Genomic DNA, 57,671 nt, shown 5'->3' on the forward strand with positions numbered 1-57,671 from the left:
ATTGAGCAGAAACTTTGAAAAAAACCCGGTTTCTAACCTTTGCACGAGGGACAAGAAACCGGGTTTTTGCCTGAACTCAATGCAATTGAGCAGAAACTTTGAAAAAAACCCGGTTTCTAACCTTTGCACGAGGGACAAGAAACCGGGTTTTTGCCTGAACTTAAGGCAATTTATCCCAGTTTAAACCGTCGGTGTTTACTAAAGATTAACAATCTGTTGAGCGAACCATTGAGCTGCTGTGCCATTGGTTTCGTGAGTTAAGCGTTCTAGGGTTTTGGATAATAAGGCGATCGGTAATCCCTCAAGGGCTAAGGAAAAGTTCACTTGTTCATACTTGCCATTCTCCTGTAAGCAAAAGGCAATCACCCGTTTTCCTTGAATATCGATCGCCCAATATTCAGGAATTTTTAAAGCAGCATAAAGCTGTTTTTTTTCATCCAGATCCGTTGCCAAGGTTGTATCCGAAACTTCCCCAACTAAATCTGGAACTCGCCAGATATCCAAATTAATCCGCCGTCGTTCACCCGCTTGCCATTGGGGAGAACCGGACCCAATATAGACCAGGCGATCGGGTGCGGCCCCTTGCTGTTGGGGTTTTTCCAAAACACAGCCCCCTAAATCATCCCAAATTTGCCCGCGCGCAGAAAACCAAAGGAAAAATAGCATGGCAAACAGGTTATTGACTCGGGCATGATCAATGCCTTCATTCCCCATATCAATCCACAAATATCCTTGATGATAAAAAGCTCGCCCGCCCTCGAAATCTTCCGCGTCACAATAGGCTAAATAGTCCTCCCAGGTGGCGGGCTGCCATTTGGGGAGATCAGGGTTTAAACGGGATGAACTTAAAGTTGCAGGATTCATGTATATCGGAGGGGTTATCCAGACTTTCTCTTAATTTTACTGCCATAAAAATAGCCCGCAAGGGCGGGCGAAGGTTGGGGTCGTGCCACACCAGAACTGGGAGGTTATCTTACGCCCACTGAGTCACCGGCATTGGGCGCTCTTGTAAAATCTCCTCATACATGAGTTCTAACTGGGAAATATTGCGACTCAAGGTATAGCGATCGAGGACGCGCTGACGGGCTTTTCGACCCAAGTGGGTGATGAATTCCGGCTGATCCTTAAATACCGGGAGGAGGGTTTTGAGCTGAGTGGTCACGCCTTGGGCCGACAACACCACCCCAGCCCCCTCCGCAAGCACTTCTCCATCGGCACCGACATCCGTGGCAATACAAGCCAAACCACAGGCCATTGCTTCTAAAAGGGAGAGGGAAAGTCCTTCCACCAAGGAGGGCAAAATAAACACATCCGCCCCTTGCAAAATTTCAATGCGGCGCTGTTCATCCGCCACATATCCCAACCAGATGACATTGTGTTCTGCCCCTGCATAAGCTTGTAACGAGGGAGCCAAGGGACCATCCCCAACGATCGCCAACTTGCAACTGGGACCGAGATCCGCTTGCTTCCACGCCTTGAGAAGCGCTTCTACATTTTTTTCCATCGCGATCCGACCCTGGTAGACAAACAGGCGATCGGCCTTCAGTTCCTGCTTAATCTGAGAATATCCGGGGGAATACTTCTGGACATCCACCCCATTGGGAATCACCGCCACTTGCCGACTGGGTACTCCGAGTTTGCCCAGTAACTCTCGCTGAAGCTGGGAAAAAACGATGGTTTTATCGTAGTTCGGCAGAAAGGGCGCGTACAGTTGATAGGTCAGATGTTGCAGATGCTGCCGTCCCGATCGCAACGAGCGTTGGTGAGCAAATGGCGGATGAAACGTTGCCACCAAGGGCAAATTTAACTCTTCACAAATCTCCGGCAGGACAAAATCCAGGGGGGACAGGGTAAGGGAAGCATGAACCAAATCCGGTCTGAGGTCCCGTAATGCCTGAGTTAACACCTTCCGCGATTTGGGCGTGGGAATGGTGTAAATGGTGGACTTATAAAGACAAGGTAACGAGACTTCACAGGCAGCAACCGGCCAGCCATTCCCGGCTTTAAGGGCCAGTTCCGACTCCAATTGAGGCAGGTTTTCCGCCTCTTCTACCGCTTCTTGTTGAGCGAAATGGAAAAAGCTGACCTGATGTCCTCGATCTAAAAGCGCATTGGTAACTTCACGAGAGTAAGTAACATTGCCACAGAAAGGGGTTTTCTTTCCAAGCCAAGCGATATGCATTTGGGTCTGGGGATTAACGATTAGTGTTAAAGTTAGCAGCTAATGGTGAGAAAGCCGATCGCCCTAGGGGAATGAACCCGAGACTCTCCCTAACCTTTAGTCCATCCCTAACCGCTTTACTCCGGGCGTGGGTTAGAGGGATGGGGTTCTGTTTCGGAAATATACCAGCTTAGGACGCCTCCGGCTATGGCGATCGCCCCCAAACTTAACAGCACCACTGTTAACCCAAACATGGCTTCCGCCACTCCCGCCAGGGCCAGAGGTAGGGTTAAAGCAATATTAATCGCATTATTCTGTAAGCCAAACACCTTACCCCGCATTTCTTCTGGGGTTTCTGCCTGAATGGTGGTTTGCATGGGCACTCCGACAAAGGAGGCAAATATCCCCAATACGGTAATCAACCCTAATGCCGCCCAAAGTTGGGAACCGAACAGGGAGAGGCCCCCCAAAGACAGGGCCATGCCAATGGAACCAAACAAACTTAAGCGGCGATGGGAAATATGCTGTCCAAAATGGCCCAGGAGGGCGGCACCGGCCCCCATTCCGGCCCCTGCTGCGGCAAGTAAGAACCCAAACTGGTCCGTGCGAAGGTTGGGAATCACCTCAGCGAGGCGGACCGCTAACACCGCTAGGGCCGCAAAGATGGAAAATAAAATAACAAGCTGAATTAGGGCACTCTTGATGCGCTGATGATTGCTCAGATACTGCCACCCATCGCGGATATCTTCAAAAACATGGGGATATTCGGTATCCGGGGGATTGGGTTTTTCTCCAGTTTTCATCATTAATAACAGCAACCCAGCCATGCAGTAACTGCCGCCCACCACCAATTCTTTGCCGATGCCGACCCCATCACCGATATGAGCAAAGGTGCGATCGGCGATCGCCAACAGAGGCTCACCTACTGCAAATCCCACGATGACTGAAGCCATCATCGTGGTGGTATAGAGGGAATTCGCCGGAAGCAACAGCCGTCGTTCTAAAATTAGGGGAATGACCGCTTGTTCTGCCGGGGCAAAAAATTGGGTGAGGGTGGAGACAACAAAAGTCACCATCAGCATTAAAGCGAATCCCAAGGGTAATGTTCCCAAATGGAATCCTTCGGATAAAAGCAACAGCAACGGCAGGGATAAAACGAAGATTCCCCGCACTAAATTCGTGGATACTAATATGCCTTTTTTGGACCAGCGGTCTGTTAAAGCACCGGCGAGGGAACCTAACAGAACTGCGGGAATCGTAAAGGCGACCATAATCGCGGAAACCCAACCGCTAATGCTTTGGCCCTCGGCTTGAAAGCGGCTGGCAACGAGGCCAATCATCAGCACTAAATAGACTTTATCTGCTAACTGAGAGAAGACCTGACCACTCCATAGGACTAGAAAATTGCGGTTTTTTAAGACCGGCATAAACCCACGTTCTGGTTCTGGCGGTGAGGGGGGTTGAACATTTTGTTCCATTGAGCCAGAACCATTTTTAGACAGAGTATGTTCAGATTCTGGCTGTGGCGACGTTCCAGTGGGACGAGGTTTGCCTGGGGAATTAGGCGATCGCCCATTGCTATGACCCGGTTGGCGGTTGTTGCGGTCAATTTCCTCTAGTTTTTCCGCCTGAACCGGACGGCGATATTGGGTTTGATGATGACTTCCTCCTCGTTGGTTTTGATGTTTTTGAGAAGAATTTGAGGGATTCCAGTGGGGAACCTGTGTTTCTAAATTGGAATCAGATAATGGCATTATGGGTAAGGTTAAAATCGGCTATTTTGAATTAATCTCAGGGAGAAATGTTTATGATTTTGTGGGATTAATGGGAAAGTTAAAAACTCGCCCTTGAAGCATGGATATAGGTATCCATTAAGGTAGCAGACCGGATCGATTGACCGTAATGATACTGGGCATAATGCCGTAACAGATGTTCAATCGAGACCCACACTTGATCAACCGATGGCCGCTCACCCATCATGCCTTGTATCTGTAAATTTAGGTGAGTTTCTTGAGGGAGTTCGGCAGCAGTCAGTTGTTGGAGAATCGCTAACTCAACGGCATTTAATTGGCGATCGACCTTTCGGGGGAGAGTCAAAGCCTGAACCGAGGGAGATGAGCGATTACTAGGGTCTGGTTTAGGTCCAGCACCGGAATTTTCAGGACGATTTTCGTTGGCTAAACTCACGGTTCCCCCGGCACTGGTACTAAAGCCAACTCGCCAGTTTAAAGACTGAAAATCGGGAGTCAGAGGGCGTTGAGTCAGGCAACAGGCATGAACTTGGGGAGCAATTCCCCCTAAAGCCAGTAAGTGATAAATCCCCTGGGTAAGTAAGGGAAGAACTTGAGTGGTACTGGGCCGATCGCCTACCATGCTCAACGCCTCAATTCGACTTAAATGTTCACTGAGTAAACTAAATAATTCTTCTTGGGGTTGGTCACTCAGGGCTTGGCAGAGTGCTAATTCCGCCAAATATTGTCCAGCAGTCAGTTTGCCCAAATCTTTGCTCAATCCGGGATAGGATTCGAGGGTTTCAGCTTGGTTGATGCGATCGAGCGATCGCCCCTGAGTGAGCACCAACTCGTTCACCACAAACAATCCTGCTCGTCCCCCTAACTTAGACTTAGGTTTGCGAACTCCCGGTGCCACTGCTCGAATCAAACCACATTCCCGGGTCAAAATTGTTAAAATCCGGTCGGATTCACCCAAGGGGATGCTTTTGAGATTGATACCTGTGGCTTTGTACGTTCGACTCATGGTGTTAGCTTTGTTGTTAGAGGGACCTCAGTTGAGCAGTTGCGATCGGTCATCGGTCCTCGTTTGACTCGGCATCCCCTGGGGAAGTTAAACCCAAAAAATGAGGACCCCAAGAAGTCCCTAAGCGAGTCGCACCGGCAATGATTAAATCAATCGCTTGGTCTACGGTACGAATTCCTCCCGATGCCTTAACTCCCACCTGTCCTCGACCGATTTTCTTCAGCAGTTCCACGTCAGCAACAGTAGCGCCACCGGCAAATCCGGTACAGGTTTTTAAATAGGCAACCCCGGCATCCATGCAAATCTCCGCCGCTACTCGCTTCTCTTCATCACTCAGCAGGTTCGTTTCCAGAATCGCTTTCACGGGTCGATCCGTCTTGTCACAAATCGCCGCAATCTCATCATGGACGTCGTTATTTTTCCCCGCTTTGAGCCAGCCAATATTGATCACCACATCCAGTTCCGTGGCTCCATTGTCTACGGCTTCTTGGGCTTCATACAGCTTGGTCGCTGAGGTGCTGCCTCCGGTAGGAAAGCCAATCACAGTGCAAACTTTGGGACTCTTGCCGTGAAGGTAGTTGGTCGCTTGACGAACGTAAGCGGGATACACGCAAACCGAGGCAAATTTGAATCGGTCTGCTTCTTCACACCACTGCTCTACCTGTTTTGGGGTAGCAGTGGGATTGAGTAGGGAATGATCGATAAGCGGAGCAATATCAATATCTCCCTGATTGGCAGCCATTACGGTTTCTCCCTGCGATGTCTGTAACTATTGTAAACTTTTATCAGAATTTTCATGAAACTTAAACATTTCGAGGCGAGAATCATGATAAATCCGGGTCTCCTCGGCATCGCTGGGGGTTAAAACCCCCAGCTAATAGCTAAAGTCGGTTAAAACCGACTAACAACATCACGGGATAAGACTTTCAGTCGTCTTTAGACGACTTGAGCTGTTAGGGTTTGAGCCCCCCCCGGTTTCTGGTCCCCACCCCAAGCACCGCTGGGGGTTAAAACCCCCAGCTAATAGCTAAAGTCGGTTAAAACCGACTAAAAACACCACGGTATAAGACTTTCAGTCGTCTTTAGACGACTTGAGCTGTTAGGCGGGGGTTTGAACCCCCGCCTCGTGGAGTAGCCCGCGCAGGCGGGCTTCGTCCGTATAGCCCCACCCTTTAGGGTGCGGGTTAAAATTTAACGATTGGTGCGAACATAATTTAAGATGCCCCGGGCGATCGCCTCGGCCATGCGGGTTCGTTGTGCCGCATCGGACAAAATCCGGGCATCGTCTGCACCTGTAACAAATCCGACTTCCACCAACACCGCAGGCATACTGGTATGGCGCAACACATAGAACCGCGCCTGTTTGACTCCCCTGTTGGGCATGGAAGAGAAATCCTGGATCATACTATTTTGAATCGCCTGGGCCAAATTCCGGCCACTGGCATAATAATAAGTCTCTAATCCATTGACTTCTGGACGGGACATACTAATTGCATTGGCATGAATGCTGACAAATAAATTGGCATTCACCCGATTGGCTAATTGGACCCGTGGTGCTAGGTCAATGGTGCGATCGTCCTGCCTGGTCATAATTGCGGTAATTCCCTCTCGTTCCAGAATTTCGGAAACTTGATGGGAGATATCCAGAACTACCTCTTTCTCTTGCAATCCGCCAATGCCGACGGCACCAGGATCGCTACCCCCATGTCCAGCATCGATAACTACAGCAATTCGTCCGGCAGGGATGGGAGGAATGTCTGACTGGAGCTGATTTTCCGGGGATACGGAAGGGGGAGAGTCGGGATTGCTGATGGGAATCACCTGAGCGTTGGGATCCGTGGTGACAATCTCGGTAGTTTCTAACTGGATGGCGAGACGATCGCCGGATTGTTGCTCAACCCCAGAGACTCGCACTCCAGCAGCAGGTTGGACCAAAACCACGACGGTTTCCGGGTCTTCCTGAGTGGGACGGACCCATAACACCGAGGAACCCTGTTCTGGCTGTAAGCGGTTGACATCATTTCCCAGGTGGGAGGAGTATAGGGTCAACCGATAGGCGAGGGTTCTTTGGTCCCATTCGGTGTTGTAATTCAGGGGGCGATCGGCCTTGAGAACGACTTGATTGCCAACCAGTTCGATGCCTTGAATGGTGGCTAACCCTGATGTAGCTTGAGCCGTGACTTGGGGGGGCTTTTCCCCTTCGGGCCAGACCAGGACCTGCCCTTGCTCGCTGACTTGTGCCTGCCACTTTTTATCCGGTTCGGTTAAGGTCAAAATCGCCCGAGTCAAGGGGGGTGCAGTGGATGCTTGCACCAATTGCAGTTGATTGACCCCGAGGCGATCGACATTCCTAACCCGTCGTTCTAGGTCCGGAGAGAGGGTCACCCCCGGGAGGTCTACGTTTACCCAGGTCCCATTACTGCCTTGGTTAAGTTCTACCGTTGGGGTAGCACCATTGGTGTGAAAAATAAAGCCTTCATCTTTAATCTCCACCTCTTGTAAAAAGGTGTTTCCCCCGGTTGCAGCTAGGGGGGAGGGAGAATCCGACCGACCACCAGATGAACCCTGGGCTCCTGAAGATCCGGTGGTGTGGGGGTCTGGTATTTGGACGGTCCATTGGTTGGAGGAATTGCCCTTGACTTCGACTTGTTGGGGGTCGAGGGTATAACCAGCGGCCAATTCCACCACAATTCGGCTGGTTTGATTGTTAAATTGGCCCACGCGAATTTCGCGAATCGTTCCCCCTACCGCCTGAGTCACACTCTGACGCCCTAGGGTTGTACCGGGTAGGTCTATCACTAATCGCGTTGGATTTGACAACAGTTGAGCGGTGGGTTGCACCCCGCCTGTGGTTGTAAACGAGAGTTGGTTGCGATCGGACTCAAACCGCCAAGTTTCTAGTTGAGCCGCTTCCACAGGAGGAGCGGCTAACAGAAATGCACTGATCAGACTTGGCAGTATCCAGTTTTGGAGTTTAGCTTTTCTCAATGGGCTGATTTGACGATAGGGGAAATCGATGGATTGGGTCACTTTCATACTCTGCTTGCCAACTCTACGCATGATTTGAGGCTCCCTCGCTGTCCTTGAAAGCATTGCACCCATAAATGTTTCTTGAGCAGGTTTGCTGCGGGGAGCCGACTTAATTTGTCATGACATTTGTCGCTATCTTAACAAAAGTTAAGAATGTCCGAAGTATAGCATAGGCTGTTACAAACTATGAAAGCCCTGATTTATTTTTTCAGCCCCTGGATTTACCCCTTTTGCAGTTTAACGACCCTCTCGAATATACTGTAAGATTCCTTGGGCGATCGCCTCGGCCATGCGGGTTCGCTCGGTTGGATTGGCCAGCATTCGCGCATCATCGCGCCCTGTAACAAAGCCGGTTTCGACTAAAACTGCGGGCATATTGGTATGGCGCAACACATAAAATCGGGCGCGTCGGACGCCGCGATCGCGCATATTACTAAAAGAACGCAACATACTCCGGTGAATGGTCTGAGCTAACCGCTGCCCGCTACTGAAATAATAAGTCTCTAACCCATTCACATCGGGCCGGGACATACTAATTGCATTGGCATGAATGCTGACAAATAAATTAGCATTGACGCGATTTGCCAACTGGGTTCTGGGGGCTAAATCAATGGTGCGATCGTCTTGGCGTGTCATCACAACGGTTACCCCATTTCGCTCCAAAATTTCCGCGACTTGTCGGGAAATATCTAAGACAACTTCTTTCTCTCGCAATCCGCCAATGCCCACGGCACCAGGGTCTCGGCCTCCATGTCCGGCATCAATCACCACGACTCGGCGGCTGGTTGTTGGCACTCGGGGAGTCGAAGGGGCCGGAGTTGAGGTGGGAGGGGCCGGAGTTTGAGTGGTTGGCGGTGGAACGGCGATCGGCAGACTCCTCTCTCCGACAGCAACGGTTGGAGGGGTCTGGGCGGGGGTTTCGGGAATGCTGTTGGGTTGCAACTGTACCCGAAGTTGATTCCCCGAGGGGTGACTGAGGCCCCCCACCTGAATTCCGGCGGCGGGTTGCACGAGGACGACAACGGTTTCTGGGTCCTCCTCAATGGTCCGCACCCATAACAGGGAGGATTGGGATGGGGTTCTCAATTCCCGAGGGGGTTGGGCCAGTTGGGATGAAAATAGGGTGATTTTATAGGCAAGGGTCTGGATATCCCATTCGGTTTTGTACCCTACGGGGCGATCGCTATTCACGACAACGGAGGTCCCATCATTCGCGAGTTCCACGGACTGAATGGTCGCTAAGGAGGGGAGACTGGAGGAACTGGGGGGGGTCTGTCCTTGGGGCCAAATCACGATTTCCCCTAGGTCGGTGACTTGTGCTTGCCAGTTGCGACGGGTGTCGTTTAAGTTCAACAAGACTCGGGATAAGAGGGGGGAATCGGAGACTTGAATCGCTTCTAAGCGGTTGACGCCGAGGCGATCGACTCTCCTCACCCGTTCGGTGATTTGTGGGGAGAGTTTCACCCCGGGAAGGTCCAGGGTCACCCAGGTGCGATCGGTACTCCATCGCAGGTCAATTTCAGGAGTGGGTCCCGAGGTTCTTAAAATAAACCCTTCATCCAGGACCTCTATGCCTTGGAGGAGGGTGCTGTTGACGGTAACCGCTGGAGGCGGGGGGACCGGGGTTTGAGTGGGTGAAATGGCGACTTCCGGTTGTGGAGTGGGGAGTTGCACGGTCCACTGACTCGGAGAACTGCCTCGAAATTGGACTTGATCCGGGTTGAGGGTATAGCCTGGGGCGAGTTCTACCACAATTCGACTGGTTTGGCGTTCAAACTGTCCCACTCGAATTTCCCGAATGGTTCCCCCGACCCGTTCTCGCACCGTAGTCTGGCCTAATGTGGTCCCGGGTAGGTCGATAATTAACCGGGTGGGATTAGACAGCAGTTGTGCCTTGGGTTGCACGTTTCCGGTGGTTCTAAAGTTGAGTTGGTTGCGATCGCGCTCAAACCGCCAGGAGTCTAATCTGGCAGCGACGGCAGGGGATGCGGCAAAAATCGAGGCGGCGATCGCTAAAACCACTAGCATAAACCGCAATTTTCCGGTTCTGCTCGAACGGTTTGGACTCGAAATCAAATCTAATCGTTGGGTCACCTTAGTAATCTCTAGCAAACGACTGTACGCAGGTTTCTGATGCCCCCAGTCGCCTCCCGGGAAAGAATCAATTTTGTAACTTTTTGAATCTTTAGCTGGGTAGGCAGTTGGTATAGAATGCAGTGGATATCCCCGATGTTTCCGAAACTGATGCCTTAGAAACGAGAGGATTCCTTTTTAGGCTCTTTTAGCTAGGAAAATTGATTTTAGGGAGAATAAATCAGTCACATTGTTACAAAAGTTTAAAAAACAAATACTCTGTACAATCTTCTATTTTGCGGGTATCAGGGTTAATAAATAAGGCTAAAAACCCAAATCATGGTTCCAATTATTAGACCCAAAATTGAGGGAAAAACACGGGCTATTAAAAATTTACCCAACAATTTTAAGTGCAATTACAGAGCAATTTTGGATAATGGGATCCATAAAATACCGGCAAAACAGAATAGTTTAGGACTGTACGATTGTGGAAAACCCTGATCAGGATTAGAAAATAGATGGGTTAAAAATAGACCGATCGCTGTTGAAAGCGCGGATCACCGGGGTGTTCCATGATACTCAATCAGTTTGGGTGCGATCGGCTTCTGCCTTCGAGGGTTAAAAAATTTAAAATCCTACAAGACGGCGGTGTAAAATACCGAAAATTCTTCCACAAAAGAACACAAGAGAATCATTTCTTTTTTATATTAGGGAAGAATAACCCCTGAAAGTTTACCCGGAGAAAGAACCCATGAGTCATCACCCAGTTCAGGTAGCCCTCGCAATCCTGCATCAAGAGGGTCAGTTTCTCTTGCAACTGCGAGACAATATACCCGGTATCGTTTATCCAGGATATTGGGGTTTATTTGGAGGACATCTCGAACCCGGAGAACTCCCTCTCGAAACCTTGCGGCGAGAATTACAGGAAGAAATTACTTATGAAGCCAAACAAGTATCCGAGTTCGGTTGTTTTGAAACCCCAGAAGTCGTCCGTCATGTCTTTAATGTTCCCTTGACTGTGGATATTGGGGAGTTAGTGCTTCATGAAGGATGGGATATGGGATTTTGGACCCCGGAGGATATTCGTCGCGGGAGTCGCTATTCGGAAAAAGCCGGTGAAGTCCGTCCTCTCGGAGAACCTCATCAACAAATATTTTTAAAGTTTATGGCGGAGGGATTATTGTAAGCGTATGCGGGTCAGTTAAACTAGATTGACCCCTTGATTATTGATTCCGAGAAACATGAGCGATCGCCCGACAACCACCGTAATTCTAGCCATGAGTGCCGATGGCAAAATCTCCGACTCCCTGCGATCGCCCCTCCTCTTCGGGTCTCCCGCCGATAAAAACCATTTAGAACAACAAGTCGCCGCCGCCGATGCCGTCATCACCGGTGCCGGAACCTTCCGCGTCAAAGACACCGCCATGAGAGTCGTGAATCCGGACCGAATTAGCCAGCGCGAACAAGCCGGAAAACCCCCCCAACCCGTGCAAATCGTCGCCTCTGCCACCGGCAACCTCCCGCGCCACATCCCCCTATTCCAACAACCCGTTCCCCGCTGGTTACTCACCACCCGCGCCGGTGCCGAACCCTGGTACAACGATTCCGGCTTCGATAAAATTCTAGTCAGCGAAACCCCCTCCGGTAGCGTAGACTGGCACGATGCCTTCCAACAAATCGCCACCCTAGGCATTAAAAAATTAGCCATCCTCGGAGGAGGAAACCTAGTCGCCTCCCTACTCGCAGAGGACCTAATCGATGAACTTTGGCTCACCCTCTGCCCCCTCCTCATCGGTGGCACCAACGCACCCACCCCCGTAGACGGCAGCGGATTTACCACACAAACCGCACCCCGCCTAGAACTCTTAGAGGTCAAAACCATCGACGCAGAGGTATTCTTACACTACCGCCTGCGCAGACAATCAGAACCGGCGGGGGATAAATCCCCCGCCTAACAGCTCAAGTCGGTTGAAACCGACTGAAAGTCTTATGGGATAGTGCTTTTAGTCGGTTTTTAACCGACTTGAGCTATGAGCCGGGGGATTTATCCCCCGGCGGTTGTTGCTCCCACAGCATCCCAAGAATCGATTACCCTAGGAAAGTGAACGCTCTACCCTCAACGGTTGGTAATGGTGGAACAGCTCAAGCCTCAAATTTCTGTTGCCTGGATCGACAACATCGCCGAAGTCCCCCAGACGGCGTGGGATGCTCTCGCCATCCCCCTGCAAACCCCCTTTTTTGAATGGAACTGGTTGCACAATATGGAAGCCTCCGGCAGTGCAACCGCCAAAACGGGATGGTTGCCGAATCATTTAACCCTGTGGCGACATGGAGAACTGATTGGTGCCGCGCCGATGTATCTGAAAGGACATTCGCGGGGAGAATTCGTCTTTGATCACCAATGGGCAGATTTAGCCTATCGCCTCGGTGTGGAATATTATCCCAAACTGTTGGGGATGAGTCCAGTGACGCCGGTAACGGGATATCGGTTTTTGATTGCACCGGGAGAAGATGAGGAAGAAATTACCAGGATGATGATTCATGCGATCGATGAATTTTGCAGTCGCCACAATATTTCCTCCTGTAATTTCCTCTATGTCGATCCAGACTGGCGATCGCTGATGGAACGACTCGGTTATACTCCCTGGCTGCATCACAGTTATATTTGGCAGAATACCGGATTTAATACCTTTGATGATTACTTAGCCGTCTTCAATGCCAATCAGCGCCGCAACATCAAACGGGAACGCAAAGCCGTCGCTACAGCAGGGATTGAAGTTAAGGCATTACATGGGGATGATATCCCGCATACCTTGTTACTGCGGATGTATCAATTTTATAGTGACCATTGCGATCGCTTTGGTTGGTGGGGGAGCAAATATTTAACCAAGCAATTTTTTGAGCAACTGTATCACAACTTTCGCGATCGCGTCTTATTAATTGCTGCCTATCCCGAAGGAAACGATATTCGCCATCCCATCGCTATGTCCTTTTGCCTCACCAAAGGGGAACAACTTTATGGACGATATTGGGGATGTAATTACGATATTGACTCCCTCCATTTCGAGGCTTGCTATTACAAACCCATCGAATGGGGAATCGAACATGGCATTCAATCCTTCGACCCCGGTGCCGGAGGACAACACAAAAAACGCCGAGGGTTTCCAGCAACCCCCAATCACAGTTTACATCGATTTTACAATCAGCGCTTGGGTCAAATTCTGCGCCCTTATCTGAAAGAAGTCAATGTGATGGAAGCCCAGCAAATTGATGCCATTAATGAGGGGTTACCGTTCAAGGAAACCCTGCCAGAGTTGAAGATGTAAGATGGAGTCGCTCGGTTTAAACCGGGCGCTCTCTCTAGGAAAAGTCGTTTTTACTGCTGCTTTAATTTTTGGACTTCCTCAAGGCTCAAGCCAGTGGTTTGCGCGATCGCCTCTTCATCTAATAAGTTCAGCAACCCTTTGGCAATTTCTCGCTCCCTGTTATTCACTGCTTTTAAAATCGCGTTTCGCTGGTCGTGGATAAAAATTTCTCGCTGTTCTAATTCCTCTAATTCTTCCCGGTTAAGATTGGCTTGATTGGCGATCTCAAAGGCTTGTTCAATTTCTGGGACGGCGCTCATTGTTTCTGGCACGGTTTGTAAATTCCGGCCACTTTTCATAAAATAGAGCCACTTATCCGTGAGAGTCTCTAACTGTTCCAGTTCTTTCGTGAATTTGGGTAACTCCACAAAGACTAATTCTAAATCATAACTCAAATAATCTACCAGATAATCTTTCTCTTTCAAAACAAAGTGGGAAATTACTTTATCAAAGTCTGCAAACATTTGAAAATCGACAATAGTCAAGGCAATCACGGGATTTAATAAATTGTAATCTTCTCCTACATCCAGTTGAATGGAATAAGATTTAGCGGCGTTATAGAGGATCCGCTTTTCAAAGCCCGCTACATTCAGCACTTGCATTTCGACGATCGCTGTTTTGTTGCCGGTAATTTTTGCTTTAATATCTAGGTAAGTTTCTTTGACCCCTCGGATGCGGGGAGCCAAATATGGGTTCAGGATTTCTAAATCTTCTATAATGGGCTGGCCTTCATAGAGCATTGCATTTAAAAAACTGATTAAAATATCTTTGCTCTGTTCAGACCCAAATATTTTTTTAAAGGCGATATCGGTTTTGGGATTAATAAATCTCATCGAGTTGCCTCCTGAATTAGCCTATGATTTTACCCATATTATGGAAACACTAGAAAAAGCGATCGCTATCCTAATTATACTCAAAAAATCACCAACTGTAGGGGCGATTCGCTTTCTCGCCCCTACAGTTGGTGAAAACCCACCTAAAAACGTTGCACCATAAGGCTTTCAGTCGGTTTCAACCGACTTTAGCTATTAGGCGGGGGATTGATCCCCCGCCGGGTGTTGCCACTTACCCCCGCCAGGAGTTGCTTACGACGTGGCGGCTTGTTCCCAACATTCCAAGGTTTGACCCACAGCGATGCGGGGTAAGCGATGTTTAAAGCCGCACAAAATCTCCCAGGAAATGGTTCCTAATTTATCCGCCCAATCATCGGCGGTGATTGAGTAGTTGCCATCTCGTCCAAGTAAGGTGACGACTTCTCCGAGTTCTAAGTCAGGGATGTTGCTCACATCTAACATCATCTGATCCATTGTAATTGACCCAATCTGTCTCACCTGTTTTCCCCGGATGAGGACTTGCATTTGGTTGGAGAGGTTGCGGGGTACGCCGTCGGCATAGCCAATTCCGATCGCAGCGATTCTCATGTCGCAGTCGGCAATAAACCGATGGCCGTAACTGACGCCGGTTCCGGCTGCGATCGCCTTAATGTGAGTCACCCTCGCCTTAACCTGTAGTGCCGGTTGTAATGTCAGGCGCGATCGCAGATGTGGTGCAGGATATAATCCATATATCCCTAATCCCACTCGCACCATATCATAATGCAACTGGCGATCGCTTAAGGTGGCCGCAGAATTGGCAAAGTGCAAGCGCGGTAATGCGATTCCGGTCTCCTGAACTTGCCGAATCACACATTGGAACCGCTGATGTTGCAGTTGCATCACCGTGGGGTCTTCACTATCCGCTGTGGCTAAATGGGAATAAATGCTAGACAATTCCAAATGAGGCAGGCGATCGACTAATTTCACAAACTCTGCCGCCTCTTGCCACGGTGCGCCCAACCGTGACATCCCGGTATCAATTTTAACATGAACCGGCACGGAATAGGAATGCTCACTCAGGGTTTCAGAAAACACGAACGCTTGTTTCGGGGTGCAAAGGGTCGGTTCCAACCGCCAACGCACCATTGCGCGCAGTTGGTCCGGGGTGTAGGTTGCCCCTAAAACTTGCACGGGGGCGGTAATTCCTGCTTCCCGGAGTTCGATGCCTTCGGGAATGGTGGCGACTCCCAACCATTTTGCCCCTGCCTGTAATACCGTCTGGGCAACGGTGACGGCCCCATGTCCATAAGCATCCGCTTTAATCACCGCCATGAGGTCGGTTTTTGGGGATAACAGACGCTGGATTTCGCGGACATTCTGGGCGATCGCCCCGATATCCACCTCCACCCAAGCGCGATCGCATCGCATTGATGAAATACTCTGACTTTCCTCCCAACTCAGCATTTTTACGCACTCCTCAAGTCACTCACACCACAATTGAACTATAAATCAAACACTGACTCCGGAGATTTGCGAAAACTTCAACCGAATTTAGATTTGCGATCGAGTATTTAGAATAAAAACAGGGCTAAATATCCATCGGGCAATCTGACATCGGGTGATTTTTGGCAAAATCCGCAGAATGAAAAATTAAGACTTGAAGAACTCCGTTCTGCTTGCTCAATTTTTCCCAGTCCTCAACTGACCACTTCCCAGTCTCAACCCTCAATTCCAGAAGAGAAGGTGTCCAAACCCATGCCTCAACCGCCTAAATCCCTGAAACTCCCCTTCGCATCCTTGGGACTGCGGGGGCAAATCCTGCCCATCGTTGGGGCAACCCTAATCGGTTTATTGGGGGTCATCTATCTCTCTTCCTCTACCCTGTTGCTGGCTGGATTTGCCAAATTTGAGCAGCAGGATACCGTCCGCAATGTCAAACGGGCGATGGATGTCTTATCCGATGAAATCGACAAATTGAGCTTTACCGCGAACGATTGGGCCGCCTGGGATGACACCTACGCCTTCATTGAAGATGAGAACTCGGACTATATCCAAACCAACCTCAACGATGCCACGATCGCCCGTTTGCGGTTGGATATGATGCTGTACATCCATCGCAGTGGGCGGATTGTTTTTGGGCAAAAATTCAACCCGGAAACGGGAGAACGAGCACCAGTGGAGGAAAATACTGAGGCGATCGCCTCTTTAAGTCAGTACCTGACCCCGAACAGTCTCCTCGTTAATCATCTCGAAACTACCAGTCTGGTTGAAGGCATCCTGCAACTTCCTGAAGGCCCCATGTTGATTGTTTCCCGCCCCATTCTCACCGGAGAAGCGGAAGGACCCATTCGCGGGACCCTGATTATGGGACGCTACCTCAGTGTTGAGGAAATCAAGCGTCTCGGGGAACTCACCCAATTATCCATCGCAATACAAAACTGGGGGTCTCCCGAACTGCCCCCTGATTTCCAAGCCATTCGGCAGAGTATCCTCGAAGACACGCATCGAGAACCGGCGTTAGTCCTGGCGGACCAAACTCCGATTTTTGTGGAAGCATGGAATTCCCAAACCATTGACGGTTATACTTTAGTCAAAGATATTTACAACAATCCCGCCTTGTTGTTGCGGGTGGAACTCCCGCGTGAGATTTACCAACAAGGGCAACGAACGGCTAACTTTATCCTGTGGGTGGTGCTCGTTGTCGGGGTGGCATTTTTAGTGCTCACTTTGTTGCTGTTGGAAAAGGTGGTGTTATCGCGACTCTCCCAGTTGAGTCAGGATGTTAATCACATTGGTAGCGATCGCAATTTGGCGGTTCGTCTCCCGGTGAAGGGGGTGGATGAACTCTCCCAACTGGCTACCCGCATTAATGAAATGTTGGATGCTTTAGACTATTCTCAACAAGTGCGCCATGAAAGCGAACAGCGATATCGGGCCGTCATTGAGCAAACCTCCGAAAGTATCTTTTTGATTGAACCGACTACCCAACGGATTATTGAATCTAATACCGCTTTTCAAAGGTTACTGGGTTATAATAGTGAGGAAAGTCTCTCCCTGACTTTGGGAGATTTTATTGATCATGAATCCGAGAGTATAGCCTACAACATTGAGCGAACCCTCTCGTTACAATCTTGTCATTTGGGAGAACGGCGTTATCGTCGCAAAGATGGTTCCATCGTCGAGGTAGAAGTCAGCGCCAACAAGATTTATTATGGGAAGCAAACTGCACTTTCTGCCGTGGTTCGCGATATTACGGAACGCAAGCGAGTGGAACGAGAACTCTACCAAGCCAAGGTGACGGCAGAATTGGCAAACCAGTCTAAAAGCCAGTTTCTCGCCAATATGAGCCATGAATTGCGGACTCCTTTAAATGCAATTATTGGTTATAGTGAAATCTTGCAGGAAGAAGGAGACGACCTAGAATCCGATGAGATCAATGCTGACTTAGCCAAGATTGAATCCGCTGGCAGACACTTGTTAGGACTGATTAACGATATCCTGGACCTGTCTAAAATTGAGGCCGGAAAAATGGAGTTATATTTAGAACCCTTTCAAGTTCCCGTTACCCTTCAGGAGATTATCTTCACCGTGCAACCCTTGGTGCAGAAAAATGGGAATCAATTACAAGTGGACTGTCAACCTGAGGTTGGGGAAATGTATGCCGATGTGACCAAAATACGACAAATTTTATTCAATCTGTTAGGGAATGCTTGTAAGTTTACCAATCAGGGGACGATTTTTCTCCGGGTTGTTCAGAAAGCCGGGGAAATGATTGTCTTTGAAGTGAGAGATACCGGAATTGGGATGACCCCCGAACAGATGGATAAGCTCTTTCAACCCTTCACCCAGGCGGATACTTCCACTACGCGCAAATATGGGGGGACGGGATTGGGATTGACGATCGCCAAGCAATTTTGTCAAATGATGGGGGGTGATATTACAGTTGAGAGTGAACTCGGCAAGGGTTCAACTTTCACCATCCACCTTCCTCTCCAAGTCAATCTCTCGAATTCCGAGTTAGTCCCTGAATCCATTTCAAGCAAACGAGTTTAAGGGAAGGGGAATAGGTTGCTACAGCCACCTAACCCGACAAATAGAGCGCCACATCAAGTCTCGCATCGATCGCCCGGTTTTGTTACCCTAAGTTTGTAGGTAAACCTTCTGAGTCAGTGGAATATCTGGGATTGGGCCCTGCATCTTGGGATTTGGGTTACGGGTTGGAGGAGAATGGGAACACTACAGGGGTGGCCCTCACTCCAAACTCCCCTACACCATCCTTTGGGAAAGGGTGCGATCGCCCCCTTGTTGCTGTTATATCGGGTGCTATCTGGATCCTCCTAAATTGTTCTGAACACAACGGATAAATCGATGCTCAATGGATTCACCTCTATTTTCAATCTACTCAACGCTCGTTTATCGCGTCGCATTGCTTTATGGGTATTTATTAGCATTGTTGTGGTAGAAGCCCTGATTTTACTCCCCTCCGCGTATCGTCGTGAGCGAGAACTGATTCAGCATTTAGAAGATGTTGGAGTTGCTACTATTTCTCCTCTATTGAGGTTATGTGGTTCGCCTATAACTGCGCCCAAAATAAAAGAAGTCGCCCAGCATTTAATGCTAGAATCTCGGGTGGCGGGCGGTCACGTTTATACCCAGGAGGGAGAGGCGATCGGCTACTTTGGCGAACCCCCGGAGTTAAACTTTAATCAGGTCATGAGCGCTCCTGCTGTGCGCCTCCGCAGTCGGGATGGCAACCGCTATGAAATGGCCATGTGGACTGAAGCCGATGGCAATCCTTATCTGGTCATCGTTCGCCTTGATTCTTCTCAAATTAAAGAGGAAATAAAAGCCTTTATTGTCCGAATTTTTGGCTTAGTCATTCTGATTTGTATTTTTGTCACCCTCGCCACTTTAGCCGCCCTCGCACCTGCGGTAATTGCTCCTATTTTGAAACTTAGAAAAGCTCTAATTGCCGTAGGAGAATCACCGGGAGCAGTTCCGGGAGATTTGGACTGTCTGGCACTGGCCAAGAATCGTCGAGATGAATTAGGGGATGTGTTGATTGATTTTAACCGAATGAATCACCAAATTAATCGATATTTCCAGGAAATACAAGACAGTAAAAAAGAACTAGAAAATCTAGTAGCCGAGGTTGAAATTGCCCGAGACCAATCGGAAAAACTCCTGTTAAATATTTTACCCCATACCATTGCTCAACAACTAAAACAGGGGGTTTATCCCATTGCTGAAAGTTTTCCCAATGCTACGGTTTTGTTTGCTGACCTGGTGGGGTTTACTCAGCTTTCCACGGAAGTACCTGCGGTAGAATTGGTGGAGTTACTCAATAAAATATTTTCAATCTTTGACCGACTCGCGGAACGGTATGGGGTGGAAAAAATTAAGACGATTGGGGATGCTTATATGGTGGTGGGAGGGCTTCCGCAACCGCATCCCGATTGTGCGAAGGCGATCGCTCAAATGGCCCTAGATATGCAGCGAGAGGTGCGCCAACTTGCCGCAGAAACGGGAATCCCCCTCACCATCCGCATCGGCATCAATAATGGTCCCGTCGTCGCTGGGGTGATTGGCATCAAAAAATTTATTTACGATTTGTGGGGGGATGCGGTCAATACCGCTTCCCGTATGGAATCTCATGGGATTCCCGGACAAATTCAAGTCTCTGAGGTGACCTATTTCCTCCTGCGCGATCGCTTCCAATTCGAGTCTCGCGGCGCAATCAACGTCAAGGGGAAGGGAATGATGAAAACCTATCTCCTCCTAGGGTTGAAGGAGGAACCCACTGAGGAGATCAGGGTTACCGCCTCATCCTCAACGGGATCAGCCGACCCTGCCTCGGTTTCTCATGGCCCTTAAGTTCCCCAAAAAATATTGAGGAATTTTACACAGTTTGTTCAAGCTGTGCTAACATCTGTAAAAATCTTCTTTTTAATAGAGACGCAATGGGCAAGGTTCTAGTCCTTAACGCCTCCTACGAACCGCTCAATATCACGAGCTGGAGGAGGGCCATCGTGCTATTGCTGAAGGGGAAAGCCGAGCAGGTCGAACACAACGGGAAATTTATCTATTCCGATGTTCCCCTGCCTACGGTGATTCGGCTTCGGCATTACGTCCGCATTCCGTATCATGAAATTCCTTTGACCCGGAGAAACATCCTACACCGTGATGGCCATACTTGTCAATACTGTGGTTATTCCGGGGATGAATTGACTTTAGATCATGTGATTCCGCGCTCGCGTGGGGGTCCCGACAGTTGGGAAAATCTCGTCTCCGCCTGCGTCCGCTGCAATGTCAAAAAAGGAAACCGAACTCCGGAGGAAAGTAAAATGCCTTTAACCAGAATACCCCGCCGACCCTACAGCAGCCTTTATTTTGAGGTGAGTAAGCATCTCAAAAGCGGGCTACATCAAGAGTGGCAAAAATATGTGATTGGTGCTTAAAACCCCTTGTAGTTGGTTCAACTACGAGGGGTTTTTGCCAAGAGTTCCTGACTTATGCGATCGCAAGCGGACACTTGAAGCGCTATCGTAGAGTTATTCTATAAACGCAGGCAATAACCTCAATCCGGTTAGTCGTCTGCGATTAGCTGTGAAGTGGGTGCACCGAATTGAGGGAAAAATTAGTGGAGGAATCGAACACCGAACTGGGTCCAATAGGCGTTCGGGATGGAGCATTACCGATCGTTTCTGGGGATAGTAAGCAATGGCTAGATCCTCTAAGCGCAACGAAAGCCGAAGCACTGCGGCAGGTTTTGCAGCAGCATAACGGCGATCGGCACTTGGTGGTTCTCCAAGATTTCCCGGACCCCGATGCCATGTCTTGTGCTTGGGCTTACAAATTGATTGCCGCCCAGTATGAGATTGAATGTGATATTGTCTACGCCGGAGCACTCAGTCACCAGGAAAATATTGCCTTGGTGAAACTCACCGGATTGCCAGTGCAGCGCTTGCCCTTAGAAATCGCCAAATCCAAGGATTGGTCTATCTACAACGGCTGCGTATTGATTGACAATCAGGGAACGACCTCTCAGCTCTTTTCCCTGTTAAAAACGGCAAATATTCCCTTGATTGTGGCGATCGACCATCATACGATTCAGGATGAATTAAGCGCCGAATTTCTGGATATTCGCCCTCATATTCGAGCTACTGCCACCATTTTTACTCAATATTTGATGGCAGAATTGCTCCGCCTAGATATCAATGTCAGCGATCATGTTAAATGTGCAACTGCCTTAATGCATGGGTTGCGATCGGACACGAATCAACTGCGACAAGCCCGGGAAGATGATTTCATGGCAGCGGCTTATTTAAGCCGATTTTATGATAGCCAGTTGATTAGTTCAGTCTTGCAAGCCTCTCGGTCTAAACGGGTGATGGATGTCATCGAGCGATCGCTTAAAAATAGAATCGTTCAAAATAATTTCTGCATTGCTGGCGTCGGATACTTGCGTTACGATGACCGGGATGCCATCCCCCAAGCCGCAGATTTTCTCGTCAGCGAAGAAAACGTTCATACCGCAGTGGTCTATGGCATCGTTCACGACGAAGACGAAGATATCGAATTAGTCACAGGTTCTTTAAGAACCACTAAATTGACCTTAGATCCGGATGAATTTATCAAGGAAGCCTTTGGGAAAGATGCTCAAGGGCGCTTCTTTGGCGGAGGGCGATCGCAAGCCGGGGGATTTGAAATTCCAATGGGATTCCTCTCCGGCAGCAACGACAGCAAAGATTTTGCCCGCATGAAATGGGAAGTCTTTGACCTACAAATCAAACAAAAACTACTAAAATTAGTCAGCCCCAAAGATGATTTAATTCATAGTACGAATTAACATGATTGGTATTAGATAGCCAACCCCGCATCCCATGACCAAACCCATCATCGGCATCATGGGTCCTGGTGCTAATGCGACAGAACCAGACCTAGAAAACGCCTATCAACTTGGAAAACTCATCGCCGAACAGGGATGGATTTTATTAACTGGAGGGAGAAAAGCCGGAGTTATGAATGCCGCCAGTCAAGGGGCAAAATCCGCCAACGGATTCACCCTCGGCATCCTCCCCGGGGAAGATAAAACCGGCCTATCTGACGCCATTGATATTGCCATCCTCACCGGCATCGGTAGCGCCCGAAATAATATTAATGTCCTAACCAGCGATGTCGTCATTGCTTGCGGAATGGGTAGCGGGACCGCTTCAGAAATTGCTTTAGCATTGAAGGCAGAGAAGACAGTTATCTTATTAAATGATAGCCGAGAGAGTCATCAATTTTTTAGCAGTTTATCGCCGCGTCGGGTGATGATTGTGCAGAGTCCCGAGGAGGCTATATCCCGAGTTAGGGAGATTGTATCGACTCGATAAAGAGGCGCTCAAATTTAATAAAAATCCGCACACTAAAAGGTAGGGCTACACGGACAAAGCCTGCCTACGCAGGCTAATACAGAAAACCAAATTTTGAAACCCGGATTGGGTGTAAAAAAAGCCTAACTGGGAAAATTTTGAGAAGGGCGATCGCCTGCTTCAATCCGCCGCTGAATAGCCTCTTCAGAAATTCGGATAGTTTCTTCAGTTAAAGGTGCAGGATACCAGGTTGCCTCCGCATCAGGACTCCGGCGATTCACTAAAGCATCTAAAGCATCTAAATCATCTCGATGAGCTAATAGATAGGCTTTTAATTCCTCTCGGGACATCAGGTCAAATTTCGGATTCATAAATAAACCTCCATTCTCCACTGGACGTAACAATCACTTCTAAATCATCCCCGGCCAAAATGTAAACATATCCCTTTTGCGGGTTATACCGAAATAATGCGAGAGAAAATTCATGCCTTATGAATCCTAAATCATCATCGGTCATTCCCGGGCAGGGGCCTAATGTACTAAAAATCTGGCTCCAATCTGCCCAAGACAGTTTATAAATTAATCAAACAGGTCAATTTCATGATTAAATCTTACCCTGCTTTTTAAGCTCAGACAAGGCATTTTCAGCCGCTTGCTTTTCAGCCTCTTTCTTGCCGCAAGCTTTGCCTTTTCCATAGGGTTCATCATTCACAGACACTATAGATTGATATTCCGGTGCATGATCGGGACCTCCGATCCGTTTTGTGGTGTATTTGGGTAATATTGAGCCAAAAGTTGTTTGGACATACTCTTGCAGCCTATTTTTGGAATCAATGTTAGAGCGAAGTTCAACGATTGTGGGAGATACCGAATCAAATAACTCCTCGATAATGGGACGGAGTACCTCCATTTTGCGATCGCAGTCTAAATAATAGGCTCCAACCACCGCTTCAAAGGTACTACTCAATAAATTAGGACTCTGATAACCCCCATTCCGAATCATACCCTGACCCAGACGCATCCGAAAGGTTAACCCCACGTCAGTGGCAAATTTGGCAAGTTGTTTTTCATCCACCAAAGCCGATCGCCGTCGAGTCATTTCATCTTCTGCCATTTCCGGATGCCGACAGTAGAGATATTCACCACTAATAAAAGTCAGGAGAGCATCCCCTAAAAACTCTAGGCGTTCATTATGCAATTCGCCAGAGTTTTCATTTGCATAAGAACGATGAGTCAATGCCTGTAGCAATAGCTTTTCATTTTTAAATTTCAATAATTTATGGTCCATTGGGTCTGAGTCTCCTAATTATTTTTCAGGCTCAAGTATAGCATTTTCATGGATTTTACAACAGGACTTAAGCATATTTTGAACACCCAACCTAAATGTAGAGGCGATTCGCGAATCGCCTCTACATTTAGGGGTAATGCGTAACTTCTATAGAAAACAAAAAGGCGAATTAATGTTCGCCTTTTATACTTTTATAGTTTAATTACATCAATCCTACCTACTTAATTAAAGCAAGTATCTGTTGTGGGTCAAAGCAGGGGCTTCCAAATTCTTTCTCAATCCAATCTAAATAGTAGAAATTATCCACTATATTTTTAAGCTCCGGCTTGGTACTTTCATCGGAACGAATTATCAAAATCACTTGTATGTTCCGCTCTTTTAGCTGGAGGACCAAGGGAATAAAATCCTTGTCTCCTGAAACCAAAAAGACTGTAGATATTTCGGGGTTATGGCGAACATCTTGGAGGCAGTCCTCAATCAATTTTTTGTCGGCATTATTTTTCTTGCCTTTGCCAGCAGGAGCATTAGGACAGTTAAAGCCTAAATTGTAGAAAATATTTTCTATTTTAGGAGATTCGCGCCGCCAATGTGCGCAGACATTTTTCAAGGTAATTCGCCCAAATTTCTGAGCGAAACAGTATAGAGATAGAACTTGAGATTGAGCTTGCTCTAGGGAAGGGTGGACATTCTGTAAATCCCAATAGATACCAACTTGATTCGACATTTTCTAGCTCCTTCATATTTGATGACTTCATGAACTGAGCCAGCTTCAGCGGATAGATCGGTACAGTAAAACTCCAGATACATTCTGGAACTGTTAGATCTATTCCGGTTGTCGTCTTAAAATCACAGTACCCTCATTCCCTAAATCATCACAGAGTTATTACATTGAGCTGGCTAAATTTGATACCAGACCAAGGCAATAACTTTATGAAGTCCAGGTACAGGGGTGCTGCTCATAAGACGAGAACCCAAGCGTAGTGCTTGCGTTGTTCTCTGAGCTGCTTAATTTTCATTAATGCACAGGCTTTTGGTTTTGTCAAGGGCAATCAAAAAATTTATTGCTCTACCCCTAACCCCTGGTAAAGTCCATACTCCATCAAAACCTTAAATTTTCTCTGGTTGGCAACCTGTTATCGATATCACTCTTTTCTCATCGCAATATCCCCATCCTTTTTTCCAATAGCCCACGCAAGGGGCTTTGAACGGTATAGATGCACCCTTTCCTCACGAAACGCTATGCGAACAGGGTGCATCTATACCCTTCATTTCTGGAACTTCTTCCGCACAATTTCTACGATTTTTTCTGAGGCATGACCATCCCCAAAGGGATTGACTGCGGTTGCCATTTTTTGATAGGAATTATTGTCTTTTAACAAGGCACTTGCTGCTGTGAAAATCTCTAGGGAATCGGTGCCGACTAATTTGGCTGTGCCTGCTTCGATCGCCTCTGGACGTTCTGTGGTTTCTCTTAACACCAAAACGGGTTTCCCTAATGCCGGTGCTTCCTCTTGCAATCCGCCGGAATCGGTTAGTAACAAATAGCACCGTTGCATGGCCCCGACTAATTCGGCATAGTCTAACGGTTCCGTTAAAAAGACCCGGGGATGATTGCCTAACATTTCTTGTAACGGTTCGCGGACGGTGGGATTTTTATGGAGGGGTAACAGTAAGGCGGTATCAGGAAATTCATCCAAGGTTTTGAGAAATCCTTGGGCAATTCCTGTTAGGGGTTCTCCCCAATTTTCGCGGCGGTGAACGGTGGCGAGGAGGACGCGATACTGTTGCCAATCTAGTCCGGGGATGGGGCAGTCGGGATGGCGGGAGGCGACGGAGAGTAAGGCATCAATGACGGTGTTTCCGGTGAGGTGAATCTCTCCGGTGACGCCCGATCGCTCTAAATTTTCTACCGCTTTTGTAGTAGGAGCAAAATGCAGTTGCGCCAGTTGGGAAATTAACCGGCGATTGGCTTCTTCGGGATAGGGATTGAATAGCTCATCCGTCCTTAAACCGGCTTCAACGTGACCGATCGCAACTTTTTGGTAAAACGCAGCTAAAGCGCCAGCAAAGGCCGTGGTGGTATCCCCTTGGACGATGAGCAAATTTGGGTTAGTCTCTTGCAAGAACCCTTCAAGTCCCTGTAAACTCCCACAGGTAATATCCGTCAAGGTTTGCTGATGTTTCATGATACCCAGGTCGCAGTCGGCTTGCAAGTCGAACAGATGCATGACTTGCTCCACCATTTCCCGATGTTGGCCGGTTAAAATAACTTGGGTGGTGAAATCGGGCGATCGCCGGAATGCCTGGATCACCGGGGCCAGTTTAATCGCTTCAGGACGGGTTCCCAGGGCAATCAAAATTTTCAGGGGAGAGTTTAGCATTGGGCGCTTTATCGGCAGGTGAACAACAGGCGGAACCAACCCATTCTGTTAAAAGATGTCAAGTTTTGGGAAAACTTTGACAAAGAGAGGGCTGAGTTAGATCTATCTTAGAATACATCCACTCGTTGATTGCTAGACTTACTCGACTGCCCGGATTCCCCCCTTCCCTAGACTGAACCAACTCCCTAAAATTTTAATCCCTGTTCGTTAAAGAGAGAGAGTCATGACACAATCTCAGCGTCCACCTGTTCCACCTCCGCCACCCCCGCCACCGGGTCGGCCCCCGGCAGCCCGCGCCCCTGGAGGTCCCCCCCCGCTACCACCGCCGCCGCCACCACCGGGGCGGCCACCGGGTCCCCCACCGGGTCCCCCGGCGGGCGTAGCCCCTGCCGCACAACCGGCAACCCCTGCGGCACCCGCAGCCCCCAAAGGTCCGGGCCCTAGTCCTGGACATCCCACCTTGCGGGACCTCGTGGTGCAGGCGAATGAAGAGGGAATTTCCGATATTCATCTTGGGGTGAATGAACTGCCGCGCTTCCGTAAACGGGGGGATATTGCTGAAGCTGGGTATCCCGTCACCGATCTCAATACCTTTATGAGTTGGTTGCGGGAATGTATGAGCACGGAAGAAATTCAGCAGTTTCAGGAAAACTTAGACTTTGACGGGGCGTTTGATTTTGGGTTTGTGCGGGTCCGGATCAGTGCATTTGACTCCTTAGCGGGTCCCGCAATGGTGTTGCGACTGATTGCGGCCAAAATCCTGACGATGGAACAGCTAAACTTGCCTGAAGTGTTTAAAAAAGTCTGCCATTATCACAAGGGTTTGGTGTTGGTGACGGGACCGACGGGTTCGGGTAAGTCTACCACAATGGCGGCGATGATTGACTACATGAATAAGAATTTCGCCTATCACATGATCACCATTGAGGACCCGGTGGAATTCGTTCATGAAAGTAAGAAATCCCTGATTAAACACCGGGAAGTCGGTCGGCATACCCTGAAGTTTTTTAATGCGCTCAAAGGGGCATTGCGGCAAGACCCGGACATGATGTTGGTGGGAGAAATTCGGGATAAAGAGACGGTCTCTATTGCTATGAAAGCAGCCTCGACGGGTCACTTAGTCATGGGAACGCTGCATACGAATAGTGCAGTCAAAACCCTGACTCGGATTTTGGATATGTTCTCAGCGGAAGAACAGATTTCAATTCGGGTTTCGCTGTCAGAAATTCTAGTTTCGATTATTGCCCAGTTGTTGTGTAAAACCACCGATGGAAAACGAGCTGCGTTCCACGATATTCTGATTAATACGGATGTCATCAAGGAATATATGCTCAAAGAACAGTATGAGGATATTCAACAAATCATGCTGAAAGATACTTATGAAGGCATGACGACAATGAACCGATCGCTCTATGAACTGTATCAAGAAGGGCGAATTACGGAAGAAATTGCCTTGGAACAGTCGCCCACCCCGAACGAAATGGCTCAAATGCTCCGAGGTCGGATTTAACTGTTCGCTCAGGTTTTTGTAGTGGCGTGATCGGTTATGAAGGGTCAGGGTTCCAAGCTACCGCCCCTTCATAACTGAACGCTCATCAAAGGGTTCCGTCCGGTACAGTTTCCTATAGCGCCTAGTACCCGTTTCTCATACTCCCAGCGATCGCGATTTGTTGAAAAACCCATCCTCTTCTCTTCCTCCCTTATTTAAGGGAATTGCTCTGTTTACTCCCGGTGGAGACCTGATTTACTGTATCGACCCGAGCAAAAAAAATCGGTGGCATCTGAATTTATGTGCGGTCCTGCAAGAATGGTTGGGGCTCATCGAACCCCCCCATTTCCTGGTTCCTTGTTATACCGCAACGGTGGACCGCTGGCTTGATCCCTATACTGGACAAGTCCAAACTTCCGCGATCGCCTCTCCTGCCGTCCTGCGCTATCAAGCCTTACTGAATGCTATCTTTGAAATGGAGGACTTGACTTGGGCGATCGCGCCTTGGTCCGAAGAGTTATGTCATCCAATGGTGTTAGGCACCTATCGTCAGCAGTTTCCCCAACTCTGGGAAAATCATGAGCTGATTGTCCGCTTGGAGTCTAGCGCAGACGAGGGCAGCGTTCACCCCCCGAATTTATCCCCGAAGTTGAGGTTTACTTTGTCCGAACAAACCCCGACTCAAGGATATGTGCTCCGGTTATTTGTTTCGGGTCATACAGGAGCAACGGAGAGAACCCTGAAGACCTTGCACCAGCTTTTGGAAGAGTCTTTAGGCTATCCCTATACCTTGAAAGTAATTGATGTTTCTAAACATCCAGAACAGGCAGAACAGGCTCATGTTTCCGCTACGCCTACCCTGGTCAAAATGTGGCCGTTGCCCGTGCGCCGCATTGTCGGAAATTTAGAAGATCAAGATAAAATTCTAAATCTACTGGGCTGTCTGAAATCTTAAGTAATTGTAGGCCCTTCGACAAGCTCAGGTGGGCATTACCTCCTGAGCTTGTCGAAGGGCCTACAATTACTTCATCCCAGGTGAGTTATTAAAAAGGGCGCACAGGGTGCGCCCCCTTGTTTTGCTAAGGGTTGGGAGAAGATTCGGGGGTGAGGGGTTCGAGGGTCTCGAATAATAAGGCGATCGCCGGTTCGAGTTTCGATGCAGCCACATCCGTTGCAGAAATCAGCAACAAATAGACACTGCGATCGCGCTGACGGACCAAAATTGTCCCCTGCATCGGCGTCTTATTATTAAAAATCCCCGTCCAAGGGACAAGCACCTCTCCCGAGGCGATCGGTCTAAACTCAGCGGGACTAAATCCTTCCCCGCGCTTAAATTCCTCAATGGCAATTTCTGCCAACTCCTCATTACTCAAGGGGCGTGCCGTCGCCAGGGGTTGAACAATCACCGTATAGGCTAAATTTCCATCAGGAGATTCGATTAATGGAATCCCCGCTGAAGACCCAATTTTATAGGGTTCCAGACGTCCTCTTTCCGCTTCAGCTTCTTCATTTTCAGCCGGTAAATATTCCGCCAGCAGTCCCACAGTAAACCGTCCCCCGGGGTCTTTATAGGGTTCTTCACTCAACTGGACAGGACTCGCCTCTCGTTCTTCCGCAGAGAGACTCGGGGCGGGAGTAGCAGTGGGGGAAGATTGGCGAGATGGGGAAGCGGGGGAAGATTGGGGAGATGGGGTGTTTCCAGACCCTCTTTGGGCGACTTGAATCACCCTAGGAGGAGCCTCTGCTGCGCGAGCATTCAACTGGAAATTCGAGAGACCCACCTGGGGGTGCAGGGGAATTGCCCGATCGTCGGCCATCATCAGGGTCAGGGCCGTTAACAGACCCAAACCGAGCAGCCAAAGCCGGTTGCGTTTCATTTTCAGCGTCCTCATTTTCATACGGGGAGTGATTGATCCAGGAAATAGGCGATCGCCCAGGGTATCGGTACAGGATTGGGAAGACAAACCGGGTTTATGCAAGAAAATATGAGCTAATCACTCACAAAGTAACGGCAATGAAACCCGGTTTCTTGTCCCCTTGATTTAATACAGTACCGACCCTCTAGCGGCCTAAGACAGCGGCGTTACCGATATCAAATAACCCCGCCATACAGCCGGTCATTAACGTGGCTAAAGTACCGGCCCAAAGCGCTTTAAAGCCCAGAGAAGCCACTTCATTGCGACGTTCAGGGATTAACCCGGATAATCCGCCGACAAAAATGCCGTAGGAGGCGAAATGGGTAAACCCACAGAGCACATAGCTGACGATTAACAGGGCGCGAGTGCTGATTTCCCCAGTCTGGGCGAACACCCCCAGGGCTTGATAGGGGGGGATATTCGTTTCAAACAGCCTGCGGCCAATCAACAGGGAACAGGTCCACAATTCCTGCCAATCTAGGGAGACCCCCGTTAAAAAGGTCAGGGGTAAAAATAACATTCCCAGGAGATTGGCTAGAGGATTAGCAAAGAACTGGGTCACCAAAGAAGTGTCACCCGCTGGAGAGGCTCCAAGGACGAGGGAGGAGATCCCACTAAAGACCGCATTAATGAGGGCAACCATTCCCAGAATGGCAATAATTGCAGCCGCAATTCCCACGGCCATTTTCACCCCATCCAAGGCCCCGCCAATTAAACTATCCATTGGGTTGGGACGTTTAGACGAGTCAGAGGTTTTGTCGTCGGGAATGTGCCCGAGGGTTTTCGGTTCGCCGGTTTCGGGGATTAACAGTTTAGAAATCACGAAACAAGCGGGAATGGTCATAATCGAAGCGGAGACCAAGTGACCGGCAATGGAGGGAAAAGTCGGGCGCAATAGACCGGCATACAGGGCTAAAACCGAAGAGGCGATCGAGCCAAAGCAACTGGTCAAAATCGCGCAAAGTTCGCTGCGGGTCATGTCTAATAAAAAGGGTTTGATGGCGATCGCCGATTCAATCCCCACAAAAATATTAGCCGCCCCTGCCACCGCTTCAGCACCACTGATTCTCATGGTTTTCTGGAAAATGACCGCAAACCACTTGACCACCGGCTGAATAATATTCAGGCGATATAGTAAACTGACCAATCCCGAGAAGAAAATCACCTGGGGCAAGGCGCGAAAGGCCAGAACATAAGCAAAACCGGGATTGAGGTTATCGGTACCGAGGCGATCGCCCGCCACCGCAACGTAAGGATTGCCCACAGTTCGGGCAATCCACCGACCCGCTAGCCCTGGACCTGCGGCAAAATTGGGGTCAGCCACCAACATCGAAGCTGGTCCCCCAAACAGGAATTGCGCCCCAGCTTCTGACGCATCTAGGACCACGTTGAGCAAGTCACTCAGTCCTTCAACGAGATTGCTCCCCAAGCCAAACACGATTAATCCCACAACCATTTGTAGGCCAATTCCCCAAAAAATGACCTTCCAGGGAATAATGCGACGATCTTCGGAACCCAGCCATGCAATAAAGCATAGCCCCACGATTCCGAGTAATGAGAGTAAATTTAATATCGGGTTCATTTTCGATTGACGTCTCCCGCACGATGAACGGTGTGGTGATCGACTGTAAGCCAACTGGACTGGTTTAACACTCCCCCATTCCAACCATTTGGAACCAGAGGAGGTGGGTGCGTTTTGTCCACTTCTCTTGAGGGGTAGCCAACTGGGTTTGAACCTTTAAGAAAAAAGTTGACTCAAACCTATAACCGTTGACTCTTTATATCAAACGCGAAAGTGAATTTCCATTTAGACGTCCCGGGCCAAATTCTAACGTTATCGCGGCATTCCTGTCTAGTTCTACGGTCAAAATTTTTAGAAAATTCTTTCTGTGTCCGGATAAAAAATAAAATCCCCGTTCGGGGAGGTTATTTAGGGGCTTTCTTGACTTGGCCTCAGACCGAGTGTCCTTCTTTTTGAAGCGGTCTGAGCCTTATGTTAGAGTCGTTAGTTTTTCGCTGAATTCTCGGGTACACAAAACCCCGGTGCACATAATCCAGGAAACTCCAGAGTGGTTACGGTTAAAGTATCTAATGCTACCTGTCGGATGCGATGATTATTGGTATCGGCAATATAAAGGATACCTGTAACAATACTCAAACCCCCCGGTTCAAAAAAGCGAGTGGCGGTATTTTTACCGTCTAATAATCCCGGGGTTCCATCTCCTAGAACCGTTTTGCACTCTCCCGTTTTGGGTTGGACGGTTTTAATTTTATGATTGTAGGTATCTGCAACCCACAGCAGGCCCTCGGCATACTCAATGCCGAGACAATGTTGCAAGAGGGCCTCTTCTGCGGTCCCATCGCGATCGCCAAATCCAAACAAATCCCCACTGCCGCAGAGGGTTCGCACCCGGGGTTCATCCCCTAACCCGATTCCGCGAATGGAACTAATTTCACTATCGGCAACAAACAGTTCCTCATCATCGGTGGTAATGCCGCTAGGTTGAGCAAATGCCGCCTCATCAAGTTCTCCATCAATGCCAGCTTCTGCACCGATGCCACTGTAGGTCCCCACGGTCCCATCCATCAAATCCAACGCCCAAATTTGGTGGGACCCGGCCATTGCAATTAATAACAGTTCCCCGCCAATTAGTTCTAAATCCCAGGGAGAATTTAAAGGCGTCTCTAACCCGTGACCCCCTTGGGGGCCTAGGGTGCGATTTTGTTCTCCTGTTCCGGCGAGGGTTTGCACCTGTTGCGTAGTGAAATCGATTTGCCGGATGGCATGGTTTTCCGTATCCGCCACATAAAGACACTGACAGTCGGCATCCCAACTCATGCCTTGGGGTCCAAAAAATTGGACTTCAGAAAAAGACCCATCGGTTAATCCAGGGGTGCCGTTGCCGATGATGGATTGTACAGTGCCTTCTAGGGTAGTGACAATGATGCGATGATGTCCGGAGTCAGCAATAAATAGGCGACTGCTGGCGGCATCGGCGAGGACTTTCCCCGGAAAGGCTAAGGGGGTAATTAAGGGATTTTTCTGTTTTTCTAGGACAGGTTTGATAGGGGGGATTGAGACTGAGCCTTGAGCTTGCTGCTGGGCGATTAATTGGCCGATCGCCTCATCCAATTCCCCCCGTTTCCCTTCTCCCGAAACCATTCCCACCACATATCCCAGGGGATCAATTAAAATTAAAGTCGGCCATGCGCGCACGGCATACTGTTGCCAAATTTCAAACTCCTGATCCACAATGACCGGATGTTCGATATCATATCGAAGAATTGCTTGCCGGATGTTCTCTGTTTCCTTTTCGTTCTCAAATTTAGCCGAATGAACGCCGATAACCGTGAGATGGTCGGGATATTTTTGCTCTAAGTATTTTAAATCGGGTAAAATATGCAGGCAATTAATACAGCAATAGGTCCAGAAGTCAAGCAGAACAATTCTGCCTTTTAATTGACCGAGGGATAAGGGTCGATCGCAATTTAACCAAGGTTGATGGGAAGGAAATTCTGGCGCTCTCACCCGAGGAAGGTTCATAAGATTGACTTCAATAAATTTACTACATTATTTTAAGTGATATGGCAAAAATTGTCGTAGAAACCCGGTTTCTGTTCCTTTTATAGGGGGGGGTGAGAAACCCGATTTCTTTTTTAAATTTAGGCCATGAAACAACAAGGGTCACAGAAACGAGGTGATGGAGTAAGATGCCAGACCGATCGCGATCGCATGATTGAAAATACTCCCACTCACATTCAATCCAACTCCTCCGCAAGCGCCTCTGCTCGGGCTTTTCGAGCAGATTTCAGAGTTTCTTCCGCCTCCAAGAGAATGGCACTCGCTTCCGCATCCCGATTAGCTAACTTGAGTGCGGCACCCACATGATTCAACGCTTCCCCGCGATAACCATCAACAGGGATGGAGTAGGCTAATGCAGTGGCCTCAGATAACTGTCCAGAACGAGCCTGCGCTGCCACAATTTCACAGAGCGCCTTTTCCGTCCAACCCGGATAGCGCATGGCGTGAGCAGCTTCTATAGCATCAGAAAAATGTCCAAGTTTTATGAGTGCCTTGGCCAGGTGGTTGAGACTATTCTCTCGGTCTACCTCATCACCCAGAGAATAGGCGATCGCTTTTGTTTCAGTCAACACCGCATCCGCTTCCCTGGGTCGGTTTACTTGCTCCAGAGTTGTCATCACATCAAGTAGAGAATAAACTGACAGAAACCACAAAGAACGAGCCGCAGAGGTGGCTTCGGCGAAGATAGCGCTGGCTTCATCTGGGCGATCGCTACTCTCCAATGCTACTGCCAACTCTAAAAACGCACGGACTCGCTGACTACCCTTGGTCATCGAACGAATCACATTTGCCGCTTCCTCAAAGTTTCCCGCTTGAGTCAAGGCAGTTGCCAAACTCCTCAGCGCCTTGATGCGCTCTTGTTCCCCCGCCAAAGAAGCCGCAACAGAGGCAGCTTCGGTAAACTGTCCTGTTTGCGCCAGCGCTGCCACTAGCTCACTTAGAACGTTTTCTCGACTGTAAGCAGGCCAAAGGGACTGAGCAATTTGGGGGATTTCGGCAAACAGAGCCTGTGCTTCTTCATGACGGTTGGCTCGGTGGAATGCTGTTGCTAATTCGCACAAGGCAATGGCTCGACTGGACATTTTACGAATAGCGCGAGTCGCTGTAGTTGCCTCGGCAAAAACGGCACTCGCTTCACTCTCACGATTGGCGATCGCCAACTCTACGGCCTGTTCCCTTAATTCTTGCGATCGTCTAGTCTCTACAAAGTCCATACCAGAGGCTACCTTTATGACCGATTGAGAATGCTGAAATGTCTATTTAAGCTTAATTATAACTATACAATATCACGACTTAATCTGAACCTAATATCAAATGGGTAGCCAAGATTAATGAAATGGGTATTAGGCGATGAAACAAAAATTGTTGTAAAAACCCGGTTTCAGCTCCTCTTGTAGGGGTTGAGAAACCGGGTTTTTGTCCTAAATTTAGGCAATGAAACAACCCTTATCGCCGAAACCCGGTTTCTGTTACTCTCTTAGGAGGGTGAGACTTTAGCGAGTTGTTGCGTACCAGTCCACAATCCCATCAGCCAGAGTTTTGGCTAACTTTTTCTGTTCCCGTTCATCGACAATCCACTCAAACTCAGTGGGATTGATCATAAACCCAAGTTCGAGTAAAATGGAGGGAGCAACCGTGGGACGAGTTAAGGCTAAATTATTCCAAAACACGCCATAGGACGGACGGTTTAATTTCTGCACTAAATAGTTATGCAAAAATACGGATAAATCATGAGCTTGGGGATGATACCAAAACATCCCAATTCCAGCGGTATTGATAGCATCGCCGAAGTCGGGTAAGGCATTATAATGGACGCTGAGGGCAAGGTGAGGTTCGTTTTGTTCGATTTGTTCAACGCGATCGTGCGGCCATAAATCTTCATCTCCTTCTCGGGTCATTAACACCGTCGCGCCGCGCTGTTGGAGTTCATCTCGCAGAAGTTTGGAGACAATCAGGGTGACATCTTTTTCGGGATACCCTGTGGGTCCGCGAGCACCGAGGTCCTCGCTACTGCCATGTCCTGCATCGAGGAGAATTCTCATCCCAGCTAGGGGTTGATTGCGGCTGCCGGTGACGGTGGGGGGATGACGTAGGGAGAGAATCAGGGTTGTGCCTTCATAGCGCAATTTGTATCCCCATTGATGGGAGGGTTTAAAGTGGAAGGTATATTCCACTTGATCCGTACCGGAGGGTTGCCAATCCATGCGTTCGACTAAGGGATCATCGTTGAAGGCGATGGTATCAGTTTGAGCGGTAGTATTGTGCAATGTGAGTACCATATTGCGATCGCCCTGGGTAACGGTAACGGGTACAGCGGTTTGCAGGGGAAATAGCACTTCGGTCCATCCGGGAACCTGCCGCGATCGCACCCCGCGAATGGCCGATCGCGGGGGAATCCCAGCAGACAAAATTTGGGCTTCCTCCGCTTTAATCCAGGCCCCGTAATCTAACCGAATCCATTCGCCCTCCCGTCCCGTGATGGCAGCGCGAGTCCCCTTGGGTAACGGTGTGAGACGAGAATGATTGGTGCTGGGGCCGGTGCGGGCCGTCGCTGCCTCGGCAGTCACTTCAGCTACTGTAATTTGACTGGGGGAAACAATCTCAATCTTACCCGCTGCCATTTGGGTTTTGGTTTGTCCATTCATGGACAATTGATAACGCGGTTGACCCCAATTTGCAGGATCTTGAGGTGCAGTAGTACAGCCTTCAAAATTACCCGCTTCCCGGGAAATATTCGGCTCTGTTGTTCCAGTTAATACTGCTAAATTAGAAGGCAGAGAAACTGATTCCCGATTCAGCATCAACGGAATCGTGCGATCGCCAACTTGCACAGAAACCGTCGCATTTGGCGGCGCAATTGCCCCAAAACAAATCAACTCTCCCGGCATTCGGGCAATATCAACCGTCGGCGTTAGAGAACTCTCCACAAAAGCCATTCCTTCGGGAACCGGCGGCGAACTAGACTCTCGGGTGATCTTGATTTGAAGTTGTTGGTCTTGATGGGTTAAGGTAAAAATATTTTCCCCTAATTCCAAGGGAAAACTCGGAGCAAAATGTCCAGCAGGACTGCGTTCAATTCGTTGCCCATTAACTAAAACTTCCGCATCCGGTGCAGCCGTACCAATTAAGAAAATGCGGTCAGAAGTGGTTTTGTGTTCCGGGGGGGGATAGGCAACAAACAGGCGTTTTTGGGCAGCAGCAGGAGTGGTGAGCATAATAGATGCAATCGCCGTAGATAGAAAAAGGTTTCGCATGGGGGTAAAAGTCAAAATTAGCTCGAATTCGGCAAGCATTAAAGGGGAAATTGAGCGAATTTATCCGGTCAACTACTCCTTTAATGCTTTAAAAAGAAGGTAAAGTATCTGGACGTTCAGGCCGGGTATCTAGGGGACGGGCCACAATAATGCCAATTTGACCCTCCACCGCTTGGACGTAAGATTGTAAATCAGGGGAAACCGTGACTTGTCCACTGGGAGAAGCATGAATAAATCCCATTTTGCCATCTTGGGATTGATAAACCAATCCGGTATGGCTGACATCGAGTCCTTCGATATCCGTAGCGGTGGCGATGATGTCTCCCGGTTGCAGGCGATCGTAGAGGGTAGAAATTTTGTCTTGTGGAATATAGGTCAGAGGAACATTCTTGAGCTTGGCTTCCACTTGACGGATGCAGTTGTAATTCCCATCATCGGCGAGTTGGGGATAGCTTTGACGATGCTCTGTCATAAAATTCAAGGTTTTATTCAGAGGAATTCCCCCGAGGGATTGGGTGATATTTTCGACGAGACCGCGTTTGCTATTATCATAAATCCAGTCGGAGAAATAGTGGAGACGGCTACAGTAATCCGTGAGTTTACCATCACGATAGCGTTGTTGTTCAACCCGATCGCTAAACCCTTGGTAGGTGTAATCCCGCACTGCAATTCCTCGGGCGATCGCCAGGACAGTTTCTATAAATAATACACAGTCAAACCCGGCGAGGGAAATTACCAGGGTTTCATCTGGAGATTTATCTAATAAACCGGCAACGTAAGGGGTACCGATAAATTGTTCCGCCACGAGGGAGATAATCTCACTTAGGGGGCGACGGCTCAAATTTTTAGACATGGCCCCTTGCATGACCTGTCCAAACTTGAGGTCCTCGGATGCAGACTCAACCCCCTGGGGTTCAAAATCAACCCAGTCCTGGGGTTCAAGATCCACAGGGTCCTCAGCATTCGGATCAATCAGAGGCAATTCCCGAGGTTCAGAAGTGTCCTGGGCGATCGGGGCCCCAGCAACCTCGGGAATGAAAGTAAAGAGGGTTTTAGGCGCGGTCCCCCCGGATACAGTCCCCCCTAGGGTCCCGAATACGGGGAACACCGTCAGAGATCCACATATTGCCAGGGGTAATAGTTTCGGTCGATTGCTAGACTTTTTCATTATGATCTTCTCTTTGCTCATACCCATCGCCAATCTTAATGACGTGGACAATCCACACAAGGAGCAACCCCAACAGGATTCTCTCCCCAAACTTGTCCGAATCATTGCCATGCACCCTAGCACCCAGAGTCCTTTGTTTGAACCCTGTTTGTGCCAGCGTAACATCTGTCATCAATCTTTCAATTTTAATGATGGGGTCTAAATCCTGACTGTAGAATAAATTATGCATTGCCCATCGGACCTCTTCCGCTCAAGGGGTCTGCCAGGACCCGAACCGAAAATGGGGTATTCTCCCATTCCCCGTTAGGATTAATGGTTTTAGGACCCAGATTGCGGGTACTCCTGCCGGAAAATGTGGCACAATGAACCCAGGATATAGGCGCGTAAATCACAGCGTTGGGTAAATTTTATGACTAAGTTTGTGTTTGTAACGGGTGGTGTGGTTTCCAGTATCGGAAAAGGGATCGTTGCTGCGAGTCTGGGACGGTTGCTCAAGTCCCGGGATTATTCCGTCTCCATTTTGAAATTGGATCCTTATATTAATGTTGACCCTGGTACGATGAGTCCCTTTCAACATGGAGAGGTCTTTGTTACTGAGGATGGCGCTGAAACCGATTTAGACTTAGGACATTATGAACGCTTCACCGATACGTCCATGTCTTGTCTCAATAGCGTGACCCAAGGTTCCATTTATCAGGCAGTCTTGAACAAAGAACGCCGTGGGGATTATCAGGGGGGAACGGTGCAGGTGATTCCCCATATTACGAATGAAATCAAAGAACGCATCAAACGGGTGGCGAAAAATACGAATCCGGATGTGGTGATTACGGAAATTGGCGGAACGGTGGGGGATATCGAATCCCAACCGTTTTTGGAAGCGATTCGGCAGTTTCGCAAGGAAGTCGGGCGCAATAATGTCCTGTACATTCATGTCACCCTGGTGCCTTGGATTAGTGCCGCAGGAGAGATGAAGACGAAACCGACTCAGCACTCGGTGAAGGAACTTAGATCGATTGGGATCCAACCGGATATTTTAGTCTGTCGATGCGATCGCCCTCTGCCTGTGGGACTCAAGGAAAAAATGTCAGAGTTCTGTGACGTTCCGGTGCAATGCGTGATTACCTCGCCAGATGCCAGCAGCATTTATGAAGTTCCCCTGATTTTAGAACGAGAAGGATTGGCGGAGCAAGCCTTAGATCTGCTCAAACTCGACCCCCGTCAACCAGACCTCAAACAATGGCAAATTCTGGTAGAACGGTTGTATGGAAAGGGTAAACCGATTGATATTGCCATTGTTGGAAAATATGTCCGGTTGAGTGATGCTTATCTCTCGGTCATTGAAGCGATTAAACACGCGGCGATCGCCTTTGGGGCTGATGTTAACCTGCGTTGGGTCAACTCCGAAGATATCGAAGCTTATGGACCCGAAAAATTTCTCAAAGATGTCCAAGGGGTCTTGGTTCCGGGTGGGTTTGGAATTCGCGGGGTGGATGGGAAAATTTCGGCGATTCAGTATGCCCGAGAACAGCAGATTCCCTTCCTGGGGTTATGTTTAGGAATGCAGTGCGCGGCGATCGAATGGGCACGTCACGTTGCTAAATTAGCCGATGCCAACAGCGCCGAGTTCGACCCTGATACCAACAACCCCATTATCAACCTCCTGCCTGAACAGCAAGATGTGGTGGATTTGGGCGGAACCATGCGGTTGGGATTATATCCCTGTCGATTAATTCCCGATACTCTTGCTGCCTCGGCTTATCAACAAGAGGTGATTTATGAACGCCATCGCCATCGCTATGAGTTCAATAATGCTTATCGCAACCTATTTATTGAAACTGGATATGTGGTGAGTGGCACTTCCCCCGATGGACGACTGGTGGAAATTATTGAACTGCCGTCTCATCCGTTTTTCATTGCCACCCAATTCCATCCCGAGTTTCAATCTCGACCCAGTAACCCCCATCCCTTATTTAAAGGCTTCATCCAAGCGGCATTGGCTTCCCTGTCGGATGATGATGCCGAATCCTCGGTTTCATCGGAGATTTCGGCTGCCATCACTCCTGGGCGATCGTAACCGATGACAGGGCTGTAAATGCGATTGAATTGCCGAGAGAGGAGGTTTTGTGACGTATTGGGTCAAATTTATTTATGACAGAGAGACATACGTCGTGGATTTAGCGCGGATCGGTGCTTTTTGTCGATCGCCAAACGGAAAAATTGCCTTTTGGTTACCGCAAAGTCGCACTCCTGTTGTTATTCATCCTCAGAGTAATACCGAGGCTTATCAAACCGTGGTCAATTTTATCAACAAAACCCGACAATACTCTCTCGGCTCTCATTGGGTGAAAATTCATTATGAGCGGGAAGAATACGATATCGATTTGAATCGAATTAGTTCCTTTTGTTGCGCGCCGGGTAATGGAAAAATCTCCTTTTTCTTACCCGATAGTGGGATGAGAATTATCATCCATCCTCAAAGCAATCCCGATGATTATCAGAAGGTCATTGACTACATTGAACAGACCACGGGTCATGATTTAACCGGATAGGCGGATTCATATTTATTTCTCCTCGATCGCCTTGGGTCATTCTGATGGGCGGGCAAGACTTGCCCCCCCTTTTTCTCCATTAAATCTTTGAACTTCTAAATCTTTGAAGTTCTGCAATCGCATCGTTGACTATCGAGCCCTTTTCTTGCTTAGTTATTTTTTATATTTTCCGGCCTATCAGGTAATTCGCACAAGCGAGTTCATCATTAACTTTGGGGCTAAGTTCGGTGACGAAATCGCAATCGTTATACTCGCGATGATGTCCCAAAAGTTCGCCTACTTTCATGTTTTTAAATTTTTCGGCAACGGGTTGGGGCAAACCCCGCAAATAAGCATTGAGAAACCAGGTTAAGCAGGCAATTGGGAGGGCTTTCGGATATACGTCACATTTCACAATTTCTACCCGGTCGGCAAACAAGTTTTTCAGTCCGTTACTGGTCATATTATAGTAATGATCGGGATAGCCATGAAACGGTTGCAGAAATGGGGCGATCGCGTAGATAGTTCCTCCCGGTTTCACCACTCTCAGGATTTCTCTCGCGCAGTCAAATGGATGTCTGACGTGTTCTAACACTAAAAACGAAAATACTGCGTCAAAACTTTCCGATTTAAAAGGTAAATTTTCTCCAATACCTACTACATCTGTTGTCGGATATTCGACAATCTCAAAATTAACGACATTTTCATAGTATTTGTTTTTTAAGCCACAACCATTATCGAGAATCAATCCATCAGCAAATTGCGAAATATATTCAGTAGCTACTGGATCGTATCCAAACGCAGAGACATTTTCCGTGCTTTTAATTTTCCCTTTTTCAATTAATTCTGAATTTAAAAAATTGTAACAACTGTCATTGAAACTAAATTCATTCTGGCAGTTGTCACAGTGCAAGCGGCGTTCTACAGCAGTCAGAACGGCACTGCCACAGATCGGACATTGCAAAACTTGCTTAATTTTGTTTAATTTTTGAGCTTTTGCCTTTCTCAATGTAGCGATTGCTTCTTCAGAAATCGATAAATTTATGGGAAATTGACAAGTTTCTCCAGCCAGAGAAAATGAAATAAAATAAGATTCTTGAGTCGGTAATTCAAGAATCGATAAAAGCTGGTGAAATCCCACCGCCGATTGATGGGGGTAAATGGCTTCGACATCGGGACGGCTGACTGAGTTGAGTTGGCGAGAATAGTTCCCGGAGGTTGTCCGGAGGTTCAGATCGGCGATCGCCTGACCCCCCTCGCAGATAATCCAACCGCTCACTACCACGGAAGGGGTAACGATGCGATCGGTTTGTGGAGAATCAATACAATAGTTAAACCGCTGAGAAATGGACATATTTGTAGGTTTAGATATCGATTTTGAGGATAAAAATTAAAGCGATAAGCCAGTTTATCTCATACAGTGGGAAAAAGAGAACCGAGCGGCGATCGCAACATCCCCTTCCCAGGCAAAATAAAATGGGAATCGATTAGAGATATTTTCCATGACACCCGATCGTCAACAGTTGCAGCAAGAACTCAACAATCTGAAAGACCGCTTGCCAGGGTTGAGCAGTCGCCTGTCGCAAGCGGCAGTAGAACTCAAAGAAGCGGGGGTGCTGATGGACAAACGGCTGATGGAATTGCTAATTGCCTATCGGCGGAATTTTACCACGTTGCGATCGCCAGTCGCTGAATTGGCAAAAAACTTTTTGGTGCCGGGAGTGGTGGCACCATCTCAAGTGTCTTCCCTGCACGATATCGATGGAGCACTGCCCACCCTACAATTGCTTGAGCTTTCGTCACCCGATTAATCCTCAAAACTTGACTTTTTAAAGGCTATCCTCGATGGTTTGCCATGCTAATTTAGCTGCTCCAACCATACCGGCTTTGTTACCTAATTCAGCGACTAAAACCTGCAAATTGGGCCGACAAACCGGCAGGACCCGGCGTTCAATTTCGGCGATCGCCGCTGGAATAAAAAATTCCGCACTCGCACTAATTCCACCACCAATGATGATCGCCTCTGGGGTCAGCACATAAATTAAACTGGCTAATCCCGCCCCCAAATGATGTCCATATCCTTCCCAAAACTCCAACGCCTGCCGATTGCCCGATCGCGCGGCATGACCAATTTCTTCTGGGGTGGTCCGAGTCGCCCGTTGAATCGCTTGCACTGAAGCATACTGCTCTAACGAGCCTTTATTGCCACTATTACACTCAGGACCATATAAATTAATCGTAATTAATCCTAACTCCCCTGCCGCCCCAGTATGGCCGGTAAACAACTTCCCATCAAGGATAATTGCACCGCCAACCCCAGTCCCTAGGGTGAGCAAAATTAGATTGCGAAACTGACGCCCGGACCCTAACCAAGCTTCTCCCAATCCGGCGCAATTGGCATCATTGGCGAGAATTACAGGTTTGCCGGTTTTTTGGGATAACCATGAACCCAGGGGGACATCCTGCCACCCATCCAAATTAATCGCTACTTTGGCAATTTGACCCGTGGCATCCACAGGACCCGGTGTCCCCACCCCAATTGCCCGACATTGATTATCCGGGTCCACTTGGGCGATCGCATCCACAAGCACTCGTAATACTGCCTCTGGTGTCGCCGGTTTCGGGGTATCTACAGACCAAGATTCATTACAGGTCCCCTCTAACTCAAATCGTCCTAATTTAATCGCCGTCCCGCCTAAATCAATTCCGATGACGAAGGGGTTATTTTCAGTTGTCATTTGTTATTTGTCCTGGGTCTTATGTCCTTGTTCTTGTTAACCCGAAATTGGGCTATTCCTTCCGCATTTTCGGATTAACAAATTCGTTTAATCCTTCTCCCAAAAGGGACAATCCCACCACCATTAAAGTCATGGTGCAGCCGGGGAAAAAGGCGGTCCACCAAATGCCAGTGGGTAAGGCATCCAGGGCTTGACGGAGGTCGTTTCCCCATTCGGGGACTTGTTCGGGAAGTCCTAATCCCAGGAAGCCTAATCCGCCGAGGATTAAGATGGCATCAGCAGCATTGAGGGTAAAGAGGACTGGGACGCTTTGAATCACGTTTAAAAATAGGTAGCGGGAGAGGACGCGCCAGGTGGAGGCCCCCATTGCCTGGGCCGCTTCGATAAACAGTTCGGTTTTGACGCTGACGGTGTGATTGCGGACGACGCGATAATACTGGGGAACGTAGGCAATACTCAGGGCGATCGCAGCATTAAAAATGCCTCTACCGACGACAAAGGCTAAGGTAATCGACAGCAATAATCCCGGCAAGGTGTAGATTGTGTCCATCAAAAATAACAGGGTCCGGTCTAATTTGCCGCCTAAATAGCCACTGACTAACCCCAGGGGAACCCCGATCGCCATACTCAAGGCAGTCGCTAAAATCACGACTTGCCATGCGACGCGAGACCCCATCAAGGTCCGGCTCAAGACATCATATCCCAGGCGATTGGTCCCAAACCAATGGTCCCAGGAGGGCGCGTCATGGATGGGATGACTGAGAAATTCTGTGGGGTCCGTTAGCCATCCCCAGGAGATTAACAGGGGAGAGAACAAGGCAATTAACACGAACATCAAGGTAATCCCTAATCCCACTCCCATCATTTGCATGGATAAGTTGGGACCGTGGGACGATCGCATGAATCGAGGCAGTCGAAGTTTCTGGGTAGTCATGAAGGGGAGTGGAGGGGTAGTGTTGGGTGTAAAAACCCTTATGGTGATTTGCCTTACAAGTAACGCCACCTCCGGTTCCCTCCCCTTAGCAAGGGGAGGGTTAGGGTGGGGTCAAAACAAGTAACGCCACCTCCGGTTCCCTCCCCTTAGCAAGGGGAGGGGACTGGAATGGGTAGGTTAAAACTCAAACCGCTGGCGATCGCTGGACCAACGCTGCAAGCTGTACCCATTGCTTCCTTCTACCACTAAGACGGGGAGTCCGCCAGTGGGTAGATCGGCAATGCCGGCGATCGCTTGGCTGTCTGCGGTAGAGAGTTCACTGTAAATCAGTGCCCCTTGGTCATCAAAAATTAAAGTGCGGGTCCGGTAGGCGGCATGGGAGAATCCGGGGGAGGGCACTAAGGCATCACTCCGCAAGGTGATCACGGCTTCGGGCCAGTTGTTGCCGGTGAGCTCCGTGGATTGGACGAACCATCCGCCCAATTGGGTGAGCATTTGTTCCTGGGAAGGAACTGGGCCCTGGGGGACCTGGCCCGTGGTTTGCAACTCCTGCCACAAGGAAGGCAGTAGCATTTCCACCCATTCCGGATCATCCCGTTGCAATTGTTTGAGGGTTTGAGGTGTGGGCGATCGCCATTGTAAGGCAGCCTCGGTCAAACTCAAGGGTTTGGACACGCCTGACCCAATTTCTGGGGTGGGAATCGCATCGCTTGTGGTCAGTAGGAGTAAGTTCCCCCCGACTAACCGCAATCCCTTGACGGTCCCCACGGTGGTTTTTTGCTCTCCATTCGGCATCCAAACGCCGATTTGAATCTGGGGGTCGTTGTGCAATCCCAACTCTTTCCACAGATGATTTCCCAGGGCGGATTTGGGGAGAGTAATATCTTTAAAGGGGGCCTGTCGCCAGCGACGGGAGTCATTAAACCCACTGACTTGCACTTGATACCAAACTTGTCCGGATTGCAGTTCTAAGGCTGGGCTGCCTTGGGGGCGAAGCCAGTCCTGGGGATTGACTTGGGACAGCATGGAAGCGGTCCCAATGATTTGACTTTTATGGGTTTTGAGTTTTTCGGAGTAGGTACTGGCATTAGCCCGGGCATCGAGCAAATTATAAATGCGATCGCGCAGTTGGGCCGTGTTTTGCCCTTGTTCTTCAAACCAGGCAACGGCTTCGCTGTCATTGTAGCGGGCGGCTAAAACCAATGCCCCCCAGGCTTTGGCATCGGCTTGGCCCGGGTTAACTTGAACGGCGGTTTCGATGCGATTCCATAAGGCAAATTTCTCATCGGTGAGCAAGCTTGCCATTTCATCCCCGAGTTTTAGCTGTAACTCATACACCTCTAAGGCTTTTTTCCAGTTGCCATCCATCAAGGCGGTGAGGATTTGCTGGGGGGGTTCCATGCCGGTGGCGTTGGCTTGGGTTTGGGTGATTTGGGCATGATACCGCAGCACATCCAGTTGGGCTTGGGCGGATTGGGGCCAGCTTGAACCGGAACTGTCCTGTTTGAGGGAGGCCATTAATTCCCAGGCGGCAGACCATAAGCCACTTCTGGCCAGCAAAAGGGCATCTCGGTAGGCGCGGGAATTGAGGAAGGGTTCCACGAGGGAGATTTCCTCTAGGCGGATGGGATTCAGGAAAAATTGGATGGGTTTGATTTGATAGATTTGGAACTGGGGTTCCATGCCGAGGGTGCGATTGATCACCAGTTCGGGATCCCCTCCTCCACTGATGTCCTGCCATTCGGGGAGATGACCTTCGGGACTGACCCATTCGGTCATTTCGCTGAGGTGAAAGGTTTCGGGGTTGTAATGGATGATTTTTCCATAAGCGATTTTGCGCTTGCCGAAGGTGCGATCGCTGTGTAAGTTAAACCAATTTCCCAGTTCTGGGGCCTGTTCAAAGGGGTCCAACCGGGTCAGGGGTTGCGGGCCCGCGCTGAGGGTGGCGGCTTCGCTGTCGGTTAAGGTGGGAACGAGGCCAGATGGGTCGGGTCCGGTGATTTCTAGCTTGTTGAGGAGTTGATAGTAAGGCTGGGGATCACTGGGATTGTTGGGATTGAAGACCGGACGATAGACCCGGAGTTCGGCTACGGCTTGACAAGGGGTGGCGGTGGCTTCTGGAGTCCCTGAACAGGGGATTTCCACCATCACCGGCATCAGCAGTTGCTGTTGGGCTTTGGAGGGGGTTGGGTTTGAGTCTTGGGGTGGAGAATCCAGGGGGAGGGTGGCGGCCGGAATCAGTCCGGCTTCTCGAATTTGGTCGGTGATCTCCTGGAGGGTTTGGGGGGCTTCTTTGTTGGCGATCGGGACTTGGGAGGCGGCAGGTAACCAGGATTGGACCCAGTTGATGGAGGCGGGATCAACAATCAGGCGAACGCTCAACCATGCGCCGCAAAAGAATAAAGTGGTACTGCCGGTGATGGCGGCGATCGCACTCAATCCATTGCCCGGTTGGGGATCTAGGGGGCGAGCCCCTCGCGATCGGCTGACTTGCGGCGTTTTCCGAGGCGGCGACACCCGATCGCCGCCATCGCGTCGCGTTCGCGATTTCGCAGCAGGCGATGCAGGCACGGGTTTGCGCGGTGGCCGCCGGTTCGCGGTGGCCGGACTCACGGGTGCTCGCTTGCGAATAGGGTTGTTCATCCGAGATCTCAAAGGTAAGGGGGATAGGTTTCTAGGACGCTGGCTCGACCCAATCTGAATTGAAGGTGTTGCTATCCTATCAGGATTTGCCTGCGGATAACTCGGTTAATAAGCTGGAGTAGCGATCGCCAGCCACTTCCCAGGTATAATCCCGTTCTACCAGTCGTCGGGCATTCACGGATAATTGGTCTCGCAGACGTCGATCTTCAAATAAACGCCCGATTTCAGTTACATATTCGTTGACTTCATTGGCGCGTAATGCGCGTAAGGGGATGTTGGGTCCATCCACGCTTAACCCTTCTAATCCGCGATCGCTGGCAACCACGGGGGTTCCTGCGGCCATTGCTTCTAGGGTTTTATTTTTAATTCCATATCCGGTTCGCATGGGAATCACGCAGACGGTCGCTTGGTGCAAATATTCGGCGATCGACGGGACCTGACCTGTGACGGTCACTCCGGGTTGGTTTGCCAGTTCTTGGACTTCGGCCACGGGTCGGGAGCCCACGAGGGCCAGGGTAGCATCAGGATACCGCAGGCGGATTAAGGGAAAGACTTCTAAGGCTAAAAATCTGACGGCATCAATATTGGCTAAAATGTCCATCGCCCCCACAAAGACGAGGCGATGTCCCCCTGGATCGACTTCGCGAACGGGAAACATCTCTAAATCTACGCCATTGGGGATGACGGAAATTTTGGCATTAGGATTTAAGTCTTTGATTTGCTGTTGGTCGTCTGTTGTGGTGACGACAACCCCGGAGAATTTAGAACAGTAGCGTTGTTCATACTTTTGCAAGAGGGGGAGTTGCAGGCGATCGCGTAGGGGATTTTCTGAGGTGTTGGTTTCCAGGAGTTGCCGACAGGTTCCATACACTGAACTATGAATATCTACCACACTGGCGATCGCTTCTGCCCACTCGGGACGTACATAAATCTCGTTCACACTATGCTCGCAGGTAATGGCAAATTCTGAATTCTGACCTTTAGCCATCACTGATTCCACATAATGATCCACCCAATGCTGCATTTTTGGCGAGTACCGGGACAGGACGTTTGGCGGTGTTCCTTGACTCAGAAATTTGGCAAAGCGCTTCACTTTTCCTAAACTGCCTTGTCCTGCACTTGCACCCGGAGGGGGGAAAATCGCCACATCTTGCACCCAATCCCGCAACCGTTCCACTTCCGCATCGGTGACATCGGGCGATCGCTGGGTCACTAAGATGACATGATGGTGCTGACTCAGATATTTCATTAAGTTAAAGGTCCTCACATGGGTTCCCCCCAGTGTGGGTGGATAAGGAAAGGTGCAAGATATCATTAAAATTTTCATACAATCATCAACCCTTAATCCGGTAAACTACTATAATAATCAAAAGATAACATGGGTGATTCCCAATCCTCCTTTTATCAGCTTTCTTCTCTAATTCGGCCCTCAATGCGGGTCAGGGAACTGCATCCGCACAAGCCGATGGGTTGGCTTGTGCGAGTCTACATCATTCCGGTTGAAAAACTTCCCCAATAACCCTGAATATTCTCCCTAAAAAGACTGTTCCAGAATTATCCCACGGATTGAGCCTCCCGATGCTACAGGAGTTACGCAGATTTTAAAAATCCCCCCTAAATATAGAGGCGATTCGCGAATCACCTCTATATTGTAGGTTCTGCCCTCCCCAATTGCGTAAGTCCTGGCAAAGCAAGAGACCTCTTGCAAACAAGAGGATTTTGCAATAATTCTAATTTAGTTTTATTTTCTACAATTTGGAGCAACTTTAAGTGCTGATTACGCCGTGAATCCCCCATCAATCACTAATTCTGCTCCCGTTACAAATTGGGATTCATCTGATGCTAAATACAGAATAGCTAAAGCAATTTCTTCGGGTTCTGCAAACCTTTTTAAAGGGGTATCTTCAGCTAATTTCTCCCATAATTCCGCTTCTCCTCCCGCTTGTTCTTTAAAGCTTTCCCACCCTTCCATACTCGACCAAAGGGGTGTCCTGACGCCACCGGGTAGCACGGTATTCACCCGAATCCGAGGTTCAGTTTGAGCGGCTTCTAATGCCGCACATTTGGAAAACAAGCGCACTCCAGCCTTGCTGGTAGAATAGGCTGAGGCACCGGGGGCCGCTTTAAATCCAGAGGCCGAAGAAACATTAATAATGCTGCCACCCTTACCCTGCTTCATGGCGATTATCCCATATTTTGTTCCCAAAAATACCCCATCTAAATTCACCGCCATCACTTGCCGCCATTGGGCTAAGTTCATGTCAGTAATAGACTGGGCCACGGATATCCCAGCATTATTGACTAAAACATCGAGTTGATCCCATTCTGCTAATACCAAATCTAAGCCCTGTTGCCACTGATTTTCATCGGTAACATCCAGTTGAAACGACAGGGTTGGATATCCCTGTTGGCGCAGTTCGGACGCGGTTTGGGCGGCTTTTTCTCCATCAATATCAGTAACAGCAACCCTTGCACCTTCTTGTCCCAAAATCATGGCGGTGGCCCGCCCAATTCCCGAACCTCCACCCGTAACCCAAGCCACTTTTCCCTCAACTCTACTTTTTGTCATTTGTTGTTGGTCATTTGTTGTTGGTGAACAGAGGAATGATGGATTAGGGGAAAAGAAACGACTGAAGTCGTTACTACAAACATTTCCCCATTTCGATGGGGGTTTACCCCATTTCTCATCAACTTTTACCCTTCCCTTCCGGCAACATCGGACGATTTTGATAGGGCATTGGAATATACTGAACCGTGGGACGGGCTGCTTTAGCTTGGGGATATAAATCCATTAAGTCATAGATAGAATGAGGTAAACCAACGGTTATGGGTAAACCCATTTCCGTTGCTTCTTCTACGGTAATGGGATAATCATGAGTGACTTGACCTGTGGTTAGTTTTTCAATGATGGTATCAATATCTTCGGGGTTGATTTTTTGGACGGGAATATTGTCTTCTAAGAGGGTGCGAACAAACCGCTGGACTTGGGCGATCGCCTTGCGGGCAATATCCGCCATAATTATGGTTTGGTCGTCAATTTCTGAATGGGGCTTGTCTTCTAAAACTTTGAGAATACTGGCCGCTGGAGAGGTTCCTAACTGCGGGTCAACGGGACCGAGAACGGCATTTTCATCCATGACAATTTCATCGGATGCTAGGGCCAGCATCGTCCCTCCACTCATGGCATAATGGGGAACAAAAACAGTAACTTTTCCCTGATGACGAATTAAGGCCCGGGCAATTTGTTCGGTGGCTAAAACCAGTCCGCCTGGAGTATGTAAGATTAAATCAATGGGAACATTGGGGGGAGTCAGGCGAATCGCCCTGAGAATTTGTTCTGAGTCTTCAATACTGATATAGCGGGACAAAGGAATCCCTAGTAAACTAATGGATTCTTGGCGGTGAATTAAAAGAATGACGCGGCTATTTCGTTGTCGTTCAAATTCGGATATCGCTTGATAGCGACGGGTTTCAATTTGACGTTTTTGCCACAGAGGTTGCAAGGAGGCGAGTAAGAAAAAAATCCAAATAAAATCTAGGAAATTAAAGTCCATATTCATGAAGGAAACCCTTAAAACAAGCGGCTATTACTGGTATTTTAGTGTAAATGCTGAAAAATTGGACCCGAAGGGGCGATCGCCGACTTTGGGTCGGGTTTGAAATTATCGCCGGTTTCGATGGGATGATTGAACGGGTAAGGGTTCCAGGCGGCCATATCCCCTGGGAGGCGATCGCCAAGGCAATTCTGGGAGTTCTCTGGGTCTCCCTGCAATTTAAACTGGTATTAGACGTTTTGTCCTTTATTGTCGTTGCCAATCCAGTTAGGGGGAGCACATGGAAGTGCAGGAGCTCAAGTTTCTGCTAGATTTATTAGGGTTTCCCGATTATCGGGCAGCCATCACCCAGATTAAACCGAATCCGAAAACCAAGGCGGCAGAACGCGATGGCATCTGTCGGACACTCGCCGATCGCGAGTTAGTCGGATATGCTGAGGAGATTTTGACCTTTGCGATTTCTCCGGCAGGAAAGTCGCTGCTGCAACTCGACCCCGCCCGATTGCCGATCGCTGAGACGGAAGTAGCCATTCTAACGGCTTGTGCTGAGTCTACCATCACTCCGGCACAAACCAACCTAGAGGCAGCAACCCGGCAATCTGTTATTCAAGGGTTAGCAGAAAAGGGATTAATTAAGGCGGAAAAAACCCAAATTACCGAGGTTTGGTTGACCCCCCGAGGACAGGAATATCTCCGGGAAGAGTACAATCCCAGTGGAACGTTACCTGTCGTTAGTTTGGATATGCTGACGAATTATTTGCGCTTCTTGCGGAAATCGTTGCGATCGCCAGAAGAGTCTGTTTCCCCCCATTCATCCCCCGCAACCATCCCTCCGTCATCATCGGAGATGATTCCACCTAAACCCTTATCCGATGATGAGATTGTGCGTCTCATTCAGCAGTTAGATCGGGAATTAGCAACGGATAACTATTTGCCGATTTTTCATCTCCGGCAGAAGTTGCAACCGCCCTTGTCCCGAGAAGAGTTTGACCGCACACTCTATCGCTTACAACGGAACGATCGCATTGAGTTAAGTTCTTTACAAGAGGCCATTTCTTACAGTCCGGACCAAATTGAGTTGGGGATTCCCCAAGATATCGGCGGTCCTTTGTTTTTTATTATTGTAACTCAATAACCCGAAAACAAACCCATTTTTCATCCTTCATTTTTCTGTTGAGGAACTCTTATGGCAACACTCGAACAAATCATTCAGCGTGAACCGAATCCTTTTGATGCGGAAACCTTTTGGTCAGGTAATTTTTGGCAGGAAAAACAAAATCCGGCGTTTACCGTTGATTCTATTCACCAAGAGGCCATTTCCCAAATCGAAACCTTACTCAATCAGGTGGCCGAGGACCATCGCACTCGCACTGTTTTATTAGAAGGGGAAACCGGGTCGGGAAAATCTTATCTTTTAGGCAGAATCAAGCGGATTCTCAACCGGAAAGCCTTTTTTGTTTATATCGAACCCTTTACCGCCAGTGATTATATTTGGCGGCATATTCTCCGGTACACCGTGGATAGTTTACTGGAAGTTCCCGAGGGAGAAGAAGATTCCCAATTGATGTTGTGGTTAAAAGGGTTATCGGAGTTTGAACATCGCAGTATCATGGATATGATTCGCGGCGATCGCCAGGTGTTTATCCGGAATCTTAGGGATAACTATCCCACGGGAATCTATAATGCTAATGAGTTTTTTGGCGTCCTCTATGACTTGACCAATCCCAAATTTTCGAGTCTCGCCTGCGAATGGTTACGCGGCGATGATTTAGATGAAGAAAGTCTCAAAATCCTCCGCGTGCAACATTCCATCGATAGCGAAGATGCGGCCCAAAAAATCCTCGCCAACTTTGGCAGAATTTCCGCTGAAACTCTCCCGATTGTTCTCTGTTTTGACCAATTAGATAATATCGCCAGGTTGCCCGATGGATTGATTGATTTACCCAGTTTATTTGGGGTCAACTCCGTGATTCACACCCAAAAATTAAAAAACTTTCTGGTGATGATTAGCATCATTACCGATACTTGGAAACAAAATGCCTTTCGCATCCAAGCAACAGATAGGGACCGCCTTGATGCGGTTGTTCTACTCAAACAAATTAGTCTCTATCAAGGGGAGGCACTTTGGGCGAGTCGTTTGTCCATTTTGCATCGTCAATCTGCCACCCAACCCCCTTCTAATTTGTATCCCCTCAACCGAGAAAAGTTAGAGGATAAGTTTCCTGGGGGTAAAACTCGTCCCAGAAATGTTTTGATGTTGGGACGCCAGTTATTTCAGGATCACAAGTTAGAATTAATGCGCGATCGCGTCGAGTATATTGATGTAGAATATACCCAGGTGATGGATCGGGAAACCTCCCATTCCCCTGAACCAGCGATCGATGTTTCAGAAGCGCCCAGTTTACCCCCAACTTCTGAAACTAAAGCCGATTTGCTGGCAGCTTTCAAGTTGTTATGGTTGCGGAAATTTACGCAAACTCAGGAGAGGATTTCCCGAATCCGACAGTTTTCTTCCCCGGAATTAATAGCTATGTTAGGGGAAGCATTAGAAGCATTATCCATCCAAGAGGTGAAGCTACGCTTCCTGGATAGTCGCACTTATAGCAGTTATTCCCTCAGCTATCAATTCCCGGGAACTTCGGAAACCGTTGGGGTGGCATGGAGTGAAGATGCCAATTTGACGAAGTTTTGCAATTTTATGAAAGTCTGCCAAGAGGCGATCGCGGCGAAACAATGCCACAGATTGCACCTGATCCGCGAAGAAAGTATCGGCAATCCTAATAATACCGGATACCGAATTTATAGCGATATTTACCGCACTTCTCGTCATCAGCATCTCAAACCAGACTTACTGTCGGTTCATTATTTAGTCACCTATCACAGTTTAGTCAATGATGCCTGTGGCGGAGATTTAATTGTCGGCAATGCTACCCCAAATTTAAGCGAATTGCAAACCCTGATTCGAGAATCCAAAATTTTGCAATACTGTCCCCTGTTGCAACAATTAGAGTTAGTCCCCAGTCTCCCGATTGGCGAAGCAACTCGGGAATTGTGGCAACCTGTGGAGGATTTTCTGTTAAATCGGGCCATCAGTCAACAATGTATGGCCCGCCAACGGTTATCTCAAGAAGCGATTTTGCAATTTTCCCATATTAACGAATCTGAAGTTCATCATTTAATTGAACATCTTTGCGAAAATCATCCGGAAGTTGCCATCCTGAATCCTGATGCAAAACTGGAAGATCAGTTAGTCTATTTGGTCAACACGCAGCGATAACTCCAATTGCGATCGCCTGGAGACTGCGATCGCCTCTGGACGAAATTGCAACCCTATTACACCCTGTATTCTCTCACTGAGGAGTCCGCCGTGGCATCTATTGACCGCATTATTCAAGAATCCGTTAACCCCTTCGATTCCACCACCTTTAGACCGGGCAATTTTTGGCAAGAAGACCAAAACTCAGCCTTTACCGTCGATTCCATTCATCAAGAAGTCTTAACTGAAATTACCTCCGTCGTCAATCACGTCACACAAGACCATCGAACCCGGACAATTCTCCTCTCCGGAGATTCCGGATCGGGAAAAAGTTATCTCTTAGGACGGATTAAAAGTACCCTCAATTCCAAAGCATTTTTTGCCTATATCGGACCTTGGCCGGAAAGCGAATTTATTTGGCGGCATACCCTTCGTAATACCGTCGATAGTTTAATGTATGTTCCCCAGGGTCAAACCGAATCCCAATTATTACTTTGGTTAAAAGAATTAGCCGCCTTTCAAGATAAAAGCCTGATGAAACGGGTATTCGGGGAACGGCAACTGTTTATTCATAAATTAAAAGGAACCTATCCCGCTGGAATCTATAACGCCAATGAGTTTTTTGGCGTTCTCTATGACTTAACCAATCCCAAATTATATCCCCTCGCTTGTGAATGGCTAAAAGGGGATGATTTGGACGAAGCCAGTTTAAAACTATTGCGGGTCAAACGGTCCATTGATTCCGAAAATGCTGCCCAGCAAATCTTATCTAATTTTGGTAAAATTGCCTCAGCAACTCAGCCGATAGTTTTATGCTTTGATAACTTAGATAATATTGACCGAGGAATCGATGGATTAATTAATTTACAGGCATTATTTAACGTTAATTCGATTATTCATAACCAAAAACTCAAAAATTTTGTTATTATTATTAGTATCATCACCAACACATGGCAGCAAAACTATAAACGGATACAACCGGCGGATTTAGCCCGAATTGATACAAAAATCCGCCTGAGTGCGATCGACCTCAATCAAGCTGCCGGATTGTTGGCGATGCGATTGTATCCCTTACACCAACTCTCCCAAACTCCACCCCCATCCCCCATCTATCCCATAACCGAACAAGATTTAGAAGCGAAATTTCCCGGAGGGAAAACCTTGCCTCGGTTTACACTCCTCCTGGGAAGACAACTGTTTCAAGAGGCGAAGCAGCAGGAGGGAACAAGAACCGAAACTGTCATCTCACCTTCCCCCAACGAAGTAACTGCCGCCTTTCACCTGGTTTGGGTGAAAGAATTTAATAAAACGCAGGATAAAATCACCCGCCTGCGCCAATTTTCCGCCCCGGAACTGATGCAAATGGTCCGAGAAGCCCTAGAAGCATTAAATGTGAGTGGCATTCAACAAAAACTCTTACCCAGTCCCACCTACGCCAGTTATTCCCTCAGCTATCACCTCCCGGCGCAACTGGGAAGAATTGGGATTGTCTGGACAGAAGACCCCAATCTAGTCAGCTTTTATCATATCATGAAAGCCTGTGAAAAAGCCCTGACCATGCAACGCTGCAAAACCCTCTATTTAATTCGCGCTGAACGCTTAGGAACGCGCAAAAACCTGGGAAATAAACTCTACTCAGAAATTTTTACCGGACATCCCCATCGCCACATTTTACCGGACATGGTATCAATCCATTATTTAGTAACGTATCACAGTTTAGTCAATGCCGCTTGTGCCGGTGAATTAGTCGTGGGAAGTCTCACCCCGAATTTAAAAGAATTACAAGAAATGATTCGCCATGCCCAAATTTTAGAGGACTGTCCAGTATTACAAACCTTGGGCGTGTTTACCGGATATACCCGCATCATCGGAGTCAGCGATAATAAACCGAAACAACTCGGACCCGCAGGCGATCGCAGCAAAGCCTTAAAGCAGGCAAAAGAGTATTTACTCGCCTTAGTCCGCACCCAACAAATCATGGGCCGAACCGTGTTGATTCAGAATACCTTAGACCAATTTACCGATGTACAAGAGTATCAAGTTAAAGAGTTACTCTTTCAGCTTTGCACCGAAAACAAGCTATTTATTTTAGATGAAACTGTCCCAGAATCCGCCCAGTTAGTTTGTGTGTTAGAAGCCTTTGGCAAGAAGGCTAAAAACTAGACAGAGTGGCAGGTTTGAAACTGCCACTCTTCTAAAATTCACAGAGTCAGGGTATCTTTACCTTTGCCAACCATCAATCAGTTTAGCAATTGTTTTACCACCTAAGCCCTTAATTCGGGTAACCAAATTTTCAAAATTGATAAAGGGTTCAAAGGGTTTCTTCTTTCGCTCCTTGACTATATTCTCAATGATAGTTTTACTGACCCCAGTCTTTCCTAACAGTGAACGCAGTTGGGCTTCAGGCAACTCTAAGTTATTCAGAGATTCTAATAAGGGGGCAGGTTTGGGATTTTGATTTTCAATATCTTTTAACCGTTCCTCTAACTTTTGACTTAATGCCTCTTCCATTCTCTGGAGATTCTGAGAATATTCAGCCTTTAATTCATTGAGTCGGGTTTCCAGCCGAACTTCAATATTAATGAATCTGGCTTCTACATCTGATTGAATTGGTGTCTGAATGGGTAAATCTTTAACACCTTGAGGATTAGGTTCAATGGGTGCTTGAGTGGGTGAATCTTTAACCCCTTGATTGCTCCTTGGCTGTGCGAAACTCTTTAATAAATCCGTTTGCTTGAGGATAATCTCTTCATTTTTTGGTGCAAAAACAAAGGCATAAACCATTTCCCCTTTACGAGGATTTTTTTCTCTAGCTCTAACCGCAGCATAGTATTCTAAATGCCCATCAACTACGGTATAGCTTTCGACTCCCATCCTTTTTAAAACTAAAGGTCTTAGAAGTCCATCACATTCTAACATTATATCCGAAAGGCTATCTAATGCTGTTTCCGGGAAAGTTGATCGAGACACCGGCGAATTGATACTTTTAACATCTACCAGGGAAAAAGAAATCATTTTTTCATTCCTATTTTAGCTACAACTTCTAAGGCTAATGCTTCAAATTCACCCGATGATAAAGAATCCGGTGCATATTCTAATATGGATTTAGGTTCAGGTATGTCTTGGTCTCCGATTGGAACCGTATGATTAGTACATTGAGAAAGAATTGTTCGTTCATAAATAATTGTTTCCATTAGATTGAGGTGATACGTTGCAGAAATAACACTTTTTTGTTTAGGAAAAGTATATTGCAAAAATTTGGGGTTGGGTGAAATTTTAGAAGGTAAGACTCCCAAAATCTTAAGCGGTTCTTTTCCAATCATGTCTCGAAACTCATTCACTTGACTGATAAACTGGATGACACTGGGTAACCCTTGGTTAGCAAAAGGTTTCAAATCAGATGGAATAATCAGATGGTCCGCAGCAATCAACGCGACTTCTGCATATAAGTCCCGGGAGGGAGGAGTATCTATAATTACGATATCATATTCTTTTTCAACTTGGTTTAACTTAGTGACTAGCCGACCTTTAGTTGCTCCGATTTGATTCAATTTATATTGCCCTTCAATGAGGTTAATATGAGAAGGAATTACATCAATTTCGGGGGTGTTAAAATTATCAGATTGTCGAGTAACATTTGATACAGAATAAAAGTCTCCTGTTTCTAAAATATGATAAACATTTTTATCTTTTAAATTGTCATCTTCTTCAAATAAAAACTTCATTAATCCTGTGGCAAAAGTTGAATTAGATTGAGCATCTATATCAATTAACAGGACCTTTTTTCCCTTTTTTCGGAGGGCGGCAGCTAAGTTGACTGCAACCGTGGTTTTTCCGACGCCGCCTTTGTTATGATAAACAGCAATTACTTTCACCGTAGAATTCCTCTTAGTATTAGAAGTGGGTTCAACAACGGGTTCGGGGTCACTGGGAGTGGGCGGAAATAAATCCTCTGGAAACGGGATTTCTTCCGATGCTTGTTCAGGAATTGACTGGTCCCTAATAGGAGGGAGATTAGAGTCTGTCGCCGGTGAATCCAAGGTTTGTTTATGTTGACTGCTCTCTTTCCCAATCAAGGCATTAATTTCTTCAATTTTTGCCTCGACTTCTTGTCCCAAACACTGAAAGACTAGATGGATGTCCTCCCCCACTCGTTCATAAATCCGCATTTCCTTACCATTCGTGAGGACCCCATATTTAACCTGTAGTTTTGTTAAATAGCGTTTAAACTTTCTCAGGTGTCGGTCTAGGTTTTGTTTGGGACTTTTGGCCTCCATCACGACACTCAGGGGAGAATTGGCATCAAGGACGAAGGGAACGGCTTGGATGGCGAAGGCTAAGAAATCTAACCGGATGCTACTAAAAGCAACTTCTTGATGCCA

48 protein-coding genes (1 of these 48 running past the window's edge) are annotated in these 57,671 nt (G+C 48.2%); 17 read left to right on the top strand and 31 right to left on the bottom strand.

Annotated elements, in window-relative coordinates:
- Positions 1-198 precede the first annotated feature (198 nt).
- From NG795_RS00185 to NG795_RS00215, 7 genes are all read right to left on the bottom strand, one after another.
- Positions 199-864, bottom strand: coding sequence for a Uma2 family endonuclease (locus tag NG795_RS00185; RefSeq protein ID WP_367286655.1), 666 nt, complete (start codon positions 862-864; stop codon positions 199-201).
- A 109-nt stretch (positions 865-973) separates the two neighbouring features.
- Positions 974-2,182 (bottom strand): glycosyltransferase family 4 protein, encoded by a 1,209-nt coding sequence (locus NG795_RS00190; RefSeq protein ID WP_367286656.1) that lies wholly within the window; start codon positions 2,180-2,182, stop codon positions 974-976.
- A gap of 116 nt (positions 2,183-2,298) precedes the next feature.
- Positions 2,299-3,915, bottom strand: coding sequence for an MFS transporter (locus NG795_RS00195; RefSeq protein WP_367286657.1), 1,617 nt, complete (start codon positions 3,913-3,915; stop codon positions 2,299-2,301).
- Positions 3,916-3,994: 79 nt separating this feature from the next.
- A complete protein-coding gene (gene recO, locus NG795_RS00200; RefSeq protein WP_367286658.1) occupies positions 3,995-4,918 on the bottom strand; it encodes a DNA repair protein RecO in 924 nt (307 codons plus the stop codon).
- 49 nt (positions 4,919-4,967) lie between these two features.
- Positions 4,968-5,660, bottom strand: a complete 693-nt coding sequence (deoC, locus tag NG795_RS00205) for a deoxyribose-phosphate aldolase (RefSeq protein WP_367286659.1) — start codon at positions 5,658-5,660, stop codon at positions 4,968-4,970.
- Between the two features lie 449 nt (positions 5,661-6,109).
- Entirely contained in the window at positions 6,110-7,978 is a 1,869-nt protein-coding gene (locus NG795_RS00210) for an N-acetylmuramoyl-L-alanine amidase (protein WP_367286660.1), read from the bottom strand.
- Positions 7,979-8,185: 207 nt separating this feature from the next.
- Entirely contained in the window at positions 8,186-9,976 is a 1,791-nt protein-coding gene (locus NG795_RS00215; RefSeq protein WP_367286661.1) for an N-acetylmuramoyl-L-alanine amidase, read from the bottom strand.
- Positions 9,977-10,772: 796 nt separating this feature from the next.
- Here NG795_RS00215 and NG795_RS00220 point away from each other — a divergent pair.
- From NG795_RS00220 to NG795_RS00230, 3 genes are all read left to right on the top strand, one after another.
- The gene (locus NG795_RS00220; RefSeq protein WP_367286662.1) at positions 10,773-11,207 is read left to right on the top strand and encodes an NUDIX hydrolase; all 435 of its coding nucleotides are present in this window, start codon (positions 10,773-10,775) and stop codon (positions 11,205-11,207) included.
- Positions 11,208-11,247: 40 nt separating this feature from the next.
- Positions 11,248-11,976, top strand: a complete 729-nt coding sequence (locus tag NG795_RS00225) for a RibD family protein (protein ID WP_436836013.1) — start codon at positions 11,248-11,250, stop codon at positions 11,974-11,976.
- 174 nt (positions 11,977-12,150) lie between these two features.
- Positions 12,151-13,347 (top strand): GNAT family N-acetyltransferase, encoded by a 1,197-nt coding sequence (locus NG795_RS00230; RefSeq protein WP_367286663.1) that lies wholly within the window; start codon positions 12,151-12,153, stop codon positions 13,345-13,347.
- A 50-nt stretch (positions 13,348-13,397) separates the two neighbouring features.
- Here the strand turns inward: NG795_RS00230 and NG795_RS00235 are convergent, their stop codons facing one another.
- The gene (locus NG795_RS00235) at positions 13,398-14,219 is read right to left on the bottom strand and encodes an Rpn family recombination-promoting nuclease/putative transposase (protein ID WP_367286664.1); all 822 of its coding nucleotides are present in this window, start codon (positions 14,217-14,219) and stop codon (positions 13,398-13,400) included.
- 40 nt (positions 14,220-14,259) lie between these two features.
- Between NG795_RS00235 and NG795_RS00240 the strand changes: the two genes are divergently transcribed.
- A complete protein-coding gene (locus NG795_RS00240; protein ID WP_367286665.1) occupies positions 14,260-14,382 on the top strand; it encodes a hypothetical protein in 123 nt (40 codons plus the stop codon).
- Between the two features lie 89 nt (positions 14,383-14,471).
- Here NG795_RS00240 and alr read toward each other — a convergent pair whose 3' ends face one another.
- Complete coding sequence (alr, locus tag NG795_RS00245) at positions 14,472-15,665, bottom strand: alanine racemase (protein WP_367286666.1); 1,194 nt, start codon at positions 15,663-15,665, stop codon at positions 14,472-14,474.
- A 291-nt stretch (positions 15,666-15,956) separates the two neighbouring features.
- On the opposite strand from alr, the gene NG795_RS00250 reads away from it, so the two are divergent.
- The 5 genes from NG795_RS00250 to NG795_RS00270 all read left to right on the top strand — a co-directional run bounded on the left by NG795_RS00250 (position 15,957) and on the right by NG795_RS00270 (position 22,579).
- Entirely contained in the window at positions 15,957-18,254 is a 2,298-nt protein-coding gene (locus tag NG795_RS00250; protein WP_367286667.1) for a sensor histidine kinase, read from the top strand.
- A gap of 315 nt (positions 18,255-18,569) precedes the next feature.
- Entirely contained in the window at positions 18,570-20,075 is a 1,506-nt protein-coding gene (locus tag NG795_RS00255) for an adenylate/guanylate cyclase domain-containing protein (protein ID WP_367286668.1), read from the top strand.
- 86 nt (positions 20,076-20,161) lie between these two features.
- Positions 20,162-20,659: an HNH endonuclease gene (locus NG795_RS00260; RefSeq protein WP_367286669.1), complete on the top strand. Its 498-nt coding sequence runs from the start codon at positions 20,162-20,164 to the stop codon at positions 20,657-20,659.
- A gap of 182 nt (positions 20,660-20,841) precedes the next feature.
- Positions 20,842-22,050 carry a DHH family phosphoesterase gene (locus tag NG795_RS00265; RefSeq protein WP_436836014.1) on the top strand — a complete coding sequence of 403 codons (1,209 nt, stop codon included), beginning with the start codon at positions 20,842-20,844 and terminating at the stop codon, positions 22,048-22,050.
- A gap of 34 nt (positions 22,051-22,084) precedes the next feature.
- Complete coding sequence (locus NG795_RS00270) at positions 22,085-22,579, top strand: TIGR00725 family protein (protein WP_367286670.1); 495 nt, start codon at positions 22,085-22,087, stop codon at positions 22,577-22,579.
- Positions 22,580-22,701: 122 nt separating this feature from the next.
- Here NG795_RS00270 and NG795_RS00275 read toward each other — a convergent pair whose 3' ends face one another.
- From NG795_RS00275 to wecB, 5 genes are all read right to left on the bottom strand, one after another.
- Positions 22,702-22,929, bottom strand: coding sequence for a DUF6887 family protein (locus tag NG795_RS00275; RefSeq protein ID WP_367286671.1), 228 nt, complete (start codon positions 22,927-22,929; stop codon positions 22,702-22,704).
- Positions 22,913-23,074 carry a DUF6888 family protein gene (locus NG795_RS28400; RefSeq protein ID WP_436836015.1) on the bottom strand — a complete coding sequence of 54 codons (162 nt, stop codon included), beginning with the start codon at positions 23,072-23,074 and terminating at the stop codon, positions 22,913-22,915. The genes NG795_RS00275 and NG795_RS28400 overlap by 17 nt, the downstream gene beginning before the upstream one ends.
- A gap of 87 nt (positions 23,075-23,161) precedes the next feature.
- Positions 23,162-23,845 (bottom strand): ribonuclease III, encoded by a 684-nt coding sequence (gene rnc / locus NG795_RS00280; RefSeq protein WP_367286672.1) that lies wholly within the window; start codon positions 23,843-23,845, stop codon positions 23,162-23,164.
- Positions 23,846-24,062: 217 nt separating this feature from the next.
- Entirely contained in the window at positions 24,063-24,569 is a 507-nt protein-coding gene (locus NG795_RS00285) for an NYN domain-containing protein (protein WP_367286673.1), read from the bottom strand.
- Positions 24,570-25,110: 541 nt separating this feature from the next.
- Entirely contained in the window at positions 25,111-26,226 is a 1,116-nt protein-coding gene (gene wecB / locus NG795_RS00290; protein WP_367286674.1) for a non-hydrolyzing UDP-N-acetylglucosamine 2-epimerase, read from the bottom strand.
- Positions 26,227-26,449: 223 nt separating this feature from the next.
- On the opposite strand from wecB, the gene NG795_RS00295 reads away from it, so the two are divergent.
- Positions 26,450-27,736, top strand: coding sequence for a type IV pilus twitching motility protein PilT (locus NG795_RS00295; protein WP_367286675.1), 1,287 nt, complete (start codon positions 26,450-26,452; stop codon positions 27,734-27,736).
- Between the two features lie 160 nt (positions 27,737-27,896).
- On the top strand, positions 27,897-28,670 hold the full coding sequence (locus NG795_RS00300) for a circadian clock KaiB family protein (RefSeq protein WP_367286676.1): 774 nt from the start codon (positions 27,897-27,899) through the stop codon (positions 28,668-28,670).
- 124 nt (positions 28,671-28,794) lie between these two features.
- On the opposite strand, the gene NG795_RS00305 is transcribed toward NG795_RS00300, so the two are convergent.
- The 7 genes from NG795_RS00305 to NG795_RS00335 form a co-directional block, all read right to left on the bottom strand.
- Complete coding sequence (locus NG795_RS00305; RefSeq protein WP_367286677.1) at positions 28,795-29,592, bottom strand: hypothetical protein; 798 nt, start codon at positions 29,590-29,592, stop codon at positions 28,795-28,797.
- A 184-nt stretch (positions 29,593-29,776) separates the two neighbouring features.
- The gene (locus tag NG795_RS00310; protein WP_367286678.1) at positions 29,777-31,213 is read right to left on the bottom strand and encodes a NupC/NupG family nucleoside CNT transporter; all 1,437 of its coding nucleotides are present in this window, start codon (positions 31,211-31,213) and stop codon (positions 29,777-29,779) included.
- Positions 31,214-31,636: 423 nt separating this feature from the next.
- Entirely contained in the window at positions 31,637-33,175 is a 1,539-nt protein-coding gene (locus NG795_RS00315) for a thioredoxin-like domain-containing protein (protein ID WP_367286679.1), read from the bottom strand.
- 215 nt (positions 33,176-33,390) lie between these two features.
- Complete coding sequence (locus NG795_RS00320) at positions 33,391-34,428, bottom strand: tetratricopeptide repeat protein (RefSeq protein ID WP_367286680.1); 1,038 nt, start codon at positions 34,426-34,428, stop codon at positions 33,391-33,393.
- 279 nt (positions 34,429-34,707) lie between these two features.
- Positions 34,708-36,468 (bottom strand): N-acetylmuramoyl-L-alanine amidase, encoded by a 1,761-nt coding sequence (locus NG795_RS00325; RefSeq protein WP_367286681.1) that lies wholly within the window; start codon positions 36,466-36,468, stop codon positions 34,708-34,710.
- An 88-nt stretch (positions 36,469-36,556) separates the two neighbouring features.
- Positions 36,557-37,636: an N-acetylmuramoyl-L-alanine amidase-like domain-containing protein gene (locus NG795_RS00330; protein ID WP_367286682.1), complete on the bottom strand. Its 1,080-nt coding sequence runs from the start codon at positions 37,634-37,636 to the stop codon at positions 36,557-36,559.
- Positions 37,623-37,865: a hypothetical protein gene (locus NG795_RS00335; protein WP_367286683.1), complete on the bottom strand. Its 243-nt coding sequence runs from the start codon at positions 37,863-37,865 to the stop codon at positions 37,623-37,625. Before NG795_RS00335 ends, NG795_RS00330 begins: the two co-directional genes overlap by 14 nt.
- Positions 37,866-38,045: 180 nt before the next feature.
- Here NG795_RS00335 and pyrG point away from each other — a divergent pair, with 180 nt between their 5' ends.
- On the top strand, positions 38,046-39,710 hold the full coding sequence (gene pyrG / locus NG795_RS00340) for a CTP synthase (RefSeq protein WP_367286684.1): 1,665 nt from the start codon (positions 38,046-38,048) through the stop codon (positions 39,708-39,710).
- A gap of 49 nt (positions 39,711-39,759) precedes the next feature.
- Complete coding sequence (locus NG795_RS00345; RefSeq protein WP_367286685.1) at positions 39,760-40,185, top strand: hypothetical protein; 426 nt, start codon at positions 39,760-39,762, stop codon at positions 40,183-40,185.
- A gap of 160 nt (positions 40,186-40,345) precedes the next feature.
- On the opposite strand, the gene NG795_RS00350 is transcribed toward NG795_RS00345, so the two are convergent.
- Positions 40,346-41,518 carry a methyltransferase domain-containing protein gene (locus tag NG795_RS00350; RefSeq protein ID WP_367286686.1) on the bottom strand — a complete coding sequence of 391 codons (1,173 nt, stop codon included), beginning with the start codon at positions 41,516-41,518 and terminating at the stop codon, positions 40,346-40,348.
- 148 nt (positions 41,519-41,666) lie between these two features.
- Between NG795_RS00350 and NG795_RS00355 the strand changes: the two genes are divergently transcribed.
- Positions 41,667-41,975: a hypothetical protein gene (locus NG795_RS00355; RefSeq protein ID WP_367286687.1), complete on the top strand. Its 309-nt coding sequence runs from the start codon at positions 41,667-41,669 to the stop codon at positions 41,973-41,975.
- An 18-nt stretch (positions 41,976-41,993) separates the two neighbouring features.
- On the opposite strand, the gene NG795_RS00360 is transcribed toward NG795_RS00355, so the two are convergent.
- The 7 genes from NG795_RS00360 to NG795_RS00390 all read right to left on the bottom strand — a co-directional run bounded on the left by NG795_RS00360 (position 41,994) and on the right by NG795_RS00390 (position 50,251).
- The gene (locus NG795_RS00360) at positions 41,994-42,902 is read right to left on the bottom strand and encodes an ROK family protein (protein WP_367286688.1); all 909 of its coding nucleotides are present in this window, start codon (positions 42,900-42,902) and stop codon (positions 41,994-41,996) included.
- Between the two features lie 52 nt (positions 42,903-42,954).
- Positions 42,955-43,836 (bottom strand): ABC transporter permease, encoded by an 882-nt coding sequence (locus NG795_RS00365; protein WP_367286689.1) that lies wholly within the window; start codon positions 43,834-43,836, stop codon positions 42,955-42,957.
- Between the two features lie 177 nt (positions 43,837-44,013).
- Positions 44,014-46,479: a hypothetical protein gene (locus tag NG795_RS00370; protein WP_367286690.1), complete on the bottom strand. Its 2,466-nt coding sequence runs from the start codon at positions 46,477-46,479 to the stop codon at positions 44,014-44,016.
- 79 nt (positions 46,480-46,558) lie between these two features.
- Positions 46,559-47,806 carry a glycosyltransferase family 4 protein gene (locus tag NG795_RS00375; RefSeq protein ID WP_367286691.1) on the bottom strand — a complete coding sequence of 416 codons (1,248 nt, stop codon included), beginning with the start codon at positions 47,804-47,806 and terminating at the stop codon, positions 46,559-46,561.
- A gap of 450 nt (positions 47,807-48,256) precedes the next feature.
- Positions 48,257-49,048 carry an SDR family NAD(P)-dependent oxidoreductase gene (locus NG795_RS00380; protein WP_367286692.1) on the bottom strand — a complete coding sequence of 264 codons (792 nt, stop codon included), beginning with the start codon at positions 49,046-49,048 and terminating at the stop codon, positions 48,257-48,259.
- A 118-nt stretch (positions 49,049-49,166) separates the two neighbouring features.
- Positions 49,167-50,039 carry an SDH family Clp fold serine proteinase gene (locus tag NG795_RS00385; protein WP_367286693.1) on the bottom strand — a complete coding sequence of 291 codons (873 nt, stop codon included), beginning with the start codon at positions 50,037-50,039 and terminating at the stop codon, positions 49,167-49,169.
- Positions 50,040-50,077: 38 nt separating this feature from the next.
- Positions 50,078-50,251 carry a hypothetical protein gene (locus NG795_RS00390; RefSeq protein WP_367286694.1) on the bottom strand — a complete coding sequence of 58 codons (174 nt, stop codon included), beginning with the start codon at positions 50,249-50,251 and terminating at the stop codon, positions 50,078-50,080.
- 62 nt (positions 50,252-50,313) lie between these two features.
- Here NG795_RS00390 and NG795_RS00395 point away from each other — a divergent pair, with 62 nt between their 5' ends.
- Genes NG795_RS00395 through NG795_RS00405 form a run of 3 tightly spaced genes read left to right on the top strand, consistent with a single transcriptional unit; the run spans position 50,314 to position 55,452 of the window.
- Entirely contained in the window at positions 50,314-51,168 is an 855-nt protein-coding gene (locus NG795_RS00395) for a hypothetical protein (protein WP_367286695.1), read from the top strand.
- A 51-nt stretch (positions 51,169-51,219) separates the two neighbouring features.
- The gene (locus tag NG795_RS00400; protein ID WP_367286696.1) at positions 51,220-53,310 is read left to right on the top strand and encodes a P-loop NTPase family protein; all 2,091 of its coding nucleotides are present in this window, start codon (positions 51,220-51,222) and stop codon (positions 53,308-53,310) included.
- 6 nt (positions 53,311-53,316) lie between these two features.
- Complete coding sequence (locus NG795_RS00405) at positions 53,317-55,452, top strand: ATP-binding protein (RefSeq protein WP_367286697.1); 2,136 nt, start codon at positions 53,317-53,319, stop codon at positions 55,450-55,452.
- A gap of 57 nt (positions 55,453-55,509) precedes the next feature.
- Here the strand turns inward: NG795_RS00405 and NG795_RS00410 are convergent, their stop codons facing one another.
- Positions 55,510-56,304, bottom strand: a complete 795-nt coding sequence (locus tag NG795_RS00410; RefSeq protein WP_367286698.1) for a hypothetical protein — start codon at positions 56,302-56,304, stop codon at positions 55,510-55,512.
- Positions 56,301-57,671, bottom strand: the 3' portion of a protein-coding gene (locus NG795_RS00415; protein ID WP_367286699.1) for an AAA family ATPase. 99 nt of this gene lie beyond the right edge of the window; the window shows 1,371 of its 1,470 coding nt (coding positions 100-1,470); its start codon lies off the right edge, out of view — the gene reads right to left on this strand; its stop codon occupies positions 56,301-56,303. Before NG795_RS00415 ends, NG795_RS00410 begins: the two co-directional genes overlap by 4 nt.

This window comes from Laspinema palackyanum D2c (assembly GCF_025370875.1).
In the GTDB taxonomy this organism is placed as follows: Bacteria; Cyanobacteriota; Cyanobacteriia; order Cyanobacteriales; family Laspinemataceae; genus Laspinema; species Laspinema palackyanum.

Coding starts and splice junctions, on each gene's coding strand:
- NG795_RS00185 (WP_367286655.1), bottom strand. CDS start 864: ATGAATCCTGCAACTTTAAGTTCATCCCGTTTAAACCCTGATCTCCCC.
- NG795_RS00190 (WP_367286656.1), bottom strand. CDS start 2,182: ATGCATATCGCTTGGCTTGGAAAGAAAACCCCTTTCTGTGGCAATGTT.
- NG795_RS00195 (WP_367286657.1), bottom strand. CDS start 3,915: ATGCCATTATCTGATTCCAATTTAGAAACACAGGTTCCCCACTGGAAT.
- recO (WP_367286658.1), bottom strand. CDS start 4,918: ATGAGTCGAACGTACAAAGCCACAGGTATCAATCTCAAAAGCATCCCC.
- deoC (WP_367286659.1), bottom strand. CDS start 5,660: ATGGCTGCCAATCAGGGAGATATTGATATTGCTCCGCTTATCGATCAT.
- NG795_RS00210 (WP_367286660.1), bottom strand. CDS start 7,978: ATGCGTAGAGTTGGCAAGCAGAGTATGAAAGTGACCCAATCCATCGAT.
- NG795_RS00215 (WP_367286661.1), bottom strand. CDS start 9,976: ATGCTAGTGGTTTTAGCGATCGCCGCCTCGATTTTTGCCGCATCCCCT.
- NG795_RS00220 (WP_367286662.1), top strand. CDS start 10,773: ATGAGTCATCACCCAGTTCAGGTAGCCCTCGCAATCCTGCATCAAGAG.
- NG795_RS00230 (WP_367286663.1), top strand. CDS start 12,151: ATGGTGGAACAGCTCAAGCCTCAAATTTCTGTTGCCTGGATCGACAAC.
- NG795_RS00235 (WP_367286664.1), bottom strand. CDS start 14,219: ATGAGATTTATTAATCCCAAAACCGATATCGCCTTTAAAAAAATATTT.
- NG795_RS00240 (WP_367286665.1), top strand. CDS start 14,260: ATGGAAACACTAGAAAAAGCGATCGCTATCCTAATTATACTCAAAAAA.
- alr (WP_367286666.1), bottom strand. CDS start 15,665: ATGCTGAGTTGGGAGGAAAGTCAGAGTATTTCATCAATGCGATGCGAT.
- NG795_RS00250 (WP_367286667.1), top strand. CDS start 15,957: ATGCCTCAACCGCCTAAATCCCTGAAACTCCCCTTCGCATCCTTGGGA.
- NG795_RS00255 (WP_367286668.1), top strand. CDS start 18,570: ATGCTCAATGGATTCACCTCTATTTTCAATCTACTCAACGCTCGTTTA.
- NG795_RS00260 (WP_367286669.1), top strand. CDS start 20,162: ATGGGCAAGGTTCTAGTCCTTAACGCCTCCTACGAACCGCTCAATATC.
- NG795_RS00270 (WP_367286670.1), top strand. CDS start 22,085: ATGACCAAACCCATCATCGGCATCATGGGTCCTGGTGCTAATGCGACA.
- NG795_RS00275 (WP_367286671.1), bottom strand. CDS start 22,929: ATGAATCCGAAATTTGACCTGATGTCCCGAGAGGAATTAAAAGCCTAT.
- NG795_RS28400 (WP_436836015.1), bottom strand. CDS start 23,074: ATGACCGATGATGATTTAGGATTCATAAGGCATGAATTTTCTCTCGCA.
- rnc (WP_367286672.1), bottom strand. CDS start 23,845: ATGGACCATAAATTATTGAAATTTAAAAATGAAAAGCTATTGCTACAG.
- NG795_RS00285 (WP_367286673.1), bottom strand. CDS start 24,569: ATGTCGAATCAAGTTGGTATCTATTGGGATTTACAGAATGTCCACCCT.
- wecB (WP_367286674.1), bottom strand. CDS start 26,226: ATGCTAAACTCTCCCCTGAAAATTTTGATTGCCCTGGGAACCCGTCCT.
- NG795_RS00295 (WP_367286675.1), top strand. CDS start 26,450: ATGACACAATCTCAGCGTCCACCTGTTCCACCTCCGCCACCCCCGCCA.
- NG795_RS00305 (WP_367286677.1), bottom strand. CDS start 29,592: ATGAAACGCAACCGGCTTTGGCTGCTCGGTTTGGGTCTGTTAACGGCC.
- NG795_RS00310 (WP_367286678.1), bottom strand. CDS start 31,213: ATGAACCCGATATTAAATTTACTCTCATTACTCGGAATCGTGGGGCTA.
- NG795_RS00315 (WP_367286679.1), bottom strand. CDS start 33,175: ATGAACCTTCCTCGGGTGAGAGCGCCAGAATTTCCTTCCCATCAACCT.
- NG795_RS00320 (WP_367286680.1), bottom strand. CDS start 34,428: ATGGACTTTGTAGAGACTAGACGATCGCAAGAATTAAGGGAACAGGCC.
- NG795_RS00325 (WP_367286681.1), bottom strand. CDS start 36,468: ATGCGAAACCTTTTTCTATCTACGGCGATTGCATCTATTATGCTCACC.
- NG795_RS00330 (WP_367286682.1), bottom strand. CDS start 37,636: ATGAAAAAGTCTAGCAATCGACCGAAACTATTACCCCTGGCAATATGT.
- NG795_RS00335 (WP_367286683.1), bottom strand. CDS start 37,865: ATGCATAATTTATTCTACAGTCAGGATTTAGACCCCATCATTAAAATT.
- pyrG (WP_367286684.1), top strand. CDS start 38,046: ATGACTAAGTTTGTGTTTGTAACGGGTGGTGTGGTTTCCAGTATCGGA.
- NG795_RS00350 (WP_367286686.1), bottom strand. CDS start 41,518: ATGTCCATTTCTCAGCGGTTTAACTATTGTATTGATTCTCCACAAACC.
- NG795_RS00355 (WP_367286687.1), top strand. CDS start 41,667: ATGACACCCGATCGTCAACAGTTGCAGCAAGAACTCAACAATCTGAAA.
- NG795_RS00360 (WP_367286688.1), bottom strand. CDS start 42,902: ATGACAACTGAAAATAACCCCTTCGTCATCGGAATTGATTTAGGCGGG.
- NG795_RS00365 (WP_367286689.1), bottom strand. CDS start 43,836: ATGACTACCCAGAAACTTCGACTGCCTCGATTCATGCGATCGTCCCAC.
- NG795_RS00370 (WP_367286690.1), bottom strand. CDS start 46,479: ATGAACAACCCTATTCGCAAGCGAGCACCCGTGAGTCCGGCCACCGCG.
- NG795_RS00375 (WP_367286691.1), bottom strand. CDS start 47,806: ATGAAAATTTTAATGATATCTTGCACCTTTCCTTATCCACCCACACTG.
- NG795_RS00380 (WP_367286692.1), bottom strand. CDS start 49,048: ATGACAAAAAGTAGAGTTGAGGGAAAAGTGGCTTGGGTTACGGGTGGA.
- NG795_RS00385 (WP_367286693.1), bottom strand. CDS start 50,039: ATGAATATGGACTTTAATTTCCTAGATTTTATTTGGATTTTTTTCTTA.
- NG795_RS00395 (WP_367286695.1), top strand. CDS start 50,314: ATGGAAGTGCAGGAGCTCAAGTTTCTGCTAGATTTATTAGGGTTTCCC.
- NG795_RS00400 (WP_367286696.1), top strand. CDS start 51,220: ATGGCAACACTCGAACAAATCATTCAGCGTGAACCGAATCCTTTTGAT.
- NG795_RS00410 (WP_367286698.1), bottom strand. CDS start 56,304: ATGATTTCTTTTTCCCTGGTAGATGTTAAAAGTATCAATTCGCCGGTG.